This is a genomic window from Pseudomonas sp. MF6396 (assembly GCF_002018915.1).
Taxonomy (GTDB): domain Bacteria; phylum Pseudomonadota; class Gammaproteobacteria; order Pseudomonadales; family Pseudomonadaceae; genus Aquipseudomonas; species Aquipseudomonas palmensis.
This window is the reverse complement of the sequence record NZ_MVOK01000023.1, coordinates 1-57,671: the sequence shown is the minus strand read 5'-3', so window position 1 is coordinate 57,671 and position 57,671 is coordinate 1. Positions and strand designations below refer to the sequence as shown.

At 54.0% G+C, this 57,671-nt stretch carries 44 protein-coding genes (1 of these 44 running past the window's edge); 33 read left to right on the top strand and 11 right to left on the bottom strand.

Annotated elements, in window-relative coordinates; all coding sequences use genetic code 11:
- Positions 1–1,716 carry the 5' portion of a type IV secretory system conjugative DNA transfer family protein gene (locus tag MF6396_RS21000; RefSeq protein ID WP_064492191.1) on the bottom strand. 45 nt of this gene lie to the left of the window's left edge, so the window shows 1,716 of its 1,761 coding nt (coding positions 1–1,716); it begins with the start codon at positions 1,714–1,716; its stop codon lies off the left edge, out of view.
- 64 nt (positions 1,717–1,780) lie between these two features.
- Positions 1,781–2,653: a hypothetical protein gene (locus MF6396_RS20995; RefSeq protein WP_064492190.1), complete on the bottom strand. Its 873-nt coding sequence runs from the start codon at positions 2,651–2,653 to the stop codon at positions 1,781–1,783.
- A 222-nt stretch (positions 2,654–2,875) separates the two neighbouring features.
- On the opposite strand from MF6396_RS20995, the gene MF6396_RS20990 reads away from it, so the two are divergent.
- The 13 genes from MF6396_RS20990 (at position 2,876) to MF6396_RS20930 (ending at position 17,893) form a co-directional block, all read left to right on the top strand.
- Positions 2,876–3,487 (top strand): OmpA family protein, encoded by a 612-nt coding sequence (locus tag MF6396_RS20990; RefSeq protein ID WP_061305186.1) that lies wholly within the window; start codon positions 2,876–2,878, stop codon positions 3,485–3,487.
- Entirely contained in the window at positions 3,484–3,768 is a 285-nt protein-coding gene (traL, locus tag MF6396_RS20985) for a type IV conjugative transfer system protein TraL (protein ID WP_020190089.1), read from the top strand. Before MF6396_RS20990 ends, traL begins: the two co-directional genes overlap by 4 nt.
- Before the next feature lie 58 nt (positions 3,769–3,826).
- Positions 3,827–4,459 (top strand): TraE/TraK family type IV conjugative transfer system protein, encoded by a 633-nt coding sequence (locus tag MF6396_RS20980; RefSeq protein ID WP_020190090.1) that lies wholly within the window; start codon positions 3,827–3,829, stop codon positions 4,457–4,459.
- Positions 4,456–5,301, top strand: coding sequence for a TraK domain-containing protein (locus MF6396_RS20975; RefSeq protein WP_061305183.1), 846 nt, complete (start codon positions 4,456–4,458; stop codon positions 5,299–5,301). Before MF6396_RS20980 ends, MF6396_RS20975 begins: the two co-directional genes overlap by 4 nt.
- A gap of 2 nt (positions 5,302–5,303) precedes the next feature.
- Positions 5,304–6,506 (top strand): TraB/VirB10 family protein, encoded by a 1,203-nt coding sequence (locus MF6396_RS20970; protein ID WP_064492189.1) that lies wholly within the window; start codon positions 5,304–5,306, stop codon positions 6,504–6,506.
- Positions 6,507–6,520: 14 nt separating this feature from the next.
- Positions 6,521–7,129 carry a type IV conjugative transfer system lipoprotein TraV gene (gene traV, locus MF6396_RS20965; protein ID WP_078481480.1) on the top strand — a complete coding sequence of 203 codons (609 nt, stop codon included), beginning with the start codon at positions 6,521–6,523 and terminating at the stop codon, positions 7,127–7,129.
- A 19-nt stretch (positions 7,130–7,148) separates the two neighbouring features.
- Entirely contained in the window at positions 7,149–7,490 is a 342-nt protein-coding gene (traA, locus tag MF6396_RS20960; protein ID WP_064492188.1) for a TraA family conjugative transfer protein, read from the top strand.
- 112 nt (positions 7,491–7,602) lie between these two features.
- Positions 7,603–10,035, top strand: coding sequence for a type IV secretion system protein TraC (gene traC, locus MF6396_RS20955; RefSeq protein ID WP_064492187.1), 2,433 nt, complete (start codon positions 7,603–7,605; stop codon positions 10,033–10,035).
- Positions 10,036–10,212: 177 nt separating this feature from the next.
- A complete protein-coding gene (locus tag MF6396_RS20950; RefSeq protein ID WP_061305193.1) occupies positions 10,213–10,677 on the top strand; it encodes a hypothetical protein in 465 nt (154 codons plus the stop codon).
- Positions 10,678–10,681: 4 nt separating this feature from the next.
- A complete protein-coding gene (locus tag MF6396_RS20945; RefSeq protein WP_061305195.1) occupies positions 10,682–11,245 on the top strand; it encodes a S26 family signal peptidase in 564 nt (187 codons plus the stop codon).
- Complete coding sequence (gene traF / locus MF6396_RS20940) at positions 11,245–12,255, top strand: conjugal transfer protein TraF (protein WP_231114288.1); 1,011 nt, start codon at positions 11,245–11,247, stop codon at positions 12,253–12,255. The genes MF6396_RS20945 and traF overlap by 1 nt, the downstream gene beginning before the upstream one ends.
- A 1-nt stretch (position 12,256) precedes the next feature.
- Entirely contained in the window at positions 12,257–13,696 is a 1,440-nt protein-coding gene (locus MF6396_RS20935; protein ID WP_223843649.1) for a conjugal transfer protein TraH, read from the top strand.
- 9 nt (positions 13,697–13,705) lie between these two features.
- Positions 13,706–17,893: a conjugal transfer protein TraG N-terminal domain-containing protein gene (locus MF6396_RS20930; RefSeq protein WP_064492185.1), complete on the top strand. Its 4,188-nt coding sequence runs from the start codon at positions 13,706–13,708 to the stop codon at positions 17,891–17,893.
- A 189-nt stretch (positions 17,894–18,082) separates the two neighbouring features.
- On the opposite strand, the gene MF6396_RS20925 is transcribed toward MF6396_RS20930, so the two are convergent.
- The 3 genes from MF6396_RS20925 to MF6396_RS20910 all read right to left on the bottom strand — a co-directional run bounded on the left by MF6396_RS20925 (position 18,083) and on the right by MF6396_RS20910 (position 20,963).
- Positions 18,083–18,703, bottom strand: a complete 621-nt coding sequence (locus MF6396_RS20925; RefSeq protein ID WP_231114287.1) for a thiol:disulfide interchange protein DsbA/DsbL — start codon at positions 18,701–18,703, stop codon at positions 18,083–18,085.
- Positions 18,609–20,243 carry a GspE/PulE family protein gene (locus MF6396_RS20920; protein WP_064492183.1) on the bottom strand — a complete coding sequence of 545 codons (1,635 nt, stop codon included), beginning with the start codon at positions 20,241–20,243 and terminating at the stop codon, positions 18,609–18,611. Before MF6396_RS20920 ends, MF6396_RS20925 begins: the two co-directional genes overlap by 95 nt.
- A 288-nt stretch (positions 20,244–20,531) precedes the next feature.
- On the bottom strand, positions 20,532–20,963 hold the full coding sequence (locus MF6396_RS20910; RefSeq protein WP_061305197.1) for a lytic transglycosylase domain-containing protein: 432 nt from the start codon (positions 20,961–20,963) through the stop codon (positions 20,532–20,534).
- A gap of 48 nt (positions 20,964–21,011) precedes the next feature.
- Between MF6396_RS20910 and MF6396_RS20905 the strand changes: the two genes are divergently transcribed.
- The 11 genes from MF6396_RS20905 (at position 21,012) to MF6396_RS20855 (ending at position 35,027) form a co-directional block, all read left to right on the top strand.
- Positions 21,012–21,974, top strand: coding sequence for a tetratricopeptide repeat protein (locus MF6396_RS20905; protein ID WP_061305199.1), 963 nt, complete (start codon positions 21,012–21,014; stop codon positions 21,972–21,974).
- Between the two features lie 764 nt (positions 21,975–22,738).
- Positions 22,739–23,923 (top strand): hypothetical protein, encoded by a 1,185-nt coding sequence (locus tag MF6396_RS20900; protein WP_223843651.1) that lies wholly within the window; start codon positions 22,739–22,741, stop codon positions 23,921–23,923.
- Positions 23,924–24,110: 187 nt separating this feature from the next.
- Positions 24,111–24,527 carry a hypothetical protein gene (locus tag MF6396_RS20895; protein ID WP_064492182.1) on the top strand — a complete coding sequence of 139 codons (417 nt, stop codon included), beginning with the start codon at positions 24,111–24,113 and terminating at the stop codon, positions 24,525–24,527.
- Positions 24,524–25,681, top strand: coding sequence for a hypothetical protein (locus tag MF6396_RS20890; protein ID WP_064492181.1), 1,158 nt, complete (start codon positions 24,524–24,526; stop codon positions 25,679–25,681). The genes MF6396_RS20895 and MF6396_RS20890 overlap by 4 nt, the downstream gene beginning before the upstream one ends.
- Before the next feature lie 15 nt (positions 25,682–25,696).
- Positions 25,697–27,289, top strand: a complete 1,593-nt coding sequence (locus MF6396_RS20885) for a conjugal transfer protein TraN (protein WP_078481476.1) — start codon at positions 25,697–25,699, stop codon at positions 27,287–27,289.
- A 306-nt stretch (positions 27,290–27,595) separates the two neighbouring features.
- The gene (locus MF6396_RS20880; protein ID WP_061305958.1) at positions 27,596–28,060 is read left to right on the top strand and encodes a hypothetical protein; all 465 of its coding nucleotides are present in this window, start codon (positions 27,596–27,598) and stop codon (positions 28,058–28,060) included.
- A gap of 140 nt (positions 28,061–28,200) precedes the next feature.
- The gene (locus MF6396_RS20875; protein WP_064492180.1) at positions 28,201–30,132 is read left to right on the top strand and encodes a helicase-related protein; all 1,932 of its coding nucleotides are present in this window, start codon (positions 28,201–28,203) and stop codon (positions 30,130–30,132) included.
- Positions 30,133–30,146: 14 nt separating this feature from the next.
- A complete protein-coding gene (locus tag MF6396_RS20870) occupies positions 30,147–30,788 on the top strand; it encodes a hypothetical protein (RefSeq protein ID WP_064492179.1) in 642 nt (213 codons plus the stop codon).
- Positions 30,789–30,868: 80 nt separating this feature from the next.
- A complete protein-coding gene (locus MF6396_RS20865) occupies positions 30,869–32,602 on the top strand; it encodes a hypothetical protein (protein ID WP_078481474.1) in 1,734 nt (577 codons plus the stop codon).
- 126 nt (positions 32,603–32,728) lie between these two features.
- Entirely contained in the window at positions 32,729–33,790 is a 1,062-nt protein-coding gene (locus MF6396_RS20860) for an AAA family ATPase (RefSeq protein ID WP_078481473.1), read from the top strand.
- Between the two features lie 115 nt (positions 33,791–33,905).
- Positions 33,906–35,027 (top strand): DUF3150 domain-containing protein, encoded by a 1,122-nt coding sequence (locus MF6396_RS20855; RefSeq protein WP_064492177.1) that lies wholly within the window; start codon positions 33,906–33,908, stop codon positions 35,025–35,027.
- A 48-nt stretch (positions 35,028–35,075) separates the two neighbouring features.
- Here MF6396_RS20855 and MF6396_RS20850 read toward each other — a convergent pair whose 3' ends face one another.
- Positions 35,076–35,771 (bottom strand): XRE family transcriptional regulator, encoded by a 696-nt coding sequence (locus MF6396_RS20850; RefSeq protein WP_223843653.1) that lies wholly within the window; start codon positions 35,769–35,771, stop codon positions 35,076–35,078.
- A gap of 287 nt (positions 35,772–36,058) precedes the next feature.
- On the opposite strand from MF6396_RS20850, the gene MF6396_RS20845 reads away from it, so the two are divergent.
- The 3 genes from MF6396_RS20845 (at position 36,059) to MF6396_RS20835 (ending at position 42,294) form a co-directional block, all read left to right on the top strand.
- Positions 36,059–37,051: a hypothetical protein gene (locus MF6396_RS20845; RefSeq protein ID WP_064492176.1), complete on the top strand. Its 993-nt coding sequence runs from the start codon at positions 36,059–36,061 to the stop codon at positions 37,049–37,051.
- A 141-nt stretch (positions 37,052–37,192) separates the two neighbouring features.
- Positions 37,193–39,727 (top strand): DNA topoisomerase, encoded by a 2,535-nt coding sequence (locus MF6396_RS20840; protein ID WP_064492175.1) that lies wholly within the window; start codon positions 37,193–37,195, stop codon positions 39,725–39,727.
- On the top strand, positions 39,724–42,294 hold the full coding sequence (locus tag MF6396_RS20835; protein ID WP_078481471.1) for a hypothetical protein: 2,571 nt from the start codon (positions 39,724–39,726) through the stop codon (positions 42,292–42,294). Before MF6396_RS20840 ends, MF6396_RS20835 begins: the two co-directional genes overlap by 4 nt.
- A gap of 60 nt (positions 42,295–42,354) precedes the next feature.
- Here MF6396_RS20835 and MF6396_RS20830 read toward each other — a convergent pair whose 3' ends face one another.
- Both MF6396_RS20830 and MF6396_RS20825 read right to left on the bottom strand, forming a co-directional pair.
- Positions 42,355–42,810 carry a hypothetical protein gene (locus MF6396_RS20830; protein WP_061305584.1) on the bottom strand — a complete coding sequence of 152 codons (456 nt, stop codon included), beginning with the start codon at positions 42,808–42,810 and terminating at the stop codon, positions 42,355–42,357.
- Between the two features lie 110 nt (positions 42,811–42,920).
- On the bottom strand, positions 42,921–43,949 hold the full coding sequence (locus MF6396_RS20825; protein WP_064492173.1) for a DNA-binding protein: 1,029 nt from the start codon (positions 43,947–43,949) through the stop codon (positions 42,921–42,923).
- Between the two features lie 952 nt (positions 43,950–44,901).
- Here MF6396_RS20825 and MF6396_RS28825 point away from each other — a divergent pair.
- From MF6396_RS28825 to MF6396_RS20795, 6 genes are all read left to right on the top strand, one after another.
- Positions 44,902–45,570 (top strand): hypothetical protein, encoded by a 669-nt coding sequence (locus tag MF6396_RS28825; RefSeq protein WP_177346339.1) that lies wholly within the window; start codon positions 44,902–44,904, stop codon positions 45,568–45,570.
- Positions 45,567–46,718, top strand: a complete 1,152-nt coding sequence (locus MF6396_RS20815; protein ID WP_064492172.1) for a tyrosine-type recombinase/integrase — start codon at positions 45,567–45,569, stop codon at positions 46,716–46,718. Before MF6396_RS28825 ends, MF6396_RS20815 begins: the two co-directional genes overlap by 4 nt.
- A gap of 376 nt (positions 46,719–47,094) precedes the next feature.
- A complete protein-coding gene (locus tag MF6396_RS20810) occupies positions 47,095–48,216 on the top strand; it encodes a ParA family protein (RefSeq protein WP_064492171.1) in 1,122 nt (373 codons plus the stop codon).
- Positions 48,213–49,250 (top strand): ParB/RepB/Spo0J family partition protein, encoded by a 1,038-nt coding sequence (locus MF6396_RS20805; protein WP_064492170.1) that lies wholly within the window; start codon positions 48,213–48,215, stop codon positions 49,248–49,250. Before MF6396_RS20810 ends, MF6396_RS20805 begins: the two co-directional genes overlap by 4 nt.
- Before the next feature lie 2,171 nt (positions 49,251–51,421).
- Positions 51,422–51,889 (top strand): hypothetical protein, encoded by a 468-nt coding sequence (locus MF6396_RS20800; protein ID WP_060514623.1) that lies wholly within the window; start codon positions 51,422–51,424, stop codon positions 51,887–51,889.
- 1,645 nt (positions 51,890–53,534) lie between these two features.
- On the top strand, positions 53,535–54,998 hold the full coding sequence (locus MF6396_RS20795; protein WP_177346338.1) for a RepB family plasmid replication initiator protein: 1,464 nt from the start codon (positions 53,535–53,537) through the stop codon (positions 54,996–54,998).
- 2 nt (positions 54,999–55,000) lie between these two features.
- On the opposite strand, the gene MF6396_RS20790 is transcribed toward MF6396_RS20795, so the two are convergent.
- From MF6396_RS20790 to MF6396_RS20780, 3 genes are all read right to left on the bottom strand, one after another.
- Complete coding sequence (locus MF6396_RS20790) at positions 55,001–55,948, bottom strand: hypothetical protein (RefSeq protein ID WP_064492281.1); 948 nt, start codon at positions 55,946–55,948, stop codon at positions 55,001–55,003.
- Positions 55,949–56,064: 116 nt separating this feature from the next.
- Positions 56,065–56,721 carry a hypothetical protein gene (locus MF6396_RS20785; RefSeq protein ID WP_023383517.1) on the bottom strand — a complete coding sequence of 219 codons (657 nt, stop codon included), beginning with the start codon at positions 56,719–56,721 and terminating at the stop codon, positions 56,065–56,067.
- 16 nt (positions 56,722–56,737) lie between these two features.
- Positions 56,738–57,505, bottom strand: coding sequence for an HDOD domain-containing protein (locus tag MF6396_RS20780; protein ID WP_274521389.1), 768 nt, complete (start codon positions 57,503–57,505; stop codon positions 56,738–56,740).
- Between the last annotated feature and the right edge of the window lie 166 nt (positions 57,506–57,671).

The following is a 57,671-nucleotide window of genomic DNA, read 5'->3' as shown; positions in this document are numbered from 1 at the left end:
GGGCAGCCCGCTGCCACCGAGGTACTTGTCACTATTCTTGAAGAAGTCCGCGCCCTTAACGGACGGCCTGCGGAAATGGTTGATTCGAATAGGGCCGATTTCTTTCTGCAGTTTTCTGTCGATGCTGATCATCGGCACCCGGACATTGAAGATCTGGTCTCCGCCGTACTGGATGATGCATTCACCCTTGCCGAGCGCTTTGAGGTCATCCGGCGAAACCTTGTATTCCTCCTGCTCACGCTCACCGACCGATATGCCGGCGGCAGCACCGGTGCCTCCCTCTGGCGCCACATTGAGAAGAGGGGTGCTACTGCTTTCGTTCTGCGTGCCGCTCAATGACTTTGTGATACCGATTTTCATGCCGATGAGGTCTGCACACTCAACGGCCGTGGCCTGGGTCCCGATCTTGAAAAAGATCTTGGTCCAGGTGTTACCGATGACCATTTCTTTGAAGTCAGGGGAAACCACATCCAGGTTGGCCAGTGTCTGGGCTGCGGGGAACAGTGCCATCTGTGCGCTGCGCCCCTGTTCAAAGGGACGTGCAAGCGACTGAACGGCGTAACTGCCCAGCTCATCCATGAAATTGAAGTGCGGGGGGTTAGGCCGATCCTCTTCAGGCAGCGCCTGAATCCACGAGATAGCCGTACGCAGGTCGCCCAGGAACATCTTGCCGAAGTTGGAGGCTGCTTCGTTTTTACCCATCGTCGGGAGAGCGACGTAGATGATCTTCTTCGCCCGGATTGCTTCGAACAGGTCGATCTCCGGGGCGTAGGTGTTCATCACATCGCCGAATTTGCCCGTGCCGAACAAGTACATCCGGCCGGCAAGGCCGCCGAACGTTTCCTTCATCCGCTTGATGTCGACCACGTTCTCCATGCCCGGCTTCCCGCCGATCTTGTACTGCTCAAGGAACAGGGAGAAGTTCTTGGTGGCCGGGTTGTGAGGCTGAGTCTTCTTGAGCAGTGTCTCCAGTTCCTCGATCGCTTTGTGGTTCATCAAGAGGATCGTGAAGTCAATGAAGTTGTAAGCGAGGCCAGCAGCTTGCATTGCCGCTACGAGGGTGGTGATGCCTTGGTTAGCCGACTGTTTGTAGTGGTCGGCGCCAGGGTTGTTCTCGGTAGAGGGAATGATGGATAGGATGCGGGCTGCGATCTCATCAGGGTCACCCCGGAGGATGGGGTTGTAGGAGTTGCTGAGCGATGGATTACCCGGATTCAGAATCAGCAGGTCCTGCTCGCGGCCTGCCCAGACGCAGTACTGGTAGATCGTTTGAATATCGTCCGCATTCATCTTGCCGTCGATGAACGTCAGACCGCCGCCTCGCTGGATCTGCTGGAACATCATCAGCTTGCCCAGAACGGTCTTACCGACACCGGACTGACCCAGGATAAATCCATGTCGCATGAAGTCTTCATCAGGGACACGGACAGGTTGGCCTGTGTCAGTGGTGAAGCCAAGCAGCAAGCCATCCCCGTGCGCCAGATCGGTAGCCGAGCGGATATTGATCTTCGACTCAAGGAGGAGCTGGTTCTTCCAGAAATCAAAGACACGGTTGCCCACGTACGCCGCACCCACAGCGCCCATGGCGAGGGGCAGGGTGGCCGGCACAGAGCTGAAGAAAGGCGATGTCAGAAGTCCACCAGCACCGATCGAACTAAGTGCCAGGGTGTCTTTAAAGCCACCGATTTTCGAGCGAAGTATTTGATCCATACTCATGGAGGTGAGCCTTTAGCTACGCACAAAAAAACCCGAGCACCATGAGGCGCCCGGGTTGTGGGGGTTAGAGGAACACGCCAGACCCGGAGGCCTGCGCATTGTCTTTCTCTGCCGCGGGTAAGCGCAGCAGCGGCGATTGCAAAAGCGTTTGGATTTCCATCTGCGACAGGAGCGTGTCCTGCTCAATGGTGGTCCGAACGCCTGGCACGTCTTTTACGGCCTGCCCGGTTTGAGCAATCTGATCCAGCTGATCCTTGTACTTCTGGTACCGAGATTTCTCTGGCGGCTGCGTTGATGATTGCTGTTGGGCTTCTGATTGAGCCGTCCCGCTTGCACTTGTGGTGCCTCCAGTTGATTCGCTTACCTGACCATGCTGGGCTTCCTCGCGGAGACCCTCGACATACTTGGTGTCATCGAATTTGCCAGTGAAGACATCGGCACTGAAGCCGAGCAAAGAAAGGCATTTTGAGGTCGCGTCTGTGAGACTTTTCTTGGCGTGATCCTCATCACTAGTGATGATTCCGTAGGAATCTCGCGTGATGTAGGTGGTAGCGCCGAACTGCTTCACTGAACCGCGGAATCCCTGTTGCAGGTACCACAGTTCGACGTACACCTTGTGAATGACTTCTTTACCAACGACCTGGCCATCCACCACGAACGGTTTCCCGTCCACGTACGCTTCACTGATCAACTCGACACCCCAGCCAAGGCCAAAAGGCCCGAAAACCTCAGTAGCACGCTTGATCTGATAGATGGGCGCGATCGCGGTCCCCTGGAAACCACCCTTGTTGAAGGACTTGGTCTCATCAGGATTGGTCTTCTCAACCTTGTTCCACACCTGCAGGCCAATAGAAGCCGCGGCCTGGCCCTGGCTGGTCCAAAGCGATTCGCCGTTGGCCGAGCTCTGGTGGGTTGCTGCGTCTGTTCTGGTTTGCATTTTTGACTCCTACGACTCTGCAAAGAGGGAATACCTAATGCAGGGGTATGAAGCACAGCTGCTGATAAGGTGGTGGGGCTAGACCGCGAAATCGCCAAAAGCGTTTGCAATACGTAACACGTCGCTATATTTTAGGCGCCACAAGAGGACAGTTTCAACAAAAAGCCAACTATCTGTATTATCGCTACGTGTTATTTTGCACAACAAACCCACGAGTATCCTATGAACATCTTGAACAGAGCCATTCTGCTTGCGTCGCTTGCGCTCTCAGCAAGCACCGCGGGTGCCGTTGATGTGCGACAGGTAGTGGTTCCAGACAGCTACGGCGTTGCTATTGAGCCCGCGCATGCAGGGCACGCACTTGTTGAATCCATTCGCGACACCCAGCAGAAAGCTGAATCTCCGGTCTGGACGGTGACTGAGCCAGCCAGGCCTCGCGCCCTGATGCCGGCAGAAGAGGCTCTGCTCGATGCAGAAGATGCAAAGATCGCCGAGGAGGCCCGTCACACGCGGACCACGCTCTATTTTGACTTCGACAAGACCATGCCTATGGGCTGGTGGCCGCTGACCAACGTCATCGCTGACGCTCTTCGCGTCGGCAGCACCATTACCCTAATCGGTTATGCGGATGAAGTGGGCGAGGCGATTTACAACCAGCGCCTGTCGGAGAACCGGGCCATCCAAGTTGCGCGTTTCTTGATCCGACAAGGCGTCAAGAAAAAAGACATTAAGGTTTACGGTCGGGGTAAGCGCGACCCTGTGTCGAATTCCGACAGCTCGATGAATCGTCGAGTCGAGGTCGACATTGTTAAAGCCGCGGGGAAACCTCTGTGAAAGAGATCGATATCCCACGCTACGTTGACAGCCAGACGCAATTGCTTTTCTGGGAAATCGATGAGGCTGCGATTTTCATTGGCTGCCTGGGCGCAGGAATCGCACTGGGGGGCTGGGCAACCATCGCTTCCCTCGCCGGCGGCTGGTATGCAGTGAAGCGGTTTAAGCGGTTCAAGAGCGGTGCACTGGACGGCGTTCTGCATCACCTCTGCTACGAGGCAGGCGTCATGGGGCTGAACAAACACTACGACGACTCTTCGAAGCGCGACTACTTCTACTAAAGCTTTCGAACGACTTTATCAGTACGCGTTATGTATTCGATAGCGCTTAGAGGCGGCAATGAAGATCAAAAAAATGCAGAACACGATGGAAGGGCTGAAAAGTCTCAGAAACTTCCAGACCTTGTCGATCGCATGCCTTTCGGTAGCGGTCCTGCTGCTCTCCTTCAATCAGATGGGGCAGCACGAAACAACACGCTTGGTGCCGCCGAACCTGGACAAGGCGGTGAAAGTGGGTTGGAACAACGCGGACGACGAGTACATCAAGTCCTTTGGCCTCTATGCCTCGACCCTGATGGGCAACGTCACGCCCAAGAACGTGAACTTCATCGCCGACTCTGTAAGCGCCTTCGTTGATCCGAAGATCTACGCAGACGTTCGCAAGAAGATGTTCGTGCTGGCCAATGATCCCGTGTTCGCAACGAACGCCGGCTCCGTTTCCTGGAACGCCACTGACATCAGCTATGAGAAGGCATCGAAGAAGGTGTTCATTCTCGGTTCGATGGAATCACGCAGCGCATCCGGCAAGCCTAAACAGGACTACCAGGTGGTCGAGTACGTCATCGAGATGCGTGCGGGCCGCCCCTGGATCACCGGCATGGACCACTACCCAGGCAGCAACCCCAAAACACTCAAGTGGCTTCAGTCTCACCCGCCTAAGCCAGCAGAACCAACCAAGGAGGCGCTTCAGTGAAACGCTCAGCCATTGCTCTAGTCGTGCTGGCCACCATCCATGCATCCATCTCATGGGCTGATGGGATGGCGGAAGTAAAATTGCCGCCTGTTCCTACGGCAGCAAAACGAGTCAAACCTGTCGAAGCGCAGCCTCTGCCTGGCTTGGGCGTTATGCCTGGTGCGGAATCTGATTCGCGCACCCAGGTAGTACGCGTGAGCTCGGACCGGAACGAAGTTATTTACGTTTCGAACATCTTGCCGAACCGGATTTCCACTCCATTCGCATCGCCTAAATCGGTTGACCAACAACCTGATGACTTAGATATCAGCCAGATTGGCCAATCGCTTTATGCGACGATGAAAACCAAGGATAAGCCTGTCGCACTCTACGTGACGGGATCTAATCCCAATGACCCGGTTATATCGTTGACCCTGATTCCGAAGGAGCTTCCACAGCAGACCATTACGCTGCAGTTGGACAAGCCAATGGCAGAAACTGGTGGTCATGCGTCCGAAAATCATGCGCCCGACAGCAACAACTACACCGATACAATTCGTTACGTGTTGCGAGAAGCAGCTCTCGGCAAAACCCCTGAAGGCTTCAGTGAAGGTCTGTTGCCGGCGTCGGCCGCGAACATTGGCAACGTAATTGCCTATCCAAAAGTTCGTTACTCTGGCCCAGAGTACGATATTTATCGTTACAGACTGCAAGGAACGTCCAAAACCGACGTCGATCTTGATGAAGGAACGTTCTACAGCGATGGCGTCCGCGCTGTGTCTTTCTTCCCGACAGCCACCCTACGTGCCGGCATGACCACTGATGTGTTCATCGTCTCTGATAAGTCGGCAACGGGGAATTAAGAATGGCTATCAAAAACCAGCTGAAAGATAAGTGGCAAGATCTTAGCCCAGGCGTTCGATCTACAGTTGCAATTATTGGCCTTTTGGGCTTCTTGATGATTGTCGGTTCTGTAATTGTTGGCAATGACAAGCCTAAGAACAATACGAAAACGGATGGGACTTCCGACACCAAGCTGCTTTTGCCTCGTGGAGATAATAATACTCCTGAGCAGATCATGGCTAAATTGGCTTTACAGGACAAACGCTTTAAAGAGATCGGCCAATCGCTCAAGCAGTTGGAGCAAGATCGCAAAGATGATCGGCTGCGCGCACTCGAAGAAGAACGGCTGCGGGGGCAACGGCCAGACCCTGTCACCCAGGACACGCTTCGCGAGCTGAAGCGCTTGGGTGATCGGATGGAGAAACTGGAGCTTAGTAAGGGCGGTACCGCACCAGCTCTGAATGCTGCGTTGCCTGGCTATGAAAGCGCAGCTGGCACTGGTGAAGCCCTGCAAGAGCCGAAACCGAAGGCAGCAACCCTGCGGGTCACTGGCGGTACCCAAACGGCCCGGAATGAGGCCCCGAAGCAGGCAGAGAAGCCGACCCCGGCGATGCCAGCCGGTTCGTTCTTCGAGGGTGTGCTGTTGAACGGTATGGACGCGCCAACCAGCTCTACAACACAGAAAAACCCTGTGCCGACGACCATGCGAATCAAGTCTGACGCCGTACTGCCAAACAAGTACAGCGTCGATGTCAAAGAATGCTTTGCGCTCGCATCTGGCTACGGTGTTCTCTCCAGCGAACGCGCCATGCTCCGGACGGAATCTTTCTCTTGCGTACGCAAAGACGGAAAGATCATCGAAGGGAAGATGGAAGGTTACATCGTTGGCGAGGACGGGCGGGTCGGTATGCGTGGTCGACTCGTGTCCAAGCAGGGCCAAATGATTGCCAAAACTTTGGTTGCCGGCGGTCTCTCGGGCCTCGCACAGGGCATGACACCACAAACAATCCCGCAGTTGAGCCTGGGTGACAGCAGCACCACTCAAACCCAAAGCGCTGACACATCGACAATTCTGCAAACGGGTGTTGCTAAAGGGTTCTCTACTTCCGCGAATGAAATTGCCAAATTCTATATTGAGATGGCTCGGGAAATGACTCCGGTAGTTGAGATCGACGCCGGCCGCAAAGTTACGATCATGCTGGTGAAAGGGATCGAACTGAAATGATGAAAGGTAATCATATGAAACGTACTGCATTAGTCGCAGCGCTGTTGCCTATTGCTCTTCTGAGTGGTTGTTCGTCCTGGTTGAATACCGCTGGCGAAGACGAATTCTCATGCCCAGGCATGCCGCAAGGCATCATTTGTAAGTCGCCAATGGCTGTTTACAAGTCCACAGAACAGAGCCCAGCGCTGACCGACAGCGATATGCCAATAGGTCAGAAGGCACCGAACGTAAAGTACGGTGACGACATGGGAAAGACTGCCGGCTCTGAGCATAACCTCAAGGTATCCAATGGTGTGCCAGGGCCAGCTGTTGCAGATCTTGCTCGACCAGTTCGAGTTCCAGCCCAAGTCATGCGCATCTGGATCGCTCCGTGGATCGACAGCAAGGACGATTTGCACTTTCCGTCCTACCTCTTTACCGAGATTCAGCCACGCACTTGGTCGTTCGGTAAAACCGAATACTCAGGCCAAGGCATGGTTGTTCCTCACCTTGAGTTAACCGCTGTACCGCCAGTCAACGTTGCCGCCCCTAAATCGGAAAACGTTGCAGCAGAACCAACCAATTACGGACCGCAAGTTACGTCGTCCGCAATCCCATCCACAACTGACATCAATCTGAACTGATAACACTGGGAGCTACACAATGACCGCACAAATCGCACAAATCGAAACCAACGCAGTAGCCGCTGCTCCATTCAATAAAATCGACAAACGTGCCCTGGTGAGCATGGCTGTGGTCGGCCTGGCTGTCGCCGTCGACGTGACCGCTGGCTCCGACTCCACCTTCACCGAGATCGTCACCAGCCTCGACGGTTGGATGACCGGCTCCCTCGGTAAGGTCTTTGCCCTGGGTGCCCTGGGTACCGGCCTGGCGATCGGCGTGGTCAAGCAATCGGTCATGGCCGTTGTGACCGGCGTAGCCGTAGCGCTCTCTGCAAGCGTGGGCCCAGGCGTACTGACCAACATCTTCACCGCAACGCTGTAACGCCCCTCAAGGCGCACTAGGTCGCTAGTGCGCCTTTTCAACTGGCTCTGCCTGCGGGTTGCCCTCCAGGCCTTCCAAGCCTACTCAACCACCACATATGGCGAACAGTGAAATGGCAGCTTCGAAAGCGACGCTCAAAGGGGATAGAACATCCACCCCTCAACAGAAACTCAATGTCAGGGCTATCGACCCCGACTCAAAAGTATTCTTTTGCTCCGACGGGAGTGAACATTACCTCGGGGCATGTTTTGTATCTGACGCCCTGACAGGCGCCAGCTCCTCGACCGTCGACAAGCTTCAGTCCGCCCTGAGCATGAGCTTCGCGGCCGGCACCTACATTCAGATCGCCATGCTTGAAAGCCCCGATGTCGGCGAATACATCGATGCCTATTTGAACAGCAAGCCAGCGCTGAACCCAATTCTTAAGGCTCTCTCACGCCAGCACGCCAATCTGATTAACGGTGGCGTTGATAACCCGCTGGTTCAGCGGAGTGGTGTGATGCTAAATCGTCAGCGCGTCATCGTGACCGTGAAGTTCCCTTGCCGTAACGATAGTCCCGATGACGCAGACATCGCGGCGACGAAAGAATCAGCCGACCGGGTCACGGAAGCTCTCAAAGCAGCGTCGCTAAATCTGTTCCAGCTCGATGCAGTTGGCTACCTAGTGCTCATGCGAATCCTCACGAAGCTGTGGGATGCTCCTCGGTCGCACTACGATGAAGATCAACTGATCAAGGACCAGGTCTACTACCCTGGCGACTCCATCAACTACGATGACCCGTCGACCATCAATTTCAATGACGGCGCCCACTATGCGAAAGCGCTGAGTGTCAAACATTTCCCTCAGAAAACCAGCCTCGCAATCATGAACCACATGATCGGGGACCCGAACGGGCTTTCGAACCAGATCACCGACCCGTACTACATGGTGCTGACCATCCACTACCCGGACCAGGTGGTGAAGAAGGACGAAGTCAAGCAAACGTCCTCGATCATCAACCACCAGGTCTTTGGGCCTACAGCTCACCTGATTCCCATCCTCAGCTACAAGAAAAAGGGCATCGACACCCTGGTTCATGAGATCGACGGCAAGGGTGCGATCATCGTTGAGGTGAACTTTACGATTTTCCTGTTCTCGCGTGACAAGCAGCGCCTGAACAAGCTGTCCGCAGGCCTGCAGGCTTACTACACGTCTCTGGCTTTCGAGCTCCGGGAGGACAGGCGCATCCTTGAAGCTCTCTGGAACAACCTGCTGCCACTCAATACGTCCAAAGAAGGCGTCAAGAACCTCTATCGCTTCCATACGATGGCAGTGCGACATGCCTGTCAGTTCCTACCGATACTCGGCGAATGGACTGGTAGCGGCATGGGTGGGGCAATGCTGCTGCTCACGCGCCGTGGCCAGCCGGCTTTGGTTGATCTGTACGAGTCGAGTACCAACTATAGCGGGATCATCTTTGCTGAGGCCGGCGCTGGTAAGTCGTTCTTCACACAGAAAATCGCCGCCGACTACCTCGCAGCAGGCGCAAAATTGTGGGTGATCGACGCCGGCCGGAGTTACCTGAAGCTGTGCAAGATGGTTGGTGGCGAATTCATCGAGTTCAAGCCTGAGTCGGATGTGTGCCTGAACCCGTTCACGCATGTTGAAGACCTGCACGAGGAAATGGACATCCTCAAAGCCACCATCGCCAAAATGGCCGCACCGGAGGACACGCTTAACGATTACCAGCTGTCCCGTGTCGAGCAGGCCATTACCAGTACTTGGGAGAAGTTCGGCAACGCCGCAAATATCACCGCTGTTGCAGACTGGTTCATCAATCAATCGGATGACGAAGAGTGCCGGCGCTTGGGCCGCCAGCTGTTCCCGTTTGCCGGTGGTCAGTACACCAAATGGTTCGATGGTGAGAACAACCTGGACATGAGCAACGCGTTCATCTGCATGGAGCTGAGCGATCTGAAAGGGCGCCCAGCTCTTCAGCAGGTGGTTCTGCTGCAGTTGATCTCGCGCATCAATCACGACATGTACAAGGCTCAGCTTGGTGAGCGAGGCAGGAAGAAAATCCTCATCGTCGATGAGGCCTGGGAGATGCTCGACGATCCGATGATGGCCAAGGCCATGGTTGCTGCTTACCGGAAGGCGCGGAAAGAAGATGGTGCGGTGCTGGTCGTAACGCAGGCTATTGGCGACGTCTATGCGTCGAAAAACACTGAGGCAATCGCGGCAAACTCGGCCTGGCAGTTCATCCTGCAGCAAAAGTCCGAATCGATCGACTCGGCCATCGACAGCAAGCAGTTCAAAATCGAACCTTACGGGGCTCTCATGCTGAAGACGGTACACACCATGCCCGGCAAGTACAGCGAGATCATGGTCAAGCGTAGCGAAACCGATTGGGGCATCGTGCGCCTTGTTGTGGATGAGTTCCACAACGTGACGTTCTCCTCGAAAGGGGCAGCCCGCAACGAGATTCTTGACGATCTTGACCGTGGGGTCGATGCAGTAGAGGCAGTGAACAATTACATGGCCCGCCAGAGCTCTGCGGCGTAGTCAGGCCAGCAATCAGTCAGCACCTACACCAACACCACTGCACTGCTCAGCCCGGCCATACGCCGGGCTTCTTATTTCCGCAAACTGATACTGTGGCCGTAGTGCTACGTGTTATGCTTGCAAAGATAACTGCGCCTTGAGCGCTACGACTTTCCACCGCTATTAGGGAACGCCGCGATGACTGATACAGCGAATAGCCAAGACCAACAGCCAGGGGACCAAATTCGCCCTGATGACGATCAGGTAAGGACGAAGCCAGCACCGGGTGGCAAAGCCCAGCAAGCACCTGCAGGGGTATCGTTTCTGACGTGCGCAATTGTGGCTCTCGCTGTATCGGGCTTTACCAGCTACATGTCTTATCACTTCGCCGGTCAGAACCTCAATTCGGGAGCCCAGGTAGTGTTGGTTGACGGCACAAAGCTCGCCAATGCGCAAATGAAGCGAACCCTCGATAAGGCCAGTTTGAGCCCCGAGCAAGCGCAAGCCGACGGCCTCGCATTTGTGACAGACCTTCAGAATGTACTGAAGGGGTACACAGATTCAGGGGTACTGGTGATCAACTCATCGGTAGCCTTAAACGCGCCTGCGGGACTGAACGTTACCGACCAGGTTGCACAGCACCTTGGCCTTGAGCTGGAGTGATCGTATGAACTCTAAAGCACTGGCGTCTCGACTGGTGTCCCCGCTCAAAACCCTTCGGACAGACAAAGCACGGCTTCGATTTCTTCGAAACTCGCTCATAGGTATCGCCGCTGCGTTCATCGTTGCAATTGCGGCTGTTACGACGTTTCGCCAGGACTACCGGATCGGTGTTGATCTTGCGTCAGTCCGTTGCCTGCCTTGGCGCTTGTACATGATCACTTATGGCCAGCCTGCTGACCTCAAACGGGGAGATTTCGTCGCGTTCGTGCCGAAAGGCGGCCTCATGGGCGAGCACTTCGAAGGGAAGACCGTTGGAAAGATGGTCGCAGGCCTCCCGGGTGACAAACTGGTCGTGAAGAACAACGTCGCCTACATCGGCGATCGACTGATTGGTGAGCTGGACCTCATCGAAAAGCTGGGCAAGAAGGCCGGCGATTTCGACCGTGTCATGACAGTACCGGCCGGCAAGATTCTGGTCATTGGTACTGAGCCAAGGAGCTATGACGGTCGCTACTGGGGCTTCCTTGATTCGAAGCTGATCATTGGCAAGGTAGGGCCCATCATCTGATGAAAGCTCCATTCAAACGCCATACTCGTATGCGTACGCGTTATGGATTATCGAAAAGCATCTCTGTATTAGCGCTACTGTCAATCGCCGCCTTGCCCAGTGCGGTCTCTGCGGATACCGAAAGCGGATCTCCGAGGTTCATCGAGCGCAAAGCTGAAGGGTGGTTTTTTTACAAAGATCCAAAAGAGATTCCGCCGCCTCCGCCATTGATCCGTCAAGAGCCCAAAGCTCCCACCGGAAAACCTGCCTCTAAAGAACCGACAGTCCAGCCGTTTTCTGTTTCGTGGTTGCGCGAAAACATGCCGAAGCTGTTGGACGCCGCGATCGACGACCCTAGCAAGGAAAACGTTGAGGCGTACCTCTACGCGCAGCGCGTGGCCATGGACAAGTCCCAGCGCTATGCAGAGATGACAACCCGTGTTGTGGCCGCCGATCCATTCCTGGACGAGAACAACCGAGTACCTATTGCAACTTACACGAAACCATTCTTCCTGCGGAATGCTCAGGCCGGTGTGACTGAGGCCTTAAAACATGTCGCGACCGTGGGCGGCTTGTGGGTTTTCTTCGATTCGAAGTGTGAATTCTGCCGGCCGCAAGTTAACACCGTTCAGAAACTGGCCAAGGAGTATGGGTTTGTCACGAAATTCATTTCTATGGATGGCAAGCCGCTACCGAATGTAACTGAATTCGAAAAAAACTCCGGGCAAGCGAGCATTCTGAACCTGCGCATCACGCCAACTACAGTTCTCGTTGTTCCGCCGAACAACTATTACATCGTGTCGCAAGGGATGATGGCCCAGGACCAGCTCGCAGAGCGGATCATCATTGCAGCTGACAGCAACAATCTATTGCCGAAAGACATTGCCCAAAAAATCAACACCTATGATCGAGGCGTCTTGACCAACGAAGACACTCAAAAGGGTGCGAGTGATGATCCAAAGCAGTGGGTTAAATACCTGAAGGATAAACTGGAAGGCCGTTACGAGGGGGGCAGCACTAATGCGGAATAAATTGAAGCAGCTGGTATCTTTATTACTGGTGGCTACACTTACCATAGTTTCAGTACCTGCATCAGCTGGACTTGCTGATGCGCTTGACGGCATGTTCATGTCGAACAGCACCAGCGCGGGCGCCTTCACAAGCCAAAGCCGCGGCGGCATGGTTGGCGGAGGTGCAGCCCTTCGGAGCCCGGTGCGAAATATTAACCTGGTCGCTTTCGACCCGCCCCGATTTTCGGCTGGTTGCGGCGGCATTGATATGTTCGCGGGGTCATTCTCGTTCATCAACGCAGACGCCCTGGTTGCATTGTTCCGCCAAATCGCAGCGAACGCTGTTGGCGTTGCATTCAAAGCCGCCATTGACGCTATCAACCCGGCTCTTGGCAAGCTGATGCAGGACTTCCAGAACAAGCTGCAAGCTCTGAACCAGATGATGAAGAACACCTGCGCAGTGGCGAACTCAATCGTCAAATCGTTCACAGATCCATCAGCTCGAAAAGAAATGGTTGATCAAGCTTCGACGGCGGCCTCGGCAGCAACTGGCTCTTTCTCTGATCTGTTCGCTGGGTTATCGGATCTATTCAGTTCTCCAAACAGCAGCTCTGACAAGGGTACGAATGACGGCAGCTGCGAGGAATGCGGCAACCCTGTTTGGAAAGCACTGACAGATACCTCATCCGGCCAATACCTGGGTAACCCAGATACTGGCGAAGCTGACAGCAACCTTGCTAACGAAGTAGTGATGAGCATGATCGGAGCAGTGGTTATGACCGCCCCAGACAGCTCCTCAAAGAACTCTGACGGTTCTGAAAAACCAAAAGTGGGTCAAATCTACAGCCCAACCTTGACCTTAATGAACTTCAAAAACGGTTCAAGCTCGAACAGCACCCCACTGAAAATCCTGCATTGCAACAACGGTTACGACCGCAATAAGTGTACAAGCATCAACCCCAACAAGACTTTGAGCTTTGATGGCACCCTGGGCTACACTAACAAAATGCTGTTCGGCTACGCACAAGGCGCTACAACTGGTACAGCCAGCACTTCTATTGTAGGCAAGCTTACAAACTGCACTGGGAACTCATGCGATTTCACGGCAGCACAGAAGCAGTTCATCAACTCTGTCAAAACCCCAGCGCTGGCACTGATTAGAAAGGTTCAGCAATTCCCTGGAGCAATTCAGAGTGTTGCGGAACAAATGGCACCAATCATCGCCAATGAACTAGCCTTAAAATATGGTGAGGCCGCTTTATATGCGGCGAACCAGACATTCAATGGAGTCAAGGGCATCAAGCCTGACTTTGTTGATCAGAACATTAGTAAGCTCACACAAGAACTCGCAGCAATCAGGGCGGAAGATGCAAATTTCCAACCAAGAATTGTTGCCACAGAACAATGGATCAAAATGATTTTAACCAGCAACCCAGCAATCTTTGTTAAGCCGGGCCTCTAGGGGTATATTATGGACTTCACTGTATTTGTACTTGGTGATGTTTCGACTTTTTATAATACGCTCAACAGCGTGGCGATGATATTCAACGCCAAGGGTTTCATGACAGGCGTGTACCTCGTAGGTGGTTTCATTGCATTGATCTCAGGGATTATGTTCGTAATCCAGAAAGGCGCTTCGGAACAGTTCATCCCTGCAAATGGACCTGTGGGTGGTCTGTTTGGCTTCGCCATGATGGTTGCGTGTTGCACCATTAAGGCCGATGTCAAAATCGAGGATATCTACACAGGGACGGTCAACAAGGTCGATAACGTCCCCCTTGTAATCGCCGCACCAGCCAGCTTGTTCACAACGACAATGTACGGGCTGTTTGAAAAAATCAACACAGCCTACCAAAGCACTTCTGGGAGTTACATGGCCGTTACTCAGAATGGCTTTGTCACTCCGTTAAAGTTACTTCTTACCCTTCGCAAGGGTGTGGAGAATGTTGACCCGTACCTTGTGGCCAGCCTGAAACAATATATTATCGACTGTGTTCCTGGCTCAACGACATTCAGCATTGCGGATTTCCAAAAATCCACAAATATTGTTTCTTATGTATTAGGCCATTCCCGCGGCACGGGCCTGACCACCTATTGGGATAACGTAAATATTGCAGGATCCGCTCTTTCCTGCCAGGAAGCACAGACCAAGATAGCACTCAAGGTTGATGCATTCCCATCCTCCGCTGCCGCGAAACAAATGATCAATGCCGGTATGAAGGTTAAGAGCCCTTCGGGCAGTGCTTACACGCCTGACGATGTTAGTGCTGCAATTACCAACCTGGTGCCGTCGCTATGGTCCGCAGCTCAAAGCGCTGATGATTTCATGGTGAACGCGCTGTTCTACAACTCTGTAGTGGGCACATATAACTGTCTAGATAGCGTTTCCGATCAAAACAGCTTCAATCTTTGTATGACATCGTTGACCCAGCAAGACGAGCAGTTCCGCTCCGACGCTGCGGCGTCTGGTAGTTTCTTTGCGAAGATTATGACGCCGACAATGGTCTTCCTTCAGATTCTATTCTTCGGTTTCGCGCCCATCGTCATCATTTACAGCCTGTTTAAAGGGGCTGGATCGCTGATGATGTATGTAAAGTTTCTGGGGTTCGGAATTTGGACTACTTCTTGGCTTCCATTTTCCGCTGTGGTTCAGATGTACATCCAAAACGATGTCGCAGAGAAACTGACAGAGTTTACTGAAGCAGGCCTAGTACCGAGCAACATGAAGGCGGTCTACTACGACGTTCTGGCAACAAGGCTTGGTATCGCATCGGATATGCTGGCCGCCACACCACTCATTTCTGCAGCAATGCTTGGCCTGACTGCTTACGGCATGGTGAGCCTTGCCAGCCGCTGGTCGGGACGCGACCACAATGACGAGAAACTTCAGTCTCCTGATCTTGTAAAAAATGGGGCCCATGTCGATGTTGCAAGCCGTAACCAGTACCAGTCTGCACATTCCGGCAGTGTCAACAACGGTCTATCACTCAATGGCGCCAACTGGAACACGGCGGATCTAAAAAACACTCTAAGCACTTCCACTCAGAGTGCCTTCGGTTCTGACCATTCGAAGCGTAGCGAGAGCTCCTCAGCAGTGGAGGCTTCTCTTCGCCAAATGGCCTCGTACAAGTCCGGTGATAGCTGGACAGATCAGCGCATGCAGTCGCTTGATCGACAGCACAGTACTATCTCCCAGCAGGCAATGAAGCTAGGGGATAGCATAGGCCAGTCGTTGGGTTACACCGGTAAAGAGCTGAACCAGTTTAGAGAAGCATTTGACGCCAGTGTTGGTTTCAAGGGTATCTTTGGCGGCGTGTCAGCGGGGATTACGAACGCAACTGGCAAGGAAATGTCAAAAGACCAAGCCTCCAAGGTTGCATCTCAATTTGGTACTGAGATCTCCAAAAACGAAAGCGACATGTCTGGGTGGAAGGCCGCGGTTGCTGACACGTTCTCTCATAGCACCGGGAGAGAAGCCGCAACTGAAAATGCGTTGGGTCGTCGATTGAGTGCAACAAGCGCTGACACCCAGTCCTCGTTCAATCGCTTCCAACAAGCTACCTCTTCAGAAGCCGGGGTCTCTGCGAACGCGAAGATCAGCGAGGAGACCACCGGTGGGAACCTCACGCGATCTCCACAGGGTATGCAGGCCCTCAACCAAGCTATCGCGGGTCTCAGCGATTCGCAACGCAGCGAGTTCAACAAGAAATTCCCCGAGCTTGAAACCCGTTATGCCCAACAATCCACTGGCATGGTTGGCGCTCGTGAGTCCGCCCAGCTGTGGGCCCTCAAGTCCATTGGGGCGGACACAGAGTTCGCGAATGTCATTTCGGCTATGACTGGAAACGTTGTGGGCGGGCCGAGCGGAGGTGATGCGGCCAAATTCCAGGGGGTAGGGGGTCGAGCAGCCCAGGTCAGTGACAACCCCGCTGGTCAGGTTTCTCGCGCTAACATCGGCAACCCGTCGACCAATGTTCCTGGGGTCAATCCGAATCAGGTCGGCCCTACCGGTGCTCCACAGCCACAAGAGCTCAGGGAAGTCGCATCGGGAATGGATCCATACCGTTCCTACGAGGACCGCGAGACATATATATCGTCGCAAATGCCAAGCAGCCATGCCAAAGCGCAAGAGCAGATGCGGGCGGGTAAAACAGCACTCGAAAATGCGGACACCACCCTTTCCCCTGAGCAGATCCGCGACACCCTATCAACCAAGCCGATCACGAACACGATGGTCGGCGTAGGCCAGGCTGAGCAGCAATGGGAGCAAGAAAACCCAAAAACTGCGATGGCCGTTACGGCAGCTACTATGTTTGTGCCAGGCGCAGGATGGGGTGGAGCAGCGATCAAAGGGACTCAAGCGACAAGAGCAGTTCTGGCAGCACGCAGTGCTGAATCGGCCTTGAAAGCCGCTGAAGCCGGCACCGAAGTTGCTCAGGCTGCACGCGTGGTCAATGCAGCTGGGCACGAGGTACCGGCACTGCTCCGTGGCCAAGGTCAGGCCTCGCGAGTCGTGGACGCTGAACACGTTGCAGAAGCGGCTGAAACTGCGAAAACCGCTACGGCGGCGGCGAAGACAGCCGGTCGCGAGGCCGCAGCCGCCACCAAGCTTGCTGGCAACGTATCGGTCGTCCCTGGGATGATGATCGCCGCAGATCATATGGCTGATAACTACAACGCTGATGTGGCAGCCAACGGCAGGCCAGAACACCTTGAGCCTGGTTCGAGCGTTCGATCAATGCTTCAAAGCGAAAACGCCCCAGCGCAGAGTGGTCAGCCTCTTGTTACTCCAATGCCTGCGCCGGCCGATGCCCTTGCCCCTCTGGGCGGACACGCGGGCAACTTGATGGGCGCGCCAGGCGAAAATACCCAAGCCGCAGCACAAGGTCAGCCTCTAGTCACACCGATCAACGCAAATGCTGAGGCGCCTCCCCCTGTGACAGCCCCAATTCGACAGGACACTGCACCTGTTCAGGCCAGCCAGCCCGTTGCAGCTGCAGCGCTGACCGGCGCCGAGGCACACGCACCGATCCGCCAGGACGCTGCACCTGTTCCGGCCAGCCAGCCTGTTACAGCTGCAGCGCTGACCGGCGCCGAGGCACACCCACCGATCCGCCAGGACGCTGCACCTGTTCCGGCCAGCCAGCCTGTTGCAGCTGCAGCGCTGACCGGCGCCGAGGCACACGCATCGATCGGGGGGCACGCCGGAGAGCTAAGAGCTACCCCAGGTGCGGGGCTTATGACAGCAGGTGCCGATCAAAACCTGATGGAGCCCGTCGAAAACGCGGCTACCTCAGCTCACACCAATCAACTCCATGTTGGTTCGCAACCAACCCTTGCCGATGCTCATGCGGACCTCCAAGCGGGCGAAATGATGACGGCATCGGGTGCTGGTTTGATGTCTGCTGGCACCCAAGCGCAGGCAAGCGCTGGTCTTTCAGTAGGTGAGCCTCAATTGTCCGGCTCAGATAATGGTCCAGGTAGCCCATATGGCGAAGGCTTGATGGGTGCTGCTGATGCTTATGAGTCTCCGTTCAGTGGAGGAGGGAAGCCAGCACCCATTACGAGAGTAATGACCCTGGAAAACACTGTTGTCACCCCTGAAGACAAGGGTGACGACGACGCCAAGCCGCCGACGGCTAGAGGGGGCAAAAGCTAACTTCAGCGGAATAAAGAAAGCCCGACTATACGTCGGGCTTTTTCGTGCAACACTGCCTGCATTCAGACTGGACCGGACAGCACTTCTCTGCTCTGTAGAAGGCTAGTCACCGAGCTAGCCTCCCAAATACAAACCCCCGTAGGTACGGGGGTTTGGTGCTTTGACAGCCAGTGCAAGGCATGGACTGGGCTATTGCTCCTGCATCACCTTTGAAATCATGCCGTTGGCCAGGTTCATGTAAATAGCACTATCCCCGGAAACATCGTCAGGTGTGATCACATACTTACCACTGATGACCATGGACGGTGTGGCATCAACGCCATATGTGAGGAGCTTGGCAAAAGCCTTCTCCAGGCGTTGCTGAGTGACGTTGTGCCAGGCTTCGTTGAACCCTTGTACGTTGGCGATCGCTACCGCTTTCGACCACGTGTCAGCGCTCTCCATAGTCATCGCGTTCTGTTGGATCAGCGTGTAGGCCGCCGACATGAATGCATCGAGGCGGGCCGGATCTGCATCCTGGACAGCAAAGAATGCACGTGCAGCAATGTAATTTCCTTTGTCGGGGACCGCTACGGGAAGGAACTCAACAGACCAACCAGGCGGCATTGTTTTGGCCCACCGGGCAAAGGTCTGATCGTACGAAGCACAAACTGGACACGCGAAGGAAAAGAACACGATGACCTTGTGATTATCTTCAGCTTGGGCCGCAACCTCTCTATACGGCAGCGGCGACAACGACTCCTGTGCTATCGACAGAACTGGGGTTGCCAGCAGGGCTGCCATAGCCATCCGCGCAATAAACTTCTTCATATAAACGTTCCTTGCTGATCAGGTTTTGCTCGATGAGCATGTCGAAGATTGACTCTTGATTTCGTTCAGTGCGCCACAGTTCGACTGTATCCTTCAGGGCTCTGAAGTTTATTTTTCGGACCGCTGCCAGATCATTTAAGAATTCCACAGCACCCTCTGTGAAACCTAGAGCGTTCACTACATCATCTTGTGTTACAAGCGCAAGTTCGATGAGGGCTTGGCCAAACTTTTTCACCTTGCCTTCAATGGTGCTACGCAGCTGAAGTTCAGCTGCCTGGTTTGCTTGCGTAAAAGTAATGAGGCCTTGAGCGATTAGAACATCGCCGATGCGCCTGACAGTTGGCTTTACGGAGTCATCTTTAATCAGGCTTCGCACCCTAGCCATGGTGGTCAATCCATCAGTCACCATCCGTACTGCGGACTGGCCCAGCGTGTCGAACTGGTTTTGTCGAGCAGCAGCGTTCAGGACAGTCATCTCGCCACCGCCATCGATTATGGCTGTACGTACAGATTTATCCGACCTGATAAGTTCAATAATGGGGCATTTACCTGAGAACGAATCTTTCGTTGGGGCAAATGGTACCTTGCCTGTGATAGCCGGCAGTCCGTTCTTTTTCAACCACATGCGCTCTACATCATTGATAGGAATCCACTCGTGATCCATATCAGTGCGCAGAGTCTGAACAAGTCGCTGAGCAATTACGCCAATGAGGACAGACGCAAGGGTTTGAGCGTCGACACCAAGATCAATGATGCGAGGGACTGCTTGAGCCGCACTATTTGAATGCAATGTTGCAAAGACCAAGTGGCCTGTGTTCGCAGCCTGAATGGCAATTTGCGCGGTTTCCTGGTCACGAATTTCACCGATCAGAATTACGTCCGGATCCTGTCGGAGCAGGGCCCGGAGACCCAGGGCGAAACTGAGCTGGGGCGTGACGTTGATTTGGACAAAGCCCTTAACTACATACTCGACCGGGTGCTCGATCGTACAAATGTTGAGCGTTCCGTCGTTGATGGCATTGAGTGCTGCGTACAGAGTAGTTGTTTTACCTGAGCCTGTTGGGCCGGTGACAAGAATCAGACCTTGAGGTTCGTTAATCATCTCGCGGAAAGCATGCTCGACCAAGGGCGGCATTCGGATTCGTTCGAGACTCATCGAAGAGTTTTCTTGATCGAGCAACCGGCATACGATTTTCTGGCCGTTATGACTTGGAACCAAACTGACACGAACTTCCAATTCCAATCCTGGGTATCTCAATCCGATGCGGCCATCGAGGGGAATCTGATGCTGAGAGAGGTCCATGGTGGCCCGCGATCGAATTTTCGTATCGATCATTTTGCCCATTGCTGGTTCTACAGTTTCATAGTGCCTCAATTTTCCGTCTTCACGCAGATGGATATGCACGTGACCTTGAACCCACTGGAAATGAATATCCGGGATTTTTTGTTGGGCGGCCATCATGAACAGGTCGTTCAAGTATGTTGCCGCAGGTTTGTCTGCTGGGGAGTTGAAAATAAAAAGATCTGGCTCTCTTGCCACTGTCAGCTCCTATTTAGCTTGGCCATTAGTGCATTTAAGGACTGGGCCGTAGAACAAACGCGAAATGAAACTCTGAACGGATTTATCCGCTTCAATGCTCCAAAGTAGCAAGTCAATCCGGGAATCTGTACTAAGGTAGTTTGTGCCTGCCCAACGGACTGCATCAAAAACTACTCTGATCGGTAAAGCGCCACGCTCCACACGCTCACACGGCTCCTCCGGAGATACCGTATACAAAATCCACCCAAACAGAAGAACAGCAAAAAAACTGCTGAATAGCTGCTTCATTTACAAACCACCATAGTTATTCATGACCTTCTGAATATATATCCGCTGACTTTTCTCATATGGGCTGTTGTATGCGCCGACTGCTTTCCAAGTGTGCCCATGCGACGCAATGTTGCTCGCAAGGATCCAAGCTCCTACGTTCGCGCTGATACAACGATCCAAAAGCTCTTTTTCACCAATACCGTACTTCGATAGCTTGGGGAGCCAAGAGGAATTGATCTGCATCAGCCCAATATCCCAGCTTCCATCGCTGTTTTTTGGGCTCACTACGTCTGCTTTCCCCGGGCGGTTCTCTGTGACCTGGATGGCGCGTAGCAGCTTCTCGCTGACCCGATAGCGCGCAGCTGCCTCGGCGAAGCAGTCCGCGTGTCCGATCATAGGAAGGCCGGTCAATGCACCTGCCAGAAGAAAAGGGAGGGATAGTTTTTTCATGCGCTAAAGAATACATTACGCGTACCAATAAACAAGGTGTATCAGAAAATGCCTTTACTGAATCAACTGCCGGCCTTGTTGGCTCTCCCCCTTGCGTTCGCGAGCCTCGACTGCGCTGCAGGCACAGCCCAAGATACGTCCGCAGCTGCGTACTTCAGCAACGAAGCGGCGGCTGGGGGAGCCGACCTTCCAGACATCTCCACTGCTATGAAGGGGCTGCTATCAACCGCCCGAGAGGGTGGTGAAGTTCTTCGGACCTGGGCAGCCTACAAAGCAGGGGACAAAGCTGCTCTGCCGAAGCTCTTCGATCTCGCACAAGGCGGGAATAGTCGAGCACAGAACGTTGTGGGCTATCTGCTGGATCACGGAGAAGGCGTCAAACAGGACAGCGCCGCAGCTGCCGCATACTTCTCCGCCGCCAGCACAGACTACCCGCTTGCTCGGTACAACCTGGGCGTCCTCACTTTGCTAGGCCGTGGTGTAGCGAAGGACGAGACCAAAGCGATGGAGATGTTCGAGTCTTCCGTAAAGGACGCGTCTGTCGATCTTGCAGCCGTTCGCCTGTCGCTCTACTACCTAGGCAAAGGCGAGCAAGACAGAGCATGGGCTTGGGCAAACGAAGGCGCCAACCGAGGCAATGTGACGGCCTACTACCTACTCGGGCGGATGCTCTACGAGCGCGGGGAGTACCAAGAGGCGTACAACTGGCTGACGAAGGCAGCGCAAGCAAGCGAGCCGAATGCACCGGCCATCCTCTCGGCTATGTACAAGAATGGCCACGGCATGAATCAGAACGCGAAGATGGCCGCATCCTGGTGGTTGATCTATGTCGGCCTGAACAAGGGGAAACAGGGGATGAACTCAGCGGGCATATCGTCCTTCGACCTCACCTCAAAAGAGCAGAATGACGCAACCAGTTTCGCAACCAACTGGCTTTCAACGCACAAACATATGAAGCGGCCTGACTATGACGCTACGCTTCTCCAAGCCAACAGGAATGACAAATCCTGACCCCATACATACAGCGCTGCGCATAGGAAGACCAAGGCAAGTATCGGCCACGAGATGAGTGCCAGTCGCCAGTCTGCCCTCGATGGCCAGCAGTGCAAAACTATGGGGCCGCCGATAGTCCACCAGACCAGGTCCTCTAACGCCAGCCCCCCTGCTTGACTCGAAGTGCGCCAAACGGCGAGCGCATAGAGAGCGGGCAAAGCTAACAGAGGTGCGAAGGCAGTTGCCCAAGCATTCGCCCAGGTCAGGCGCTCGAACTCAACCGATCCTAGGATAATTTGATTTCCTTCACGCCGGGGTATGACTGTCATACCAATCGGCTTAGCTCCGGTCAGGTAGCCTACGACGAGGTGGAAAAATTCGTGGGCACACACCCCTACCAATCTGAGGAGAGACGCTGCTCGCCAGTGAATAGGCAGCGCTCTGACTACAACTGCCGTAGCAAGCACCATCACTAAGTAGCCAATAGGTCCGGCCAGTACGAAATCTTCAAGGGCAGTGTACAGCTCCGTCATCCTCACCCCACAGGAAATCAATAGGCAAAATACTGATTATATTATGCATACGTGTGATGCATCATTTGTCATCTGACACAGTATCATGGCGGGATAGCCCATGACTTCGTCGATGCTCAGGTCGTTCAGCACCTAAATCAAGTGATGAGCCCGTCTACGCCAGCGCAGAGAGCATTTGCAAGCCCGCGTATACAAAACATCCAGACAGTGCACGGTACCCTGCCAGCACCCGAAAGCAAGGTAATCAGAATGGAAATTGCAAGAAAAGGGCTTACAGCTCTGGCAGGAGTAGTACTGGTGATCGGGACAGTTTTAGCAGACCCGCATTCAGAGGGCACCGAACTCGGCAAGTCAAACTTGAGCAAATTATCCTCGAATGTGACATCGTCTAACGCGAAAGCGATGCCCTTTTACACAGACAAGCCTTCCCAGTCATCGCACTTTGGCAGCACCTCACTATTCAACGTTGGTACGGGTCGGATCAATACCTGCAAAACAGAGCCTGATGGGCCTGACGATATCGCAAACCAAGAGTGCGCAGCCGTCAACTTCCTCGCGAAGAACCCATATGAGCGCGTAAAAGTAGACGTCGACGAGAATGATCCTATTATCAGCGGGATTGGTGAAATCATAAATAATGCTAAGCCGGGTGATATCACTGAAAACTGTGGTACTAAAACCACCACTACGCCTGATATCTACTCTACTGAGGTCTGCAACGAGTACAACTTGAGCGAGGCAAAAGCTTGCTCGATGGGCCAGGTGGTCAACGTTGACACGAAGGCAAACTTCCAATGCAACGTTACCCAGAATGCAGTAGAGACGGTCACGTGTGATAAATACTTAGTACTCTCATGCCAACCTCCGATCGCTGGATGTACGGGTTCTGGTATCGCGGTAAACTCAGCAACCATCAGCAATGGCGCGTACCAATTTACGCTGGTCGGATCGGCTCTAACGATCATTAACAATGTGACAGCAATCAACGAGGTAACTGAAGCTAATTTTAACTTCTCGATTGCCGGACTGGATCGCGTAGACGAGTTCTTCATAAATGCAATTCATTCCGACAACTACGTTGGCATTGAAATAAACGGCACGTTTATAGGTGTTCATGGCAGGGCATTTGGCGGCTGGAACCCGAACGCAACAAAGCTAGTGCAAGACAACAACTACAGGCCACCTCATGCTCGGTGGAGTGACAATCCGAGTGATCATAACACAGCAGAAACCGGCACCAACCTTAAGACAAATGAGCATATAAACCTCATACCTTATTTGCGCGAAGGTTCCAACGTCATAAACATCAAAGTGCTTAACGGCAAAGGCCCAGGCTACGGAATGGTTTATATCACGGCCCACCAGCAGTGCCCGCCGGATTGTCAGGAAACCTGGGTGGATCAATGCTCAGCGTATGATCAGCGTTCACAATAGACCGCCAGATACCTCGCATTGCTGGCCAGCAAGCCCCTCGCTCCAAGAGTCGGGGGCTTTTTTGTGTGTGCACTGGACGATGGAGAGAGCCTCAGGTTGGAGGGTGGCCAAATCTCACAGATTGATTTCGATACCGGAAGTGAATTACATTTACGCGTAAAATACTACCAGTATCCGGGAAACCAAAATGCATTTCATAGTCAAGCTGTTGTCCCTGTGCACCTCTCTCATCGTCCTTGGTGCTGCTCCATGTACAGCGCATGCCGACACCTCTAAAGAGATCCTGATCGAAGCAGTGAAAACCGGACACGCCTCGGCTCAGCTTACCGGTGACCAAGCAGATGTGTGGATGGCCCAAACCCATTCCCGGGAACCGATCATGGTCGAGGCAAAAGTCGTCGAACAGCTGCAGCAGCCTGGCTGCGCCCGTGTTGCGATTCAGTACACCCAGCAGATGGTTCCGAAGGTCAACGGCGGGGCGGGCCCACTTGAGGTTGGTTGGGGGATGAACATTTGTGAGGACGGCGCACCGCCGGCAGATCCCAGTTTGTTTACCCAAGGTCATAGCTCCGCTACCAAGGTAAACAAGGTCCAGTCCCAATGAGTTCCAATATCACAAGCTTGGTCACCTTGGCTGCAACTCTTGCGCTATCAAGCATGGCAATAGCAGATCCACACTCTGAAGGGGCGGCACTTGGAAAGTCGAACCTCAGCAAACTTTCATCGAATGTGACATCGTTAAATGCGAAAGCTATGCCCTTCTACACAGACAAGCCATCCCAGTCATCTCAATTTGGCAGCACCTCACTCTTCAACGTTGGTACAGGTCGGATCAATACCTGCAAAACAGAGCCTAATGGGCCTGACGATATCGCAAATCAAGAGTGCGCAGCCGTCAACTTCCTTGCAAAGAACCCATACGAGCGTGTCAAAGTTGATGTTGACGAAAACGATCCGATCATCAGCGGGATCGGTGAGATCATCAACAATGCTAAGCCTGGCGACATCTCAGAAAACTGCGGTACCAAAACCACCACTACGCCTGACATATATTCGACGGAGGTGTGCAACGAGTACAACTTGAGCGAAGCAAAATACTGCTCAATGGGTCAAGTGGTTGATGTCGACACAAAGGCTAACTTCCAGTGTAGCGTTACTCACAACGCTATCGAGAATGTTACCTGTGATCGCTATCTGACAATGGCCTGTGAGCCCCCGATTGTGGGATGCGACAACGGGGGTATTGTGCCAGGAACAACACAATCCGATATGTATACCTCCTGGAAGCTGGCAAACTCCAACGGCACCTATGCGCTTCAGTTCGGCTCAATCGGTGACAACTATTGGGGCGATGGGATCTATCCCCGTTCGCTGGAATTCGAGGTTAAAGACCCAACAATGCTCACCGAGTTCACGCTCGCATCCGTGTACTACGACGACTATATTCTGATCAAGATAAATGGCACCTACTTGTTCAGTGGTCCTTATGGCGGTACTGAGCTGTCTCTGTTCAGCAACGGTAGAGTAAATATCGGCGATGGTGTCCAGCGCCATCGGGAGCTTGGAACCAGCTGGGGGGCAACCCCAAACATAAGTTTGATTCCTTATCTAGTTGCGGGCGTCAACAAACTTGAGACGATCACAGCGGTAGGTGGCGGGGGCGAAACATACATAACAATGTATGCTCGGATGCTGTGCAATGGCCCGTGCACCGAAACATGGACTGATCAATGTAGAGCATTAAATTCTCGCGCTTAGAGGGGTTTGTAACGGATGACTATTCGAATATTTTTAGTAAAGCTGATACCGCTAATGGTTTCAGTCTTTATAACAACATTCGCTCAGGCGGCTGACTGCCGTAAAACAGGGGAAACGTGCGTAGAGGGCGCCGAAACTCGTAACATCGCGGGCAACCTTATTTACAAGGCCTGCTGGCGATACCGGTCTACATACGAATGCGTGAAGCCTGACTCTGTTGATTACTGTGCCGCTATTTCGAAGGTCGCTGGCTGTTATCAAACCTCGACTTCCTGCATATCCACTGCCTGGAACGGTACGTGTTTGGTGGAGCAGCGAACCTATAGGTGCGATAACCCGGCCACGCCCAAGCCGTCCGACACCATCCAGTTGGACGACACCCATACCATTATCCGCGACGAACTTGACACGAGTCAGTGTGACCCCCTGGCAAAGAACCCGCTGTGCTACATCTCATCGCACACGTGCGTCGAAGGTCCGGAAACACGTGTCATCAACGGTTTGCCTGTCTACAAGGCATGCTGGAAGTACAAAGACGACTATTCTTGCATCAACCCGGACAAAGAGAACGACTGCAAGCAATACGAGGACAAGGGCTGTAAGAAAATCGACGAGACGTGCATCGAGAGCACCGACCCTATTGGTTGCGTCATGTCCCAGGTCACTTATAGCTGCATCACCAAGAAAGGTGAAACAACGACAACAGAAGACTGCAGCACGAAAGTCTCGTGCTACGAGGGTGTCTGCTGGGATACAAGCTACCCCTCGGATACCGACTTCGCAAAAGCGGTTGCAGCTAAAGAGGCTGCTCGGGAAGCTGGCGTGTATGGTTCGGACGGCGAACTGTTCGGCGGTGAAGATGAGTCTTGCCGAAAAGGGTATGGCGGTATTAAAAACTGCTGCGGAAAGAGCGGTGGTGCTGAAACCAACTTTTCAATCATGGGTCAAGCAGTTTCGGCTGTCGGAGGTGGCTTAGCGAGCTATGGTTCTAAATATATGTATGACTTTGCGTACAACAACGTCGAGTGGGTGAAGCAAGGCGCTTCTGCACTAGGGGCTTCAGCCCCATCTGCTCCGACACTGAGCTTCAGCGTTTACGGTTTGAGTTATGCCGTTGGTGGAACAATCCCTGCCACAGGCATGCTTGGCGGCCCAGTTTACGGGCTTGGCGGTGGTTTCTACTTCGACCCGTACAGCTTTGCGATTGCTGTAGCAATTCAAGTTGTTATGGAGCTCAAGTCTTGCGAGCCAGAGGAGCAACAACTGGGGATGCACCGCGGTGCGAATCTCTGCCACTTCGTAGGGAGCTACTGCTCCAAGAAAGTCTTTGGTGCTTGCCTCGAAACCACCGAGGCGTACTGCTGCTACAACTCCGTGCTTGCGAAAATCATCAACGAGCAGGGCAAGCCACAAATAGGGAAGGGCTGGGGAACCCCCGAAAGCCCTAGTTGTGGCGGTTTTACTGTAGAGGAGTTTCAGAGGATTGACTTTTCAGCGCTCGACCTCTCAGAGTTCGTAGATGATGTCATGAATGCAACCGTCCTTCCTGAAGTCAAAAACATTCAAGATGACATCTCACAAAAAGCCAGCGACAACACATACAACTAGAACGGAAAACTCTAGAGCCCCGCAAATTAGCGGGGCTTTTTTTTCGGCTGGGTGTGTTCGTGCCATCAATTAATACACAGCCTTTTGAAGGATGAGAGCAGAGGGCTTAAGAGATGATTTACACGAATCTATAACTGCCAATCAGAATTTTTCGCCGCCGTTTACAAACCCGTGTGGCACATCCCGTGAGTGTAAAGCTAACCCAAGACCCATTCAGGATTGGATCACACCGTCTCGGCCGTCGCCGTCCTGTGCTCTCTCTAATTCGCACAATTAAAGCGAAAATCTGACTTAAGGATACAAATCATGAAAAAAATTATCGCAGCTCTGCTGATCGTCACTACTGCTGCAATGTCTGGTTGCGCCTCGAACATGACGAGCCGGGACTACTCCCAGGCAACTGCCATGCAGAAGATGAAGGTTGAACTCGGTGTCGTCGACTCTGTTCGTGATGTCAAAATCAATGGGAAGCCCTCGCCAATCGGCGGCATGGCTGGTGGTGCCTTGGGCGCTATCGCCGGCAGCAATGGCGGTGGTGGTCTGGGACAACTGGCCGTGATGGTCGTCGCAGGTGCAGTTGGCGCCGCCATTGGTGCTGCGGTCGACAAAAAAGCCCACGATGCTGATGGGGTCGAGATCACCGTTAAAATGACCAGTGACGGTAGCTTGCAGGCGGTCACCCAGGCCAAAGATCCAGCTGAAACCTTCGCCCCTGGTGATTCGGTTCGCTTGATCACAGGCCAAACCGGCGACTCTCGGGTCAGCCACTAATGTTCCCCCAGCCCTAGACGACATCCATCGTCTAGGGCTTTTTTGTGCCGGCACCGGAACCAAGCGAGTGCTATTTGATTCTCTTGAGTTATAGTTACGCGTGACTATTCATATTCGATCATCAGCCGCGAAATCAGATTATGCATGACATAGGCCGCCTCACACGCCTGGGGTTCACATCGCTGCCCGAGTGCCTTCTGACGGTACCGAAGGAATACAGGGATTTTCACGACCCCATTGTGGTGCTTCCCTTGCCTGACACTGGCGAAGCCTCGTACATGGCGCTCACCCTAATCGAGCGATCGATCTACGATCGCACCGGTGCGCCCTTGCAAGAGGCCAAAGGGGCGTTCCGCGGATTCGTCAAAGTGGTCGACGGGCGAGGTCAGCGTCTGCACATCAGCTTGATTGGTAAGCCTTCGATCGAACCCTGGATGGCGTACGACTTTGGCGCGACGGTGCACACCTACGGCGAGGTGGTCACCTATGAGGGCCGGCCCTCCATGTCCAACCCAATGGTCATACCCCCTGCGATGATTGGACGGGTGATGCCCGTCTATCAGGGAAAGCAGAATCAGGTGAGTGCTGAAGTTCTTGGTGAGGCCATCACCGCAGCGATGGCACACATCAACGAGGCAGCCTGCCTGCTCCTGGAACAGGCCCTGATGCACGAAGATGACTTCCGGAAGCTGACAGGCCTTGTCGACCCTGCTGACTTGCTGCGTAACCTGCACACGCCTTTGTCAGTGCGTGAGGGAGACGAGGCGGTGAGGATTGCCAAGGCCGTATGCATACAGGCGCTTGTTAATCGCGTTGAGGCTCATCGCAACCGACCAGCAGTGAAAGGAGCCCTCCTGCGAATCGACCGAGTCCAGGTTGCTGATTTAATCAGGCGTGCTCCTTTCTCGCCGTCTGCCGACCAGCTTCAAGCCATCGACGAGATCGTGTCAGACCTCAGGTCGCCCTATCCGATGCAGCGTATCCTGTCGGGTGATGTCAGTACGGGCAAGTCATTCACGTTCATGGTTCCAGCTGCGGCAAGCTACCTCGCGGGGGCAAAGGTTGCCATCATCGCGCCCGGGCAAATCTTGGCGCAGCAACTGGCGGCCGAATTGAGCAGCCTCTTCTACGAAATCCCCGTTGTCACTGTTGTCGGTCCGGTGGGCAAGACCAATATTGACCTGTCTGCAGGAATCGTTGTCGGCACCACTGCTGTGCTTTCAGCCGCCAAAAAAGCGGGGATAGTCTTCGACCTGGTCATCGCTGACGAGCAGCAACGATTCTCTGTGGCTCAACGGCAGAAGCTCATCGCGGCCCATACCAACTTCCTTGAATCAACGGCAACCGCGATTCCCCGAACGGTTGCACTGGTCAAGCTCGGAGGCCTGCCAATCTCAATTCTGAGGACCACGCCGGTACCGCGGGAGATCGTTACAAGGATCATCACGCACAACGCCAGGCAGAAGTTGCATGATCTCGTTATGCAGATTATCAAGCAGGGCGGACAGGCAGCGTTCGTCTACCCCGTGGTCAATGGGGAGGCTGACACTCGCAATGCCGTGGAAGCCGCCTACGAGCGATTCAGGAGGATCCTGGGTGACGACGTAGGCCGGGTCCATGGGGGAATGACGGATGACGAGAAGACAGACGTCATAAACAAGATGAAGGCCGGGCAACTCAAACTATTGGTCGCCTCTACTGTGATCGAGGTTGGCGTAACCTTCCCCGGTCTGACTTTGCTAGTTGCAGTGAGCCCTGAGCACTTTGGTGTGGCTCAGTTGCACCAGCTCCGCGGTCGGGTAGCTCGTAAGGGGGGGCGTGGGTTTTTCATCATGTATCTGCCGAGCCCCATCAAACAGTCAGCGTCATCGCGCTTGCGACTTTTGACAGCCTGCAATGATGGGTTCGTGCTCGCCGAGAAAGATGCGGAGAGTCGCGGCTATGGTGATCTGAGCCTAGAGGGTGAAAAGCAATCTGGTGCCAATCGACCGTTGTTCTTCGGTTTACGGCTAAGTCATGGTGAAATCATGGCTGGCGCAGTCAAAGCGGGCCTCATACCGGCTCAGGAATAGGACAGGGGGACAAATTGGCCGCGAAATCAACACCGCTCGCTGTCAAGGTAGCGATTTACCAGCGACTACTCTCCGGGGACATAGCCCGCGACGTCGGCCGCATGTATGTCATCAGTATGCCAACCGTTTTGAAGTACGCTAATGATGCGGTTGCGGAGCTGCGCCTGCTTGAAGCGGTCGAGAGCTCTCCCATCCTGGTGGGCTTCTTAAGCCGCACCGTTAAAATCCAGTGCTACCAGTATGTGGATGACGAGGTAGTACGAGACCTGATGGCCCCGATCCTGGAGCCCTACCTGGGCCAGGCTGAGAAAATCAACTTCGCAAGCCGGGAGAGCGCTGATCAGCCATTGTCGACCCGCGTAAGCCGTACAACTGAAGAAGATTTTCAAGCGATCGTAGCTGAGATGTCGCAGTCATCCCACCCAGGCCTCACATCGTCGGCACTCCTACGTGACATTGTTGAGGACTACATTGCCCGGTACAAAGCCAACGGCCGGCCCCTACCACCCACCTTGGTCCACCAATCACAGACGCCGGCGCCAGTTGAGCCTGCAGCCCCAGCCCTCGATGGCAAAGCTCTCATGAAGGATCTGCAGGGCGCCCTTCGTGACCAATTGCAGAAGCATGGTATCGAGCTGCCACAGGGTGACGATTGATTTTCTAATCACGTGTCAAGCATTCCCCTTCGTAAGGCAAAGGCATCGCCGAAGCCGTCATTCAATAGAAGGGGATATCCATGGGTCTCGCTCAAGCGCAGCTTCCTGCAACGTCCAAAGTCTCGATGCGCCACATTTACCTCTATACCCATCTGCTGATCGCGGAAGCGAACAAGCTGGGGCGACGGGTGCGTGTCATCTGGGCCAACATTAAAACTGCTTCGATTGGCCCGGATCAAAAGGTTGCTGGTGGGTTACTTCTGACCTTGCCTCTGACCGCTGCCATGGGTACTGATGAAGATCTCGAATTGATCCAAGGTCTACTCGACCATGAAATTCTCTGCCACGGCCTGCACACGGACTTTTCTGTTTTGATGAAGCCAGATATCTCCGGAACACTGCTGAACGTTCTAGAGGATCCCCGCGGCGAGCTATTGGCAAAGCCCCGCTTTCGTGGTGCCAACGCGAATATTCACAACACCTTAAAGATCCTGGTGAAAAGAGAAGTTTTTCACGGTCCGGTCGCTGGCCAAGAAACACCTCAGTCAATTCTGGTCGCCTGGTTGGTCACTGAGCTCCGTAGTGAGCTCCTTGAACAAACCTGCCTGAAGGACTTCGCCATCGAGTATCGCGCACTGGCTATTGCAACATTCGGCGCACCTTTGGTTGAGCAAGTGAAGGCGATTGCTGTAAAGGGCTGCAATGCATCAGACACTCAGGGTGCGAACCTTGCGGCGAATGAAATTGTGGATCTACTCCAACTGATTAAGGACCAACAGAAGAGCCCCTCGCAACAAGGATCTGGTAGCCACAACTCGCAAGGTGAACCTGGTTCTACTGGGCAACCAGGTAGTAATGGCCAACCCAGTACTGCCGGTAACATCTCCGACGCCATCAACCAAGTGCTGAACGCGAGCCAGACTGATTGTGGAAGCTACGCAAAAGGGTTGGAAGATGTCATCTGTTCCAGCCTGCCTGGTGTGAGTCAGAATCGGCTGGGAGGCTATCAACCAGACGCCTCAAACGAGATGAAGGAATTGAGTCTTTCAAAGTCTGGTGGCTCATTTGAAAATCGTAGCCTTCTTCGGGCTGGCGCTCAGAAGACAGCTGCAATACTCTCAGCAACTTTCGAGGAACTCATAGAAACGATCACCCAAAATGAAGTATGGACTGCAAGTGAAGGAAGACTCAACACTCGAAAACTTTGGCGATACGCAGTGGGAGATGACCTAATCTTCACCAGAAGAAAGCAAGCGGAGGAGATTGACACCTGTTTCTACCTGTTGGGTGACGAAAGCTCTTCCATGGACAATAAATTTGGACCAATTCCAAAGAAGGATGAGAGTGACGATCGGATCTCAGCACAGGAAGCTTGCAACCGGGTTTCGGTGGCAGTAGGTGAAGTTCTGAATAACTCAGCCATTCCATTTGGAATTGCTACCTACAACACGGTAGTTCGTGAATGGCATGGATTTGAGGAGAGCTGGGCCGGTACATTGCAGCGGTACAGTCCTGAGCCAAAAAATGGTACGAAAACTCACCTTGCAGTGGTCTGGGCGCTCAAGAAACTCATCGATCGACCGGAGGCCCGCAGAATTCTGATTGTGGTTACTGACGGGGATCCTGGGAATAGCGATGTGCTGCGTTCAGCCGTTGATGAAGCAGTGCTGATGGGCATCGAAGTGCGTTTCGTCCTGATCGGTGATGGGTACCATAAACGCTACGCTGACCTGGGTTTGGCCTGTGGTTTGGCACAATCCGACAAAGACCTCGCGACGGCAGTTTTTGCAGCGCTGAAGCAGGGCATCGTATAGAGCCAAAACGTAAGACCAGCCGGACTCCTTGGAGTCCGGTTTTTTTATGTTTCTACTCGCGTGTTAGGCATCCCCTTGTACCAGGCCTTCGCAAGAGGCCATCCATTGCCTACTGGGGATTCGACCATGACTGCTTTCCAACACATCAACGACCCGCAACTCGACGCTGGAATCGACACCCTTAATCCGATAGCTGTCCGTTTTGCACCACAGGTTTTCGGTACTACAGCACCATTTTTTGATGGAATGCAGACCAAGATCTTTGCTGAAACCCGCTTCACACCAAAAATCGTACCCTACAGCTTCGACGATGAGTTGCTTACGCGCCTGATCCTTTGGGCATCTTCTGCGGGTGCACAGGACTTATTCAAGGCGTCCATCAAGAAAGCCACCTACATCTACGGGCCAACCGGTGCCGGCAAAACCACGTTAGTTGAGGCCTTTGCGGCCCGTACGGGCAGGTCGGTTTTCACCGTTCAATGTTCTGAGGAAACGACCCTGTCTGACCTTTTCGGCAGCTGGAAATTGTGCGGCCCCGAAGGCATGAAGTGGATTTACGGGAAGGTGTGCCAGTGGGCTAAAACCCCGAACTCCATCCTGCTCTTGGATGAGTTCGACCAGTTACCGCCACAGATCCAGATGGGTCTTAACGGTATCCTAGATGGCAAGCCGATCTTTCTTGATCAGACCAACGAAGTGATCCCGATTGCTCCTGGATGCTTGATCGCTGCTACCGGCAACACAAACGGCCAAGGGTCTGCTGGCGGCAAAGGCGGTAGCGCTACTGGCTACAGGGGTACCAAGAAAATGAACATCGCGACGATGGACCGCTTTAATTCGATGTTCTGCACCTACATGGAGGAAGGTCGTGAGGCCAACCTCATTGTAGACCAGACGAATACTGAACCACTGGTTGCAAAATCCATGGCAACCCTGGCAGCCAAAGTTCGGGCGAACTTCATAGCTCTTAACGAGGATGCTGGGGCAGGGGGAATGGCCTTCAACTTCACCATTACCACCCGAAATGTGCTGAACTGGGCGATGAACTACCAGCTCCTCATGCGGATGGGCAAAACGACAGAAGAAAGCCAGAAGCTTGCTCTGCAAGTGACCGTTCTGGACTTCGCACCGCACGATGAGGCTGCTGCGATCCTGAGCACCTGGTCGACGATCGTCGGAAAAGTCTAACGCTTCACCATACCCCGGCTCGCCGGGGTTTTTTCGTTTATGGGTGCCTGTGAGGCATCTCCTGTCACTGGGTCTTTCGCAAGGGACCCGTTCTTTCAATTTCAGGAGAACCACCATGAGCACTACCAAGCAAACCGATGAACTGGGCATCAGCATCCTTCAGGATGTAGTGCTTTTTGACGTCATCATTGGTGGAAGCACCGGTGAGAAAACTGTTGATGGCGATGACTTCATCCGTGAGGTCGGGCGCATGCTACCGTCGGGCGCCTTCGCATGGGTTAACAAATACCGATCGGAAGCCAAGCGAGAAATCCTCAAAGTAGGGGTTTCTCGAAAGGTAAACAATCGTATCCGTGGATACTTTGTACCCACCCAACACGCAGACGAGCTTGCAAAAGTGTTGCATGCGATCAAAGGAAAATATCTGGTTGAGAAGGCCTCCTTCCTCAACACTTTACCGGACTTGGTGGAGAAGTGGGCTAGCTCTCCGGCAAACGCAGTTACAACACCAAGTGGTAAGTCCCGTGCAGATTTGATCCGCCAGCATGCTCCACAGGCACAAGTGCTCGAAAGACTGTTGACCTTTGACACTTCGGCGATTCGTATCAGCAACACCAGCTACTTTGGCGAAGAAGATGCACTTCAAACAGAAGTTAAAGGCTTAGTCGGCCAGGCCGCTTTGGAGATCGCGGAAGATGTAAATCGCTCCTGGACTCGCAAGGGCAACGGCAAAACGACGTCGAGAATCCTGGGTTTGATCCGTCGTGTTCAGGACAAGGCTGAAGCTATGAGCGTTCTTTCAAGCAAATTTTCTAACCTGGAGAAAATGTGTGCATCAGTGTTGGCTGCTATACCGAGCGGACCGAGCATTGAAGGGGTTGCTTACATCCAAGTATCTGGCTTGTTGTCCTTCTGCATGGATCCTGAAAAAATCCTTGGAGAACATGCCACCGAGTTTGATCCTTTGAATGTATCGGCTTCTGATTCAGCGCCGGCTGTTGCTGACGATAACGTCTTCTTCAGTAGCTCAGCATCTGCAACTATTCATCCTCAAGCAGAACAAAATGAAGTTACCATCGTTCCAGAGGTCTCTGTGATTCCGCCACTTCCAACTGGTCGCAAGACAGAGGAGAACCTCTTCTTTGCGGCTGAACCTGAAAAAACCCTGGTAGAGCCTGAAAAGGTTGTGCCATCGGACACCACCTCGCAGCCACCATCGGCTCCGTTCATTTTCTAACCCACAAAAAACCCCGGTCAATGACCGGGGTTTCTTTATTCCCGCAAATTAAGCCACCGGCGGCGGTTGCACACCAGGCAGCTCGATTTCGGCCTTAGCCAACAACTGGCGCCCAGAGAGCTGCTCATACAGCAACACCATGGTCATGCGAACGGAGAGAGGCGTTTGCGCCCATTCGTCCGGCTTCGGGATATAGCCCGCCCAGGTAGGATCACTACCCATCTTCTCGATCGACAGCCAGAGCTGCTCATCAAGATCTTTCTTGTATACAAAATCTTCTGGCGTGAAGAAATCAGCCAGGTTGTAAACCTGGATGAGGGGGAGGCCAAGGAATTCAGCCACCATTTGCAGCTTTTCCTTACCCAGCGATCGTATCTGACGGTTCCCGTTAGCCAGGGAGTTCCAGTAGATGACCGTGATACCCATGACATCGGCAATTGCACGATCAGGTAGTCCACGATCGATGATCACCTTTTTGATCATCTTGACTAGGCGGGAGCCCGGCATAGTGTTCCGAGTTTCGACTGCTGCATGTCCCTTATCTTCTGGTACTGCTGTTTTGGCCTTGGCAGAAGCACGAGGCCTCTTAGGCGTAGCAGCCTGAGGGGCTTGCGTTTTTGCAGTAGGCTTTTTAGCTAGCGGCTTCGCCGCAGCTTTTGCAGCTGGTTTTGCTGGTGCTTTGGCGGGCGCTTGAGACCGCCGTCCTGTCGATTCACTTGCGGTCTTGTCGCTAGCTTTGGGCATTGTGCGGCTCCAGGTTGGTCGCGGCGTCTAACACGATTCAGGACGCTCCCTAAACAAATAAAGCAGAGAAATCCAGTATAAATTTAAAAAAAGATTCTACACAGTTAACAACAAGATTCAAATCTCTTGTTCCGGTGGAAAAAGAGACTTTTGGGCTGGATGTGCCCCCTTGCCGGTAGCTCTGTGACCGCCGAGCACGCGGCAAGTGCATTTTGATTCACCTTGTATTATTGGTACGTGTTGCGTATTCTTGAGAAAACCAAGCCATTCACGTATCGAGGTACTCAATGCTGCCCCAGGACGCAAAGCGGAAGCCTGACTCCTATTCGTATCCAAACGGGATGCTCAACTCTGGCTACATCGCCGGCGTCCTGCGCTTGAATGATCCGGTCAAAGGGATCTGCTACATCCAGCAGACCCGGTCGGAAAACCACATGCTTCCCATCCACTACGATCCTAAGAAATCGCCGATTCCTAAGGACATCAAGGAGTGGGATCTCATCATGGCGTTCGTTCACACCGATGGCGCCATGCAAGGTGATGACCGTATTGCACGGGTGAAGAGCATCCGTTTCGAAGCTCCAAACCTGATGCACCTTGGAGGGCGTTTTCGCGAGGACTTCATGCGGAAGTGGGATGCGGTCGTGCATGCCGCAGCAAAAGACTCAGGCACACCCGATTCTGTGGCCCAGTTGGAGCAACAGCCCGGCGCTGGCACTGAAGAGCGTCTCGACTCGTTCGATTGGAAGGCAATGGACCTCAACAAGAACGCCTCGAACCAGATCCGTATCGCGGGCTTCATTCAGGCCAAGTCTCTGGAACGCAACCGCAAACATCCTGTAGACGGCACTCCAATCAACGACCGGCTAGTCGTGCTGATTCGGCAGTCGAAAGACACCGATGCCTGCATCCCTGTTCGTTGGTACGGCCGTAATCTGCAGCCGCTGTCTGAGAAACTCGCCCGCGGCATGCCCATTATCGTCAACGGCGAATTCCGTATGGACGTGAAGGCAATCTCCCTGCCGGACGGTGAAACAGGAATCGCCGAAGTATCCAAAATTCCGTACATTCAAGCCAAGGACATGCCAGGTCCTGTTACTCCTGACTCTGGCCACATCAAGATCGTTCCGGGCTGGGCTGCTGAGCTCTTCAAAGGCCACGGAACCCAGGCGCCGCAACCGAAACAAGGCGATGCAGAGCGCAGCGCCATGTTCGCCTCTGCATTTGGCTCTGGCTCGGCAAGCAAGCCTGCAATCCCCGGTGAGCAACAGGGCGCATAGCAGCGACCGCCTCACCTTGTTTCGTGAAGCCATCGAAATCCAACACTGGAATCGATGGCTTTTTTATTTCTAAACCAGCAGCCGTCTGGCTAGGCCGGCAGCTTGGAAGAAATGTAATTCTGCACTGGAAGGCTAGTCCGCATGGGCAAGACACTGATCATCACTGAAAAAGCAACCGTAGCGGTCTCAATCGCGCAAGCGGTCGGAGGATTCAGCAAGGTGGAATCATGGCTGGAGAGCGAGAACGCAATTCTTGCCCCCGCTGCCGGCCACCTGGTTGAAATCCATTCCGAGGAAATGGCCAAGGGTGGGCGGGACATCGGCAACCTGCCTGTGATCCCAGATCAATTCGACCTGAGGGTCATCGAGCCAAAGGCCAAGTTCTATAACGTGCTGCAACGCCTAATGCGTCGGCCTGACGTCACCGCTGTTGCGAACGCGTGCGATGCCGGCCGCGAGGGCGAGCTCATATTCAGGCTCATCTACAAAATGGCTGGATGCACAAAGCCAATGCTTCGGATGTGGATGAGATCCATGGTCGATGACGCTATCCGGCAGGCGTACAAGAACATGCAGCCAGGCGCAGACTTCGACAACCTCGCCATGGCAGCAGAGATCAGAAGCGAAGGCGACTTTATCGTCGGCATCAACGCGAGCCGGGGTATCTCACGCCTCTATGAGCGAGAGACTGCTAAAGCCGAGATATTCCCGCTTGGCCGCGTGCAGACCCCAACGCTGTCCTTGGTTTGTGCTTTGGAGCTGGCAATTTTGACCTTCCGGCCCGTGCCCTATTGGGAGGTTCACGGCAGCTTTGGGGTTGCTGCTGGTAAATACACCGGCAAGTGGTTGGCACCACAGACGCCTGAGCAGAAGGGTGGCTCCCAGCACCGGATCATGGATCGAGCAAAGGCCGATGCTTTGATCAGCAAGTGCTCTGGAGTAGCACCTAGCAGTGTGGTGGATGAAGTCAAGCCGGCCCAGACGGGCCCTGGCAAGCTGTACGACCTCACCTCGCTGCAGCGAGAGGCGAACCGCAAGCTTGGGTTTTCTGCAGCTTACACACTGGAGATTGCCCAGAAACTTTACCTGGAGCTCAGCCTCACTACTTACCCGCGGACTGACTCTGCTTACCTTCCCGATGACGCAATCAACGACACGAAGAAGGTCATGGGAATGTTTGCTGGAACCCCCTATGCAGATCACGCGCAGCGCGTGCTCGATGAAGGCTGGGTACGACCCAACAAGAAGATTTTCGACTCGACGAAGGTGTCGGACCACTTCGCTATCATCCCAACCGGAAAGCGAGCTGGGGACCTGGAGCCGGACGTTCAGAAAATCTATGACATGATCGTCAAGCGCTTCATTGCCGTTTTCCATCCAGCGGCTGAGTATTCGGTAACCGTCCGGCTTACGACGGTGGCTGACGAACTCTTCAGGTCGACTGGCCGCGTGCTTGTGTCCCCAGGCTGGATGGTGGTTTACGGAGCCGGGATCGTCGAGGACGCAACCAATCGAGATGGTGACTCCGACGACAAGAAAGAGCTCGCACGGTACGTCAAAGGAGAGTCAGTCACTCCGCAGGGCATCGAGATGAAGATGCTCAAAACCAAGCCTCCAGAGCGGTACACCGAGGACACATTGCTGGGCGCGATGGAGACGGCAGGGCGCCTGGTAGAGGATGAGGACCTTCGTGAGGCGATGAAGGAGCGGGGGCTGGGTACACCGGTCACGCGCTCTGCAATGATCGAATCGCTCCAATCCACCAAGGACGGCGCAGGCCGAAAAAAAGAGCCCTATCTCATCCAGCAGAAGAAGTACTTTGCTCCCAGCGCAAAGGGGATGACTGTCTACCGTTTCCTGGTCGACAACGGCATCGATGCCCTTACGTCGCCAGTTCTCACCGGGGAATGGGAGCACAAGCTCCGTCAGATGGAAAAGGGGGCGTACAAGCGTGACGCTTTCAAATCCGAGCTTGCAGAGTTAACCACTGAAATCCTCGACACCATCAAGAAAAAATACGCAGGTGTCCAGGTCAAGAAGCTGAACGCCCCTTGCCCAACCTGTGGCGGTGCAGTTGAGATCCAGGCCCGAACCTTCGCTTGCGAGCGCCAGTGCGGCTTTTCTATATGGCGAGAAATCGCCAGTCGCATGTTGAAGGTATCTGAAGCCGAAACCTTGCTTCGAGACTCGGTGGTGCTAGGGCTCAAGGGCTTTGTCAATCCGAAGAAATCCACCAAGTTCGAGGCCGGGCTGAAGCTGCTCGACACCGGCAAGGTCGAGTTTTACTTCGACCCGACGGCGAACACCCGGGACTCCAAAGGTAATGTCGTTTCCTGCCCGAAATGCCAAGGCGGCATGCGCAAAATCAAAGTTCCCAAAGGGCACTTTTGGGCCTGCGTCGATCGAGAGCAGTGCAATCACACCATGAACGATCGCGACGGCGATCCAGTGGAGCGGCCGAAGTCATTTCCATGTGACCTCTGCGGCAAACCCATGTACCTGCGGAACGCTGAAAAGTCACCTTTCTGGGGTTGCAGTGGCTTTGTGAAAGGGGGCGGTGGGTGCTCTAACACCTTGAAAGACAATAACGGGACTCCGGTACCGAAGGAACAACCAGCCAGTTCTGACGGGACGCAGCCACCTACGATCCAAACAGACAGCGGAGCTTTTCTGTGAACGCCAACAACAAGGTCATTCGCGCAACGGCCATCGTGTTCGGTTTCTGGTGGCTTCTGCTCACTGCCCGAGCCTTTGGCGGTTCTCCGATGGAGTTTTTAGAGAACTGGCCTCTGGTGGGCTACAACGTCTCACACTGGATCCTGGGCGTTGTTTCTGGTCTGTTCATCGGTATCTGGTTTATCTGGTTCACCAGGTTGTCAGCACTGAACAAGCTATACGCCGGCAAGAAAGGAAACATCCTCAACGGCGCACGATCGACCCTTGGCAAGGTTCCCATGCCCACCTCGGCACTACCTCGCATCGAGGTGCCGTCGAAGCGTCTGCCCATCGACAGTAAAAAGGTGCTGGCTTGGGTTGAGGCTAATGAGAAGAAGTGGCCGGCCCATGTAGCGTTCTTTTGGGCCATTTGGGATACCTATTCCGCACATGCACACTTCCCAGCATCGCATCGCAAGGGAGGGCACGGAAATCGCCGGCTTTGGGAGCATTGTCTGGCCGTGGCGGACACCGCACTGGAGGATGCTGGCGCTTACGTATTCGACGGGGTTTATGTAAAGGCCCGGGGCAAGCCCAAATTCAAAATCATCGATCTGAAAAACAAGGAATACCGGTTTGACGCCACTGATCCGCTGATCCCCATTCTGGGCTTGGCGCACGATATCGGTAAGCTTGAGGCCTATGAGCTACTACCAGACGGCAGCGTTAAGACCCAGGAGGAGGGTGGAGCGCTCACACCCCAGGATGACAACCGCATCTCGCACGATGCCCTTGGTGCAAGAATTCTTGCACGCTTCCCTGAGTTCTGGGCCCTGCCTGCACGTGATCGACAAGCCGTGAATCTGGTCATCGCCCACTACCACCACCCAAGCGATTTCCCGGTTGACCGGAATGGCCTCAGCCTGGACGACCGCATGACGGCGCTCATGGAGTTCCTGATCCTGGTTGACAAAAAGACCGGCATGGCCGAGTCGAGCATCACCGAAACGCTGAGTGATCACGAGATCTCAGAAGACGAGTCCAACGCCATTTATCACAGCTTCGTCGAGATCATGACGGAGTACGGCAGAGTTAACGGCACCGGTGACCAGGCCAAAGATTCCACGCTGAAGATTGCTCAGAAACACGATGGACTGATCGTCATCCGGGAAAAGGACCTTCGATCTCTCATCTTGGCCAAAATGGGTTGGTCGTTGGAGGAGGGTGATGGTCGGTATCGAATGACCCTCAACCTGATGACGACGCTCCAAGAGAAGGGGCTGCTGTACTCGCGACATAATCACGCCGATATGAGCCGGTTTCTGCCGATGTACTCGATATCGTTGCGCAACGCACAAACGGGTGCTCACCTGACTACGTGGGAACCTTGCATCATTGTCGTGCCAGTTGCCACAACGCCCGAGCTTGCGGGTCTCAGTGGACTGCCCAACATGGGCACGAAGCTGGACATAGAGCGCCCATTGTTCACGCACAATCTCGGAATCACTGAAGCAGATGCGCTTAGGGAGATCGTTACCCGTGGTTTCAGCGCTGAGATCGCCGCGAAGATGAACATCGCCGGCAAGCAAGAAGAGAAGCCAAAGCCACAACCAGCACCAGCACCAGCACCAGCACCAGCACCAGCACCAGCACCAGCACCAGCACCAGCACCAGCACCAGCACCAGCACCAGCACCAGCACCAGCACCAGCACCACAAGCTCAGGCTGAAGAAGGGTTTAGTCAACCCGCAGCTGATACCGTAAGCGTTCCTCAACCGAATGCTCCAACAGTCGACTCAACCGAGCACGCAACATCGCTTGCCGGCGCCGCAAGCGGTGAGTCCGAGCACAGTGACGTTCCAGGAACGCAACCCGATATGTCCGCTGAAGCGCTACTGGCGCAGGATGATGATGACCCGCTCATGAGTGGTGGTGCAGATGACGAATTGCTAGATGAGGACCTGCAGAGCTTGACGCTCAGCTCGTTCGGCCCCGGGCAGGAGGTGGAACTGGTGGAAGACTTCCTCGCCATAGAACCTGCTCACTCAGCGAGCGATGACGTCGATGATGTGGATGATGTGTTCGGCGCATTCGCGCTCAGTGAATCCCCGAACGTGGACAAAGCCGAGCAAAGCGTAAATTCAACTGCGGGAGAAGAAGGGCCGGGCGCTTCGCTCATACACAATGATGATGATCTAGGCGTACCGGCGCCGGCGCCTATGGCGGTAGCCATACCTGATCCTGATGCAACCCCAACGAAAAGGATTAGCCCTGCTGCCGAATCCGCAGCGCTCAGGGCTCTTGAAGAGGCGGGCGCCAACTTCACCGCATTCGTTGCACCACGGAAGAAAAAGCCAGGCCCTGCTGAGCAGCTAGAGGGTATCCGCGCAGCAGTAAAAGCGGCAGAAATACCCATTTGTGGGACAAAGGATGGGTTTGATTACGTGTTGGAGTCAGACCTGATGGTCTATGACCCAAAACTGAAAATGGGCCCGCTGATTCGGGCGGAGAAGTTGCCTACTGTCGAGCCTAAGCCAGGCGTGGTAATGGTGGGCATTCCGGTGGCGCCGATGCAGCTGGACCTTTGACGAGCTGCCGACTCTGATCATGACTCCCTGGCTGACTTCAAGAAAGCCAGGGAGCCATGATCAGTCATAGGTCTGAGCGTACTGCTTTTCGGTCAACCGGCTCAGCAGTTTGAAATAATTTGCTCGCGTCGACTGGTCAAATACGTCGGTTTGAACTGAGAGCATGTCCTGCGCTGCTGCTTCCGGGCTTTTGCCAGAAGTGAAAGGCAGTGGCGCTTTCGCATACAGCACTGTCCCTTTGCTGGCCTGGGCCGCATCCAGCACGGTTTTCACTTCCAGATAGCGTGGGTAGCGAGTAGCGGTGAGGAAGTCCCCATCATAGACGCCGAGATCGCCTGCCTGGTCCTCGACCAACACAGCCATCAATGGCCAGTTCGATTCGGAGCCATCCGAGCGCGAACCGCCCTCATCTGGGCTAGCGAAAAAAATGACCCTCCGAAAGGTGTTGTTGGCAAACACTTCCAGAAGTGCTGCCTCGTTGGATGCACTGTCCGTGCAAGTCTTGCGGTTAGCCATAAAAAATCCTCTTCAAAAGTCGCACCACGCGGTGCTTTGTTAAACTACCACCCCTTGTCTGAAAAACTCAATAAATACTTGACAAATTGACAAAATGTCAATGCAGAAAACTATTCGCCCTTTTCAGGCACTCCTGCCTTAGCACCTCGAAAGCCTTCTAGCAGGGCAGCCTGCAGGGTGCTATTCAATTCTCGCAGTTCCTTGTTCTGTGCTTCTAGAGCGCTTAGGTTCTGCTGGGTAACCTCCAGCCGACCGCGGGTCTCAGCGGCATCGTCAGTGGCCTTCGAGCGCTGGACCCGCAGCTGGTCGATGAGCGTCAAAGCTTGCTGCAGCTCCTTGCCTACCTTCTCTGTTTTGCCTCTCTCTTCGTCCCGAACCCTGGCGGTCTCCATCATCAGATGGTTTTCGGTTTTTTCAAGGTGCTGCTCTGCGGCAACCCGGGCGGACTCGGCTTTCGTACGAGCCGCATCTGTCGCATCATTTGCTGCTTTGAGCTGTTCCTGTAGGCGCTCAAGCTCTCCACGATGCAGCTCCTGGGCACGCTCAATAGCGCCGTGGTGGACTTCCTGTAGGCGCTTGATTTCCTCGCCATGGGCCTGATTTGAGGCAGAGAACCTCTTGTTAAGATCTGCATGCTCAGCTTGAAGCTGGCGAATATCAGCGCTCGCCTGATCCAGCTGATCGGTCAACCGCTCCTTGTCTGCGATGAGCCCGGCCAGCTCTCGGCGCTGAGCCTCAAGGGCCGACACAGCAGCTAGTTCATTCTCACGCGATTCCTTGGCTGCCGCTTCGGCTGCAGCAGTGGCCGCCTCCAACGCCTTGCGCTCAACCTCATGAGAACTGGTGGCTGCATTCAGGGCAACATCCCAGATCTCATCGAGCTTTTCGCACACGGCGTCAGGAATGCCTGGCCTGCGCAGCCTGGCACTCAGCACGGGGCCGATCTCGCTCCAGAATTTTTTGATCTCTTCGTTGACCAGGTTCGGCGAGGCCTTGAGGTCGTGGTGGATAAAGATGCACTCGCGGATATCTGCCTGTCGAACCTCGCGACCAGCATCAAGCAACTCCTTCGCGTAACGGTGGACAAGCCCACGCGTGCCCAGGCGCTTGTCAGGTTGTACTCCGTCTACGGTCGTCATGGCTCGGATCCTTGGTGTGTGATGGCAGTAGCGGGAGAACCCAGCGGCGAAGGGATTTTTCCTAGCGTAATGCGCCGGCGCACTGCGTGCTACATGGGAAATTGCAGCTTAAAACCGCGCAGGTAGAAAATCAATTTCTTATCTAATATCATACGATTCTTATTGGTAAATCGGAAAACTCGTGAATATCTCTGATTATCACGAGTTTTCTCAAGCAAGAAAAAACGCCCCTCCAAAAGCCCATCGCTATCAGTAGCTGGCTTTTCAGAGAGGCGTTTTGGATTTCTCGTTAACCCCCTATGAACAAGGGGTTATGACAAATTTGCTTGCGCTGGAGATCAAGTATCAACGTCAGCCATAAATGCGAAGCCACGGCTAAAAATGCGAAAGCAAGGCGACACGGCATCTGCGGAGCACCATAGCTGAATCGGACCATGGACACTTTTCAAACCTTCAAAAGAGCGGCCGCAACCCGATCATTGCCCGACCAGCTGCAGAAAGCCTGCTGCATTGGCAAAGCCTCACTGATGCTCCTGGGTCAAACGCCCGGGCTAAACCGTCTTGTTGAGCAGTCTGTGCGCCGGCGGTGATCCAGACGACTCAGGCATGGCCGCCAACGGCAGGAAGTAATTCGTGAACTTGGAGTATGAACGCTACGGTCCAGGAATCAGTTCCGGAAACGTCCTCAGTATTACTTCCGAGGACAGAGCCCCACGGTACCGCTCATAAGCCGCGGCGACCACTGGTACGGACCCCGCATGACGCTCCTACGTCGATTCTGATCAATTCGCAGGGGCTAACATCGTCAGATTTCACACAGGAGCACGTAAAAATTCCTTCTTCTGGGCTCATCTCAGGATTCACCGGGCGCAGTCAACCTGGCTTATCCAGCTACTTGATTTCATCGTGAATGCCCCTAAAATCAAGGCTTTCACCACAAAAGACTTGCGCTGTGGATCAAGCCAAAAATGCAAAGATTTCTCGTGGGCTGCTGCTCTTGCGCCCTGGGAAGCTGTCCCGAGATGACTTCAAGCAACTGATCATACAGAAGGGTTGGCGCATGGCTGATGTGGCATGCCGATGGTCAATTCGTCCAGAGCACATGAGCCGCATCGCTGCTGACGAGGACAGGGACTTCAAATGGGACGACCTAGCCCGGGCTCTACCAACGCTGAGCCCAAACGAACAGGCTGCGGTGAAAGCAGCTCGCATGGTGTTGGCGCCACCAGCCAAACGGCAGCGCAAGATCACTCAGGTACAAGAGACTTCGATCGAGGCGCCAGTAGCGGTCGAAAGCTCTGCAGCTGCTGATAAGCCCTTCACTTGGAATCATGATGACGAAGAAGATGACGAAGAGTTCGCAGGGGTCGCCATAGACGGCTATCGCTGGCGGCGCTACCTATCCCGCGGTGCCGAGTTGGTCGTCGACAGCGAGATCGACAACTTTGCGTCGTTCGGGTCCATTCTGGTAGTGGTTGCAACACGGGAAGGTGTCGATTCGGCTGGCGGCGTACAGGAAGAGTACCAGTGCGAAGCACCATCAGGCTCGCAGCGATGGTTCGAGCCCGATGAGATTGACGACTGGCTTGTCTACAACGGCAAAACGCGAGACTTACGATGAACACGAACACTCCAGCCTTACACAGAATTCCGTACCTCCAGGCCAAGTCAGAAGTTGCGCTGCTTGATCGCGAGCCTGTCGACGTCATTGACCAGGTCGATGTGATCCAGGCAGATAACGACATCGAAGCAGCCTGGATGTGGCTCCATGCCAAAGGAACGAACCCTAAGACTAAACGGGTTATGCGGAAGGAAGTGGAGCGGTTCATCCTCTGGGCATTGCACACCCTGGGTAAACAGCTCTCCCAAATAACTGTGATGGACATCACCCAGTACATCGCCTTTATGGCTGACCCACAACCGGCTGAGGTTTGGGTATCGCACACAAAGCACAAGCGCTCTCATCCAGACTGGAGACCGTTCGCTGGACCACTTAGCAAAGCGTCGCAGCAGTACGCCCTGATCCAGATCGGCAGCATGTACAAGTGGATGATCCAGGGTGGACGCCTTAGAGCGAACCCAGTGTCGCTCGTGGCCAAGCCCCAAGTCGACGTCGACTTGACGATCAAACGGCTGCTTCCCGAGGCAGCCATTGGCTTGGCATTTGAGGCTATCGCAGCTACAAAAAGCCCACTCAAACGAGCTCGCGACCATTTCATGTTGAGCTTGTTCTACATGACCGGCGTGCGAACGTTCGAAGCGACCGGCGCTACCATGGGCAAAATCCGGCGATCCGCAAGCGGTACTCTGTGGTTGGAGGTGCTGGGCAAACGAAACAAGGTTAGAGATGTGCCGATATCCGAAGACCTCTATGAGGACTTGTTGCAGTATCGCCAGGCGTTCGGGTTGTCACGTGAGGTGCCAGTGAAGGACACAACCCCCCTCCTCCTGGCCTCGAACTCAAAGCTCAAACGCGCGCATAACGACACCATTTTGAAAGCAGTCAAAGAGATCATGCATCGTGCTGCAGCCCTGGCAATAGAGCGCAGCCAGTTCGATTTGGCCGATCGACTTGAGGAGGCCTCAACGCACTGGCTCCGCCACTCGTGCTTCAGTCACCTTGCCAAAGCTACTGGTGACCTGGTGATGATCAAGGCTCTGGCTGGTCACAGCAAAATCGAAACCACCAGTCGTTACCTGCACACGGAGGACGACGCTTTGCATGCGGGTGTCGTTCAAACCCTAAGCACCCCACGACTACACCGGTAAATCTCTCAAGGCCGTCTTGTTGAATCAGTGACGGTGGCTGCCAAGGCCACCCTTCGCTGATGGCCCGGCTGCCGTGAGGGATGAAAGCATCGTCCGCCATTTGCGACCAACAGCTCTCATACCTGCAGTGTACGTCCTCAGCATAGAACCCTCTCCGTTACGGACATCTGAGCGCCCTACCCTCGACATTTTTGTCGCAAAATCAGTTAATTACCCAAAATCATCTGGTTGACAGGGTTTGAACCCAGACACTACCAGATGACAGATTTCAGTAAGTGGTCTATCTCTATCAGGTAGAAATGCGTTTTTTCTTGTCTGACCGTATGGATTCGTATGAAAATGCGGTCATCCTACCTACCTGACCTCGGTAAACCACATGACTTCAGCTGCTGCGCCACTCGATCAGTACATCTTCACTGATTTCACTCAGCTAACCTTCACCCCACAGTTTGTGGCTGAACGCTTGATGATCAGCACGCAGACACTCAAAGCCATCGAGAAGGAACACGACCTCAACATCGCACGTGTCGCACGCGGATCCGTAGAGGTCAGGAGCTACACGCTAGCTGACATGTTCCTGATTGCGTCGATTCGTCGTGCAAATGGGAACACTAAAGGGTTTTCGAGACCAATCACCTGCTCGACCTACGTACAAAAAGGTGGGACCGCGAAAACTACCACCACTTGCAATATCGGCATCGAGTTCGCTTTGGCAGGTTTCAAGACCCTGATCATTGACAACGATCCTCAAGCCGACGTGTCCAGCATGCTGGGCTATGACCCTGACCAAACTACCGAGGAGCTTGTAGAGCTCGGCCTTCCTGCTGACAGAGCAGTAGAGGGCCACCTCGGGAACCTGATCCGTCTCGGAAACTTCCCAGAAATGACCCTGGACCAGGTGATCAAAAAACCATTTGGCGAGCATGGCCCCCACCTCATCCCAGCTTACGATTCCTTGGACGATATGGACGTTGTGCTCCGTAACGCCCAGGGTGCCGACTTCCGGTATTCACTGTTCATCGAACGAGCTCGCAAAGGTCAGCTCCCTCACTGCGACTTATCAAGCTATGATGTGATCATCATGGATAACGCACCTTCTGGAACCATGCTATCCCGGAACAGCCTGGCCGCAGCTGATTTCCTGCTGTGCCCAATCCGTATGGACAAATTCTCCTTCCGTGCGCTATCTCGACTGGCGCACAAGATCAATGATATGAGCACCGATTTCGGTCGGGCTCCAGAGATCGTTGCAGTTCCCACCATGTACATGCGCAACCGCCCCCGCCTACAAGCGAACCTCGCTCGCTTGTCCAGTTTGTTCCCAGGGAAGGTTACGGAACAACCGCTCTTCCACTCCGAGGACTACTCGAAAAGCCTGGAAGACGGCGTACCTCTTTCCCTCTGGAAACAAGGTGGTGAGAATTCTTTGGTTGCGTTCCGCAATGTGTTCGAGGAAATGGTTGGCCGCATCAAAACAGTCCTGGAGAAGGGTAAATGAGGAGTTCTAGCCCGATCGGCAAGCCTACTGTGATCGCGCCGGCGGAGGGTTCGTCTAGCATCCAGGGCGTACATGTTCCGAAGGTTATTCCGGAAGCTAACCTCCGGCCGATGAGCGAGGTGCTCAGTTCTTTGCATCTTGATGAGGAAAGGGACAGTTCAGCGGAGCCGCTGGAACGTGCGCCGGTTTCTGATGCTGATCACGTTCACCAGCCGGGCTTGGATGACATTTTCTTGAGCGGCGAGCGCTTGCCAGGCGAGGCAAAGTTCTTGCAGTTGACGCTCATACGCCGCGGGAAGTATCAGCCACGCCGCAAATTTGACCCCGAGAAACTCGGCCTTCTCGCGAACACGATTGAAGATAAAGGCCTCAACAACGCGATTATCGTTCGCCCCCTTGCTGACGGTACTTACGAGCTCATTGCTGGTGAGCGCCGGTTCCTTGCTCATGAGCTGCTCCGCAAAGACTACATCTACGCGCTCATCCGGAATCTTTCGGATGCTGAAGCGGCGATCTTGTCGGTTACGGACAACGACGCCCGGGAAGACCTTACTGAATTCGAGCGTGGTGCAAGTTACAAGAAGCTTCTCGATGACAAGGTAGTACAGTCCCAGGCGGAGCTGTCACGCCGTGTCGGTCGAAGCATGGCCACGATCAGCCGCTGCCTTGCTTATTTCAAGCTGCCTGAGGGTGTCATTTCATTGCTGGAAGAAGATCCTGACCTGATTGGTAACAGGGTTGTCTCCGAGATGGTTGCATTGGCTGACAAGGGTCATATTGAGACAGTTCTGGCCGCGGCAAATCGAATCAAAGAGGGTGCTTCCCAGGACAGTGCAATCAACTGGGCCAAGGGTGAGGTCCGGCGCAAGACGTCTCCTCAAGCACCAATCCCACCGCGGCAGATCGACTACAAAGAGCGTACCCAGCTAGACGCTCGTATTGATGGGCGCAAGTTGATTCTCACCCCTCCCAAAGGCATTGATCCCGCAGAGGTCCTCGCATACATCGAGGAGATGCTCAAAACGCGTAGTTAATGTCCCTTCCGCCGCCGGTCCCTCCGGCGGCAAGGCGCCCTCGCCTTTCCCTGTTTAATCCACTGATATTGTTGAATTTTTCTCATTTTCACTGTGAAAGGCTCCGTCTTTTTTCACAACACTTCTCGTTCACCTGGCTATTTTTCACAGTGAAAATTACCTCCCTGCCTCGGCGTTTCACTGTGAAAAGCAAGCCGCGTTCCCCATGACTACCAGGCACCAGTTCTCTCTATCCGCGCCCATTGCCCACTGCGCACTGTGCAGTGCTTACTATGCAGTGCACACCTAATACTGATCACTACGCACTGCATAGCCCATACACTGCATAAACCACAGCGTCATGCTTTTCACTGTGAAAAGCTCAATCAGGCCCTTCTTTCACCTAGCCAAACCATTCCACAGCGCGACGCGCTCCCGCCGATAGCCCTGGGGCTGGTGCTTCAAATAAGCGGTGAAAAAACGGGCGTTTCACAGTGAAAAGGAAATCGGCTTCAAACTGCTCTCTTCCTTCTCTGAGCCATGCTCAGAAGTCTCGTTCTGCTCTCCTGAGCACAGACATCACCGGCGCGGCCGGCAAGTTGCATCAGCACTATGAAAGGTCGATTTTTCTCAAGCACTGATCATCGCCACTTTTCACGGTGAAAAGTCCGCTCGGGCACTTCGACATGGAGACTCCTTACCAAGACAGGTGCTGCACCGGCCATTGTCTAGAAGATCCAGGCTATGCGGGGCAGCCAAGGCCGAGACCAATAACCAGTGTCCAGGAATGTGCTTGCTGTGAATGCCCATAGATTTTCGCCTCCCTTTACACGGTGAAATGACTTGGCGGGTCTTGGGTAGTGCCCATAGATACATAGGATGCGCGTTACATCTTTGATGACCACATCACCCACTGCTACGGAACGGTGTGATATCCGCTTTCACTGTGAAAAGGCGCCCCTTCACGCTGACGAGGCCAAAAGGCAAAAGGTCCAACTAGGAACCGAACAGGATCTCCGTCCGTTAATGGGAATGAGTGATCCGACGCAGCGTGCCTGGCTTCAACCTAGCGTCGAGCTTTTCACGGTGAAAATGCCAAGCCCCATGTGCGTACAGGGTCCGGTTCCCTATTTCACTGTGAAAACCTTCACCTCGATGAGGGAACTCCTGGGTTCAAAACGCAGCTCAGTACGTAAAGAGGAATCGAACTGCCAGGCTTAATCAGCCCGTGTGTAACTGGCGCGACTGGCGGCATTCCGGCCTTTTCACAGTGAAAACCCGCGGGGTATCACCCCATATCGAGCGGTTACCGCGAACTGCTCATCAACATTCCCAGCGGTTAAAGGAAACGCGAAAAACAGCAGGGGTGGCGTAAGGCATCGTCACCGTGGCGGCTGCAGGATCAAGGTGTGCGTTTCACAGTGAAAAGATTCGTAGCCAAGAGCTCAGATAACGGGATCTGGTGCTCGAAATTCCAGCGACAGCGAGGCACACAAGTCGATGGTCCATTCCATTGAGCAGTGCCCTGCTGCGCGCGGTGACCACCGACAGGCCCGTGGCGTACTACCCCAGGCAACAGCGCAATAGGCGCGAGTCGGCGCCCGGATCACTGGGTTACAGCGCTTCCACGGTTGGTTCGGTGAGAATCCGGGTCTGCGCATTTGACGACTCCCCGGGCAGGTCAGGCGAAGCAACTATTCGGGATCTGTTCAAGCCAAGGTTCTCGCGCAGCGTGTTGCCTTCGTATTCCCACTTGTAAAGCTGGCGAATATCAGACATTCGCGCTAGCTGGTCTCGAAGTCCATCTGCGCGCTGCTACGCAGCCCGACGGTCTCCAGGTTCGGCTCTGGCATCCGGCCATCCATCAACTCACGTGGTGATTTCACTGTGAAACGTCGGGATAGCCATTTCACAGTGAAAATTCTGGCGCCCGGTTCGACCATTGGTGCAGTGCATAGAAGAACCGCCAAAACGTTCTCGCCGTAGCCCCCAACATAGCCAATGCATGTGCTTGGCCTAGCATAGCGTCCTCTTTGATAAGTAGATCAAAGGCATGGGCACCCACATCAATCTGTTACCATTAGATTCAACAAGAGTACGTTTACGTGTTATGCGTCGAATACAAAGCCATGTGCTGCATAACAGCAGTGCAAGCTATGGCGCATACGCCCCCAACCGATCAGGAGAAACGCATGTCTATTGCAGTGGTATTGAGCGAAGGCTCCGGCACCATCTTCGAGAACAAGAACCGCACATCTGATGCAGCACCCGTGATGATTGGCTATATGGAATTCCCGCTGAACAAGGAGCGCAATCAGAAGCTGAAGCTTGAGGTAGCGGTCTGGCTCAAGCAGAAGAATGGCTCGAACGAGAAGTTCTACTCACTGTCAGTAGGCGGGATCAATGCCAGCCTGTTCAAGGAAGCTGACAAGAAGGATAAAGGCCCGGACTATGCGGGTAGCTTCGGTTTTAACCACGAAATGCGTATCGCAGGCTGGCGCAAAGAGGGCGTGGACGGTGGAGCACCATTCATCAGCCTTTCGGTTACAACAAAGGTACGGCCTGTAAGCCAGCCATCGCCAGCAGCTGACGCAACAACGCAAGGAACCCCGTCTCAGGATGGTCAAGTGGATACAGGTGATCCTCGGTTCCAATTCTGATAACCCCAGACCCCGCTTAGCGGGGTTTTTTTTTGCCTGTTCATTTCCCCGGGCAGCAAGCGACCTCGAAGCAGGCAAGCATGCCTGGGCGAGGCCGGCCAACACAAAATATCGGGGCTTTAGGTCAGCCAAGACTGCAACCGATCAAGACCTAGGCCATGCTGCCCATACCCATAGAGAGAGCGTGATCTGCGCACCTGGTTACCGCCACGGGCTTTAGCTGCGGACGGGCTCGCTCAGTGCGACTGCCTTTTAGGAGGCCTTGCCAGGCCGAGCAGCTACATTATTCCCGCCAATCAGGCCGGCAATACGGCTCTTCCCGATAAGGCCACGGGTACTCTGGCAATGGCGGCCTATTCCGCCGTTAACGCCCATGCTCGTTACATCAGGCGTAGTGATCTCGCCGACAGGTATCGATGATGACTGCGATGTATCGAAGGATCGACAGGTACGGCCAGGCACCGCGGATTCAGCCTGACATCTTGTTCGTAGCCTGGTCGACTCGATCGCCCCGCATTTTCGCTGCCATGACTTAAGCGACCCAGGTCTCTTGATCGAGGGGAACTGCTGGGCCCCGCCAGCAATGTTTTCACGTGAAAACCTGACGCAGCCAATTGTGCCATGGCTAGGGGTGGGGCCTTCGTAGGCGTGGGCCTCCCTGGACCTGACTGGGGGATCACAGGGCGAAACAGCGAAATGTGCCATCTCTAGAGGCGTGACAGCTCGAAATTGCCTAAATGTGCCATGGCTAGTGTGCAAAATGGGGAGCACGACCGAAATGTGCCATCTCTAGATGAGGTAGGGGGAGTGGCCACCCAGCCAAATGTGCCACGCTTCGTGTACCACCCCATCAGTCTTATGCCACTTTTCACAGTGAAAACTATATCAACGATGACGATCGTGGGCTCCGTTCAACTAGTTCAAAGAGGTTAAGTCATTATGTGTCGTGGCAAGCCAGTACTAGGGGGGGTGAGGGGGAGTCGCACCCCCTTGAATCATCAATTGTGCCATCGTCAGGGGCAGGAGGGGGTTCTGTAGGTGTCTGATAAGCCTAAGGAAACGAAATGTGCCATTGTTAGAGCACTGCTAAAGCAAATTCGGCAGATCGCTGGTGTTCGCGTGCCACGAATCGTGATGAAGAGTGCCATCGTTAGGGAGGGTGCTGATGCTAAATCGATCATCAGTAATGGCTGGAGGGCCCGTATTGACTGGGCTCGATCCAATTGTGCCATCGCTAGGAGGCCACATGCCTACCAGTGGCACAATTCACGAGATCGCCTAGCGATGGCACAGTACGGGTCTAAAGGTGGCACATGTTTCTAAGGATGGCACCGGAGCCATCTACCGCCGGCACATTAGTCTCGGAGGATGGCACTGTTCCCCCTGGAGATGGAACACAAAAATGGCTAGAGCCCTTGTGTATCAAGGGTTTGAGGGATTCACTAACAAAGCTTTAAAAAAGCAGTGAAAACAGAAACAAGCTGTTGTAGGTTTTTTGCTATCGCTTTTTTGAGTCAAAAGCGAAGGGCAAAAGCGGTACCTAGGGATGGCACAATTGGGCACTGACGTTGGAACCGTATTTTCGTTGACCAGAAGTCATACGTTCGAGTAATGTGCCACCACAGTCACCGATGGCACAATTCACATGGACTCAGAAACCCCCACACCGCGAGCTCCGAGAGCAAAGCGTACAGCCGGAGCGACAACGGATACCAGTCCAGCTAAACGCAAGAGGGCACCCAAGCTCCAGGTCGTTCGTGATGTAGAGCCATCCAAAGCCGTAGAGCTGAAAAAGGCAACCGAAGCCCTCTCGATGCGAAACGTCTCTGCCGCCAGTGACTTCACATTCCTTCAGCGAAAACTCTACAACACCCTCCTTCAATTCGCCCAGCAGCGGCCGAGAGAGGAGATGGTTCATGAGATCCCGATCAAACAGGTCGAGGACAACATTGGACACACCACGTCGAACAGCCGTGATTACCTCAAGAAGGTACTCGTGAGCATGTCTCAGACACAGGTGGAGTTTGACTACAAGGGTGAAAGCCCTGGGCGCAAGAGCGAATGGGGCATCGCAAACCTGATCGCTGAAGCCTACATCTTGGAAGATGGCCAGACCCTTCGCTTTTCGTTCCCACCGGATCTGAAACGCCGGCTACTCGACCCAGCGATCTTCAACTTGATCGACTTGCGGATGCAGTACCACTTCTCCAGCTTCTCTGCTCTCACTCTGCACGAGATCACGTCTCGCTACCTCGGCTCACCCATGGGAGAGACGTACCGTGCACATTGGTCTGAGTGGAGCGTTGTGCTGTCAGGATCTGCTACGCCACATGCCGAATTTCGCGACTTCAACAAAATGCTGGGTCGCGCAATCGACCAGGTCAACAGCATTGAACGCAGATTCCGCATCTCACCGCACGTCACAAAGCTAAACCGGAAGATGGACAAGCTTTGGTTCAAGCTGGAGACACTGATTCAGCCTGGCCTAGACCTTGGACCATCACCAGAGCTGGTTAGCCAGGACGTGTCAAAGCGCCTTAAAGCACTGTCCTTGAGTCAAAAAGATATCGATGAGCTTGGCATGACTCACGATGAAGAGTACCTGCTTGCGCAAGCTGACTACACCGAGGCACAGATGCGCAAGGAAGGGGCTAAAGTTGCAAGTCCAGCGGCATATTTCAAGGCTGCAGTAGCCAACAACTACGCCAAGGCGCCAACTCAACAGAAGGCCGCGGAACCAGGCAGGGGCAAAAAGCCAGCCGCCTCTAAAACCGGTGAGAAGTCGAAGCCGGCGCAGGCGCCATCGCAAGCACCGAAAGCAGCACCATCGAACCAAATGGCAGACCTGCTGGAGCAGTGGGGAGCAGCTCAGCGTGAAGCTATTCGCGCCCAGTTCATGGAACTGTCGGACGAGCAGAAGAAAGAGCTTGCGGAGAAATATGAGACCGAGCTGCGCAAAGACGATCTGGCATACTCGCAATACCGGTCGAAGGGTTTGAACACGATGGTGATCAATTGCTTGGTAGCGATCCAGTTCCAGGAGCGTTTCCCTGAGACCCCAAGCTCGGAAACACTCCTGCAATTCTTGCTGGGTGGAGCGAAGATCTAAAGCTATCTGTGGCCGTTCGAGGACGGCTGCGGGGCTATCTGTGCGGTGCGCTGGACAATGTTCAACAGCGTATCAGCGGAGAGGAAAGGGGAGTTCTTCAGCATCTGCTCAATGAGCAGAGTCACCACGCCAAAGCAGTCGCCTGGCCCGATAGGCACCGATCGAGGTGGCCGGCCTTTCGTATTCACAGAGAGAAAAACCTTCCCGGGCTGATTCTCGATCGTGAACCACTTTTCGTTTTGTGCACCATGCCCTTTCCCATCAAACTTTGTCTGCATTTGCATGAAGGTCGCCAGCACGCCAGGCAGCTCGCGTCCAGATAGCTGAATGCTGATCTTGTCAGACCAGTTGAATCTCTTGGATGCGGTCGACTCCGCGGCTTCGATCCTAATCGTGTGCTCACCACCCCTGGTCATATCGGACTGGAAGCAAACGGCGACCTTTCCGCCGTACACATGCCGAGTAACAAAGGTCTTCTCGCCTGCAGGCTCGCAGGCATTGTCGGAAGTGACAGGCTCCTCGGCAGTCTCAATATCCGCAGCTTCGATCAGCACCTCTGGTTCCAGGGATGCACTGTGCTGCGAATGAGCGTTCCGGTAGATTTCGCACAGAGACTGACCAACATCTGAGTCTACGTAACCACCATTGGCCCATTGTTTGAGATCTTGAGAGAACTGCGGGCCCTCGGATTTCCCAATGCTGATCAGCACTGGGAGGGATGGTTGTGGGAGCTTGGCCTGGAGGATGCGCTCGGTACACCCTGGTAGAATCGTGAAGAAAACTCCACGAAGATAGTGCAGGGCTGAGTTGTCGCCGGCTTTTGCCCGATCGATCGCGTCGGTGAGGTCATCACCCTCTGATTTGTAAACCTCATCGAGCACTTCGATGTCGGGTGCAGGAATTCGCAAACTGGAGAGCTTGGCAGATGCAGACTGGGCATCGAAACGCATAAAGAAGAACCCTTGGCTCAGTAAAATACCGTTCGTAGCCTTACGGATACTAGCAATAGGGTCTTTTCTTATCAATACGTGTTATATCCCTTTTGGGAATAACTACGCAAAAGATACTACAGGATGTCTATATCCAGGGCTTTGTTTAGCTCGTCTTCAATGTCGACGGAGCAGCCATCCAGCTGGAAATCAGATTTCGCCAGTACGCCCAACGCCATCATGATCACTGGGGTTCCGAGATCAATACGCTTTGCTACGATCCTGATAGCAGCAAGATCGCGGAGGGAGGGTTTAGGGCGACCTGTGCGCCACGAGTTGAGCGTCTCATACGGCACATCGATTTTCTCGGCGGCCTCCTTCAGGTCTTCTGACCAAGTGGCTGCGATCAGTTCATCCAGAATGAAAATCGGGGATGAGGCGACGTCTGCCTTCGTGACCTCTTCGAAATAGGCCGCGGTCTCATGGCTCTGGCTGACAGCTTTCGAATTGAACACCGCTGACTGCTGAATCAGACAGTAGTCCGACCAGCGAAAAACGTCCGCCATCTGCAGAACTCGGAACCCCGAGCAATGAAGAAATGCAGCAATAAGGTCGATTCGTTTTCGATCCAGTACGTCATGGAGGGGGCGCGGTTTGGCTTTTGACTCATCCCCAAAACAACTGGCCAGCGTGTCTGCGGTGAAACCACAGGCCTTGCTAGCCTCTTGGAAGGGGAGCGATAGCAGTTCAGATCTATCGATTATGGCCTGATATAGGCGGAGCCCTGGGTTCACTACAAATCCTTCTCTCTTAACCGATCATCAGCACTGATTCAGACACACGTTGTCGGCAGCTATCCAACAAATCATGAGAGAGGCCAAGAGATTTTGCTATCTCTGGGTCCACCCAGTCTACGAGTGATGATCTATCCAACCCCATAACCACGCCATAAGCATAGGTCGAGGATACTGATAGCAATTGGCCAAGGATATCGGGTAGGGGGGATCTATTGGAATACGTGAGCAACGCTTTTTGGATTGGGGTCGGGAATTTCCAGCGCTTCAGCAGCTCTGCTCCAACCTCAGCATTGTCAAATCCAAGCTGCGCCTGCTCGACAGGACGCCGGCCGACAAGATCGAATGCATCAACGGATTGAACTACAGTGCAGGCTTCATCGGGCATTACCAGGTGAATGAGTAGAGCGCCTATGCCTTGCATCAAACCCGTAGTGAAAGCGATATCCCGTTCTGCACCTATGCTCTCCGCCAGGGCAGATGCCATGAACGCAGTATACAAACCCATTTTCCAGTAGGTCGGCATATCAATGCCTGGTGCGTCCGGCAGCGCCTTCAGTAGGCCTGTCGTGATAATGGTGGTACGGAAGTTGTGTATGCCAATTGTAGATATGGCATCTTCGAGACGGGAGACAGTTCCGCTGCGTCCGAAATAAGCAGAGTTGGCCGTGCGTAGTACTTTTGCGGCGAGAGCCTGGTCAAGGCTCACTGCTTTCACAATGCTGGACAACGGCACTGAGGGATCCCTAGACATCGCTAGTAGCTCCATAACCACTGAAGAGATCGTGGGTAAGGCTGCGGGATTCTTGAATATTTTTGCTAGGGATGGTCTGAAGTAGCCCCTGTTTTCCGGCTACTTCGCCATCGACACTTTCAAAAAACGGTAGCCGCTCAAATCCCGGTCAAACCTGCCGTCTATTTCAGCCTTTTTTGCCGCTGCAAGCACCTCG

What these genes read in the sequence shown, in the direction of transcription:
- MF6396_RS20945 (WP_061305195.1), top strand. Translation starts at nt 10,682, where the DNA reads ATGAACTCTAAAGCACTGGCGTCTCGACTGGTGTCCCCGCTCAAAACC.
- MF6396_RS20995 (WP_064492190.1), bottom strand. Translation starts at nt 2,653, where the DNA reads ATGCAAACCAGAACAGACGCAGCAACCCACCAGAGCTCGGCCAACGGC.
- MF6396_RS20900 (WP_223843651.1), top strand. Translation starts at nt 22,739, where the DNA reads ATGGAAATTGCAAGAAAAGGGCTTACAGCTCTGGCAGGAGTAGTACTG.
- MF6396_RS20880 (WP_061305958.1), top strand. Translation starts at nt 27,596, where the DNA reads ATGAAAAAAATTATCGCAGCTCTGCTGATCGTCACTACTGCTGCAATG.
- MF6396_RS20850 (WP_223843653.1), bottom strand. Translation starts at nt 35,771, where the DNA reads ATGCCCAAAGCTAGCGACAAGACCGCAAGTGAATCGACAGGACGGCGG.
- MF6396_RS20840 (WP_064492175.1), top strand. Translation starts at nt 37,193, where the DNA reads ATGGGCAAGACACTGATCATCACTGAAAAAGCAACCGTAGCGGTCTCA.
- MF6396_RS20925 (WP_231114287.1), bottom strand. Translation starts at nt 18,703, where the DNA reads ATGAAGAAGTTTATTGCGCGGATGGCTATGGCAGCCCTGCTGGCAACC.
- MF6396_RS20950 (WP_061305193.1), top strand. Translation starts at nt 10,213, where the DNA reads ATGACTGATACAGCGAATAGCCAAGACCAACAGCCAGGGGACCAAATT.
- MF6396_RS20930 (WP_064492185.1), top strand. Translation starts at nt 13,706, where the DNA reads ATGGACTTCACTGTATTTGTACTTGGTGATGTTTCGACTTTTTATAAT.
- MF6396_RS20990 (WP_061305186.1), top strand. Translation starts at nt 2,876, where the DNA reads ATGAACATCTTGAACAGAGCCATTCTGCTTGCGTCGCTTGCGCTCTCA.
- MF6396_RS20795 (WP_177346338.1), top strand. Translation starts at nt 53,535, where the DNA reads ATGGACTCAGAAACCCCCACACCGCGAGCTCCGAGAGCAAAGCGTACA.
- MF6396_RS20805 (WP_064492170.1), top strand. Translation starts at nt 48,213, where the DNA reads ATGAGGAGTTCTAGCCCGATCGGCAAGCCTACTGTGATCGCGCCGGCG.
- MF6396_RS20855 (WP_064492177.1), top strand. Translation starts at nt 33,906, where the DNA reads ATGAGCACTACCAAGCAAACCGATGAACTGGGCATCAGCATCCTTCAG.
- traV (WP_078481480.1), top strand. Translation starts at nt 6,521, where the DNA reads ATGAAACGTACTGCATTAGTCGCAGCGCTGTTGCCTATTGCTCTTCTG.
- traF (WP_231114288.1), top strand. Translation starts at nt 11,245, where the DNA reads ATGAAAGCTCCATTCAAACGCCATACTCGTATGCGTACGCGTTATGGA.
- MF6396_RS20885 (WP_078481476.1), top strand. Translation starts at nt 25,697, where the DNA reads ATGACTATTCGAATATTTTTAGTAAAGCTGATACCGCTAATGGTTTCA.
- MF6396_RS20895 (WP_064492182.1), top strand. Translation starts at nt 24,111, where the DNA reads ATGCATTTCATAGTCAAGCTGTTGTCCCTGTGCACCTCTCTCATCGTC.
- MF6396_RS20845 (WP_064492176.1), top strand. Translation starts at nt 36,059, where the DNA reads ATGCTGCCCCAGGACGCAAAGCGGAAGCCTGACTCCTATTCGTATCCA.
- MF6396_RS20910 (WP_061305197.1), bottom strand. Translation starts at nt 20,963, where the DNA reads ATGAAAAAACTATCCCTCCCTTTTCTTCTGGCAGGTGCATTGACCGGC.
- MF6396_RS20815 (WP_064492172.1), top strand. Translation starts at nt 45,567, where the DNA reads ATGAACACGAACACTCCAGCCTTACACAGAATTCCGTACCTCCAGGCC.
- MF6396_RS20875 (WP_064492180.1), top strand. Translation starts at nt 28,201, where the DNA reads ATGCATGACATAGGCCGCCTCACACGCCTGGGGTTCACATCGCTGCCC.
- traA (WP_064492188.1), top strand. Translation starts at nt 7,149, where the DNA reads ATGACCGCACAAATCGCACAAATCGAAACCAACGCAGTAGCCGCTGCT.
- MF6396_RS20970 (WP_064492189.1), top strand. Translation starts at nt 5,304, where the DNA reads ATGGCTATCAAAAACCAGCTGAAAGATAAGTGGCAAGATCTTAGCCCA.
- MF6396_RS20810 (WP_064492171.1), top strand. Translation starts at nt 47,095, where the DNA reads ATGACTTCAGCTGCTGCGCCACTCGATCAGTACATCTTCACTGATTTC.
- MF6396_RS20825 (WP_064492173.1), bottom strand. Translation starts at nt 43,949, where the DNA reads ATGACGACCGTAGACGGAGTACAACCTGACAAGCGCCTGGGCACGCGT.
- MF6396_RS20890 (WP_064492181.1), top strand. Translation starts at nt 24,524, where the DNA reads ATGAGTTCCAATATCACAAGCTTGGTCACCTTGGCTGCAACTCTTGCG.
- MF6396_RS20980 (WP_020190090.1), top strand. Translation starts at nt 3,827, where the DNA reads ATGAAGATCAAAAAAATGCAGAACACGATGGAAGGGCTGAAAAGTCTC.
- MF6396_RS20830 (WP_061305584.1), bottom strand. Translation starts at nt 42,810, where the DNA reads ATGGCTAACCGCAAGACTTGCACGGACAGTGCATCCAACGAGGCAGCA.
- MF6396_RS20860 (WP_078481473.1), top strand. Translation starts at nt 32,729, where the DNA reads ATGACTGCTTTCCAACACATCAACGACCCGCAACTCGACGCTGGAATC.
- traC (WP_064492187.1), top strand. Translation starts at nt 7,603, where the DNA reads ATGGCAGCTTCGAAAGCGACGCTCAAAGGGGATAGAACATCCACCCCT.
- MF6396_RS20865 (WP_078481474.1), top strand. Translation starts at nt 30,869, where the DNA reads ATGGGTCTCGCTCAAGCGCAGCTTCCTGCAACGTCCAAAGTCTCGATG.
- MF6396_RS20800 (WP_060514623.1), top strand. Translation starts at nt 51,422, where the DNA reads ATGTCTATTGCAGTGGTATTGAGCGAAGGCTCCGGCACCATCTTCGAG.
- MF6396_RS20790 (WP_064492281.1), bottom strand. Translation starts at nt 55,948, where the DNA reads ATGCGTTTCGATGCCCAGTCTGCATCTGCCAAGCTCTCCAGTTTGCGA.
- MF6396_RS20905 (WP_061305199.1), top strand. Translation starts at nt 21,012, where the DNA reads ATGCCTTTACTGAATCAACTGCCGGCCTTGTTGGCTCTCCCCCTTGCG.